Below are 57,028 nucleotides of genomic sequence, written 5' to 3'. Positions count from 1 at the left end.
CGGCCTCGAGGCGGCGCATATAGGCGGCGTCGACCGGCTGCGTGCCCGGGCCGCGCTCGACGGCCGGGCCGCCGTGATTGTGCAGTGCCGTAATCACCACGCGCTCGGCCGGCAGCACGCAGGCCTCGCGCACGCGCTGCGACAGCTCCTGGTCGATGCCGATGATGTCGGCGACGACGATGGCGGTGTCGTCGACCGCCAGCGCCCGGACCGTCAGCGGATCGTGGGCGCCGACAGCGGGCGCGGTGCGCGCGCCGAAGCCGGCCATCAGCAGGCCGATGGGCGGTGTGATGTCGACGATGGCAGCCCCTGCCCGCAGCGCCATCAGCGGACCTCCTGCCCGGCGACCCAGACCGTGTCGACGGCGAGCGTATCGCCCTCGGCGCGCCACAGCACGAGGTCGGCCGGTTCACCGATCGCGAGGCGGCCGTGCATGCCGAGAAGGCGCCCGGGATTTTCGGTGACGAGCGGCAGCGCCTCCTGCGCGGTGAGCCCGGCCATCGCCATGGCGCGCGCGAGGTCGGCGGCCAGCGGCAGGCCGGCGCCGGCGAGATAGGGCGTGCCGGCGACGCCGATGCGGCCGTCGGCGGAAATTTCGACATCGCCGCCGACCGGCTGGCGATAGCGGCCCGGCGGCTGGCCGGCGAGCGCCACGCTGTCGGAGACGAGGATGGCGCGGTCGCGGCCCTTGGCGCGCAGCATGGCGCGGAAGGCGTCGGCCGACAGATGGTGGCCGTCGGCGATGAAGCTCGCGGTGAGCCGGTCGTCGGCCAGTTGCGTCCAGAGGAGATTGGGATGGCGCGGCAGGGTGGCGGCGACGCCGTTGCCCAGATGCGTCGAGAGGCGCGCGCCGGCATCGACGGCCGCCCGGATCTGGTCGGGGGTCGCGGCGCTGTGGCCGAGGGCGACGATGACGCCCTGCGCGGTCAGCGCGCGAATGTAATCAGGCGCGCCGGCATGTTCGGGCGCGAGGGTGACGAGCTTCACCAATCCGCCGCCGGCAGCCTGCCAGCGCTCGAACTCGGCGAGGTCGGGCGCGCGTACGTGCTCGGCCGGATGGGCGCCGCGCGGACCGTCCTGCGGCGAGATCGAGGGGCCCTCGACGTGCACGCCCGGCACGGCGTGCGCCACGGCGGGAAAGCGCCGGCGGGCTTCGGCGATGGTGCGCAGTGCGGTGGTGATCTGCGCCTCGGTGGCGGTGATCAGCGTGGGGAGGAACGTGGTGGTGCCGAGCCGCGCCAGCATCGCGACGAGGTCGGCGACCATTTCCGGCGTGAGGCCGGGAGCGTTGAGATCGAGGCCGCCATAGCCGTTGACCTGCAGGTCGACGAGGCCGGCGGAGAGCCAGGCGCCGGCGGGCGCCGATGCCGGCCGGATGGCGGCAATGCGGCCGGCATCGAGCTCGACGGCAATGCCGGCGCCGCTCGCCGGGTCGCGTCCGATGATGGTGGTGCGGGCGCTCACAATGCCCTGACTCGACCGCGGAAGCGGTCGATGAAGCGGGCATTGGCCGCATCGCCGCCCGGGGCGTTGCCGCTGCGCCAGACCGGCGGCTCGATGCCGCGCTCGACCAGCGCCGCGACGGTGCGGATGACGAGACAGTTGAGCGCGAAGGCGTTGGCGAAGGTGGAAATGGCGGCGATCGGACCGCCCATGCCGGGGACCTGCACCACGGCGTCGCCGATGGGCACCTTGGTGTCGATGGCGATGTCGACGAGGTCGTGCAGATTCTGCCTGGTGGGATGACGCGCCGGGTGATCGGGCGAGGTCTTGCTCGCATGCTCGCGCGAGCTGACGCCGATAAGGAACGCGCCGCGCCGCTTCGCCTCGAGCGCGGCGTCGATCAGCGCGGCATTGATGCCATAGGCGTTGGCGAGGATCAGCAGATCGCCCTCGCCCAGCTCCTGGTTGGTGATGACGATCTTGCCGTAGCCGGGCAGCCGCTCGATGGCCATCGAGCGCAGCGCGCCGTTGGACAGCAGCGTGCCTTCGTCGAGAATGGCGCTCACATGCATGAGGCCGCCGGCGCGGAAGAACACCTCCTGCGAGGCGAGGTTGGAGTGCCCGCCCGGGCCGAAGATGTGGATGAGGCGGTCGGCCGCGACCTGGTCGGCGAGGCGCGACGCCGCCTGCTGCAGCGGCTCCGACTCCTCGTCGAGGATGCGCCGCATCAGCGCCGTGGTGGTCTCGAAATAGCCCGCGCACAGGGCGTCGGCATCAAGGCTCGCGGACATCGGGATCGGACTCCGGATCGAGATAGAGGGTGCAGTCGGCCTGCCTGAGGATGCTGGCGGGACAGGCGGTGGTGACCGGCCCGTAGAGCGCCTCGCGCACGGCCTGGCGCTTGGAGGCGCCGGGGACGACGCAGAACAGCCGGCCAGCGCGCAACAGCCGCGGAATGGTGAGGGTCACCGCCTTCTCGGGCACGTCGTCGAAGCGGACGAAGCATTTGTCGTCGACCTGCTGCTGACGGCAGACGTCGTCGAGCGCCACGATCTTGACGTCATCCGGATCGGCGAAATCGGCGACCGGGGGATCGTTGAAGGCGATGTGGCCATTGACGCCGATGCCGAGGCAGACGACGTCGATGGGGGCCGCGGCGAGCGCCGCCGCGTAGTCGCGCGCCGTCTTCGCCGGATCGGGCTCGGGCACGATGCGGTGCACGGCGCCGAACGGCACGCGAAGGAACAGATTGCGGTCGAGCCAGGCGGCGAAGCGCTCGGGCGCGGCCGCCGGCAGGCCGACATATTCGTCCATGTGGAACGCCGTTATGCGGGACCAGTCGATGCCCGGCGCGGCGGCGAGCGCCGCCAGCATTTCGGCCTGGCTGGGGGCAGCGGCGAAGATCATGCGGACGGCAGGCTGGCCGGCCAGCAATTGCCGGATGGTCGCGGCGACGGCGGCGCTGCCGGCGGCAGCCATGGCCTCGCGGCTCGCATAGCTCTCGACGCGCATCCGGCCGATCTGGCGGACAGGACGAGACGGCTCCGCTCGGGAAGCGGCCAGCACCATCGACGGCTCCACTTGTATCCGGTGGCCGCCCACCGGGAACCGCCGGGCGACGACATGCACGTTTTCATGCAACCGGTTGCATGTCAAGCGGAGGAAAAGCTGTTGCCGGAACGAGAATGGCGGTCTAGGGCTTCCGGCATGCGGTGGCACGCCGTCCGGCGGCACTGGAGCATTTGCGCGGGAGGCCTGCGATCATCGGCAAGCCGGAAAAGGGATCGGTGACGATCGACCAGGTGGCCGCCGCCGTGGGGGTCAACCGCTCGAGCGTATCGCGCGCCTTCAGCCGGCCGGAAATGCTCAGCCCCGAGACGGTGGCGCGTATCCGCGAGGCGGCCGAGAAGCTGGGCTATACGCCCAACCACAGCGCCCGCGCGCTCAGCACCGGCAGGCACGGCAATCTGGCGCTGGTGGTGCCGGACGTGGCCAATCCGTTCTTTCCGCCGATGATCCGGTCGGTGCAGAACGAGGCGGACCACCAGGATTACTGCGTGTTCCTGGGCAACAGCGACGAAGATCCACGGCAGGAAGAGAAGCTGCTCGGCCGTTTCTCCGGGCAGGTCGAGGGCATCGTGCTCGCCTCTCCCCGCCTGTCCGACGAGCGCATCCGCGCCTTCGCCGAGGTCAAGCCGCTGGTGCTGATCAACCGCGACGTGGCGGGCATTCCCAGGGTGCTGATCGATTCCGGCTCGGGCGTGGCGGAGGCGGTGGCGTATCTGGCGCAGCAGGGACACCGGCGCATCGCCTATGTCAGCGGTCCGTCGAGCTCGTGGTCGAACAAGCAGCGCCGCGCCGCGGTGAAGAAGACGGCGGCCGAACTCGACCTCGACGTCATCACCATGGCGGCGCAGGTGCCCAGCTACGAGGCCGGGCAGCGCGCGGTGTCGTTCGTGCTCGAGGGCGGGGCCACGGCGGCGGTGGCATTCGACGACCTGACGGCGCAGGGCATGCTGGCGGAGTTCCGCGAACGGGGGGTACGGGTGCCGCGCGACGTCGCGGTGGTCGGCTGCGATGACGTGGTGGGCGCCACCACCTACCCGGCGCTCACCACCGTCTCCAACCGCGCCGGCGAGGCCGGCCAGATCGCCACCCGCCTGCTGCTCGACATCATGACCACCCGCGCCGTGCACGACGTGCGCTACGTGCTCGAGACGCATCTGGTGGTGCGCGAAACCACGGCGCCGGCGGCCGCGAACCGGCGCCAGGGCTAGAACGCGACAGGGCAGAGCGGATCGTCGGGTGGGCGGCGAACGAGGCGCGCTATGGCGCGGGGTCGTTGCGTATGGCGGACAGTCCGTCGCGGAAGCTGGTGACGCGAAAGTCGGGAAAGCGCGCCTTGAACTTGTCGGAGACGAAGATGTTGTCGGCCGCGTAGCGCGGCAGGAGCTCCGACGCATCGCGAATGGCGGGGCTGAACAGGCTCGCCAATTGCACTTGCCAGCGCTTGAGAACCCGGTAGCGCGGGCTGGTGCCGAAGATCTCCGCGGCAAGGCCGATGAACTCCCGGCTGGTGAGGCGATGATCGTCGCAGGGAAGATGCCAGGTCTGGCCCCAGGCGTCGGGGGTGTTGCCCAGGCGCGCCAGGGCCCGGCTCGCGTCCGGCGTGTAGATGAGGCTGCGCAGCGTATCGTCGCGCAGCAGCACCTGCGCCGGCCGGTGCTGCTTCAGGCGGTCGATGATCGAGGTGTTGGTGATGCTTTGCGTCCGGCCCGGCCCGTAGAATTCCGGCGCCCGGCAGATCATTGCGGACAGGCGCTTCTGTTCCATCGCGGCGAGCAGTTGCCGCGCGATCGCGGCGCGAACCTCGCCCTTTTTGCCGCAGGGCTGAAACGGCGTTTCCTCGGTCTGCGGCTGGCTGGTCTGCGGATACATGTAGGTGTTGTCGAAGAACACCAGCCGGGTGCCCGCACGGGCGCAGGCGTCGATGACATTGGTCATGATCACCGGCCACTGCGCGACCCACAGGCCGGTGTCCATCGGCAGGCCGGCGGTCAGGAAGGCGATCTCGGCGCCCGCGACCGCCCGCGCGGTCTCCCCGGCGTCGAGCAAATCGGCCGCAAGCAGGCTGTCGGTTTCGTTGACCTTCCTCGGGTTTCGGCTCACGAGGCGAATGTCGCTGGTGACGTCGCGCTTGAGGGCGAGCGCCAGTTCCCGGCCGATCTGCCCGGATGCCCCCAAGATCGCCTGCATGTGCGTTTCCTTCCACAAGGCTGCCCGCCGTCCGCCACTTGACCGCGAACGCGCGCCGCAGCTTACGATGGACGCCGGAGCGGGAGAAGAACATGAGCAAGCGCATCCTCCACGTCGTGACCAATGTCGCGCACTACGCCGATCCGGACGAGCCGACCGGGCTGTGGCTGTCGGAACTCACCCATGCCTACGATCTGTTCGAGGCCAGGGGCTACGAGCAGCAGATCGCGAGCCCGAAAGGCGGGCGGGCGCCGCTCGAACCGCGCGCCCTCAAATGGCCGCTGCTCGACCGCTCCGCAAAAGCCTGGCTGGACGATCCGGCGCGCATGGCGCTGCTGGCGGAGACGATCCCGGCGCGCGACATCGACGCCGCACAGTTCGACGCCATCTACTTCACGGGCGGGCATGCGGTGATGTGGGACTTTCCCAATGACGAGACGCTGCAGGGCCTGACGCGCAGCATCTGGGAGCAAGGCGGCATCGTGTCGTCGGTGTGCCACGGCTATTGCGGCCTGCTGCATGTCCGGCTGTCCGACGGGCGGCTGCTCGTCGCCGGCAGGCGCGTGACCGGCTTTGCCTGGGCGGAGGAAATCCTCGCCGGCGTCGCCGGCAAGGTGCCGTACAACGCCGAAGCCGAAATGAAGAAGGCGGGGGCGCTCTACGAAAAGGCGCTCCTGCCCAACCTGCCCTTCGCCGTCGCGGACGGCCGTCTCGTGACCGGGCAGAATCCGTTTTCGGCCAGGCTGACGGCCGAGAAGATCGCCGCGCTGCTGTGAGCCCGGCGCCGCGCCCATAGGCGCGCCAGCCCTGGGTCACGCCTCTCCCTGCGCGCCCATCACCGCCCGAATCCCTCTGCCCGCCCTCGGCAAATCCTTTCACAAATCCATTTGCAAATCGATTTAGGTGGCTCTACGACTCCCTCTCATGAGCACGATCGCGAAAGTGGCGGAGCGGGCGGGGGTGTCGCGGACGACGGTGTCGCACGTCATCAACCATGCCGACCGCGTCTCCAAGCCACTGCGCGAGAAGGTCGAGGCCGCGATCGCCGAGATGGGCTACCGGCCCAACCCGCAGGCGCGCAGCCTCAGGACCGGGCGCACCAATCTGGTGGCCATGCTCATCCCCGACATCCGCAACCCGTATTTCCCCGAGCTGGTGAAGATCGCCCAGAGCGCGCTGGAGGGCGACGGCTTCGACACGCTGGTGTTCAACACCGATGTGCCGGGCGGCCATTCACAGGAACATGGGCGCGAATACCTGCGCCAGGTGCAGTTGCGGAACGTCGACGGCGTGATCGTCGGCGATTTCGCGCTGCACGGCATCCACGACGCGCTGCTCGATCTCGACATCCCGGCGGTGTTCATCGGCAATTTGCCCAACCATGCGGTCGACAGCGTCAAGCTCGACGATTTCGGCGGCGGCCACCTGATCGGTACGCATCTCGCCCGGCGGGGCCACACCCGCATCGCCCACGTCACCGGGCCGGCTATCTTCGCCGAAGCCATGGCGCGCGCCGACGGCTTCGAGGCCGGCCTCCGCGACAGCGGCGTCGCGCCCGACGAAGCGCTGCGCTTCGAGGGCACGTACCTGCCGCCTTCGGGCCGCGAGGCGGCGCGCTGGCTGATCGGCCTCAAGGGCAAGGCGCGGCCGACCGCGGTGTTCTTTGCCAACTATTTGATGGCGATGGGCGCGCTCACCGAGTTCCACGACCAGGGCGTGCGCGTGCCCGACGACATCGCGGTCGCCGTCTTCGACGACCTGCCGCAGCTCGAATATGTGCGGCCGCGCCTCACCCGCGCCGGCAAGAGCCCATCGGTGCTGGCGCAGCGCGCCGCCGAAATGCTGCTCGAGCGGCTTGCCGGGCGCTACACCGGCCCGGCGCGCACCGAGGTGATGGAGTGCGTGCTGCAAATCTTCGAATCCGCATGAGGACCTGAACGGATCGGCGGCAGGGAGGACACCGCAGCCGCCGCAAACAGCCAAGAGGAGGAGTATCGATGAGTAACGACGCCAACATGCCGCGCGGCCTCAACCGCCGCGATATCCTGAAGGGCGGCGCCGCGCTCGGCGCGGCCGGTCTCGCCGGCCTGCCGCTGGTGGGCAGCGCCTACGCCCAGGGCAAGACGCTCAATTTCTGGAACTTCTACGCGCCGGACAGCGAGCAGCCCAAGGCGCAGGTCGAGTGGTGGACCAAGATGGCCGCCGACTGGAACGCCGCCAACGACACCAAGGTCGAGCTCGACTATCTGGTCGACTACATGCAGGGCAACAAGCTCTCGACCGCGTTCGCCTCGGGCCAGGGCCCCGACCTGTTCCTGATCTCGCCCGGCGATTTCCTGCGCTACTACAATGGCGGGGCGTTGCTCGATCTGACGCCGTTCATCGACCCCGAGGTGCAGAAGGACTTCCCCGAGGCGGTGATGGGCACCCGCAAGGTCGACGGCAAGATCTACGGCGTGCCGATGGAAGTCGAGCCGATGGCCTTCTACTATTCGGTCAAGGCCTTCGAGGACGCCGGGCTGAACGAGAACGACGTTCCCAAGACCTGGGACGAGCTGCTGGAGCTGGGCAAGAAGCTTACCACGTCCGACCGCTATGGTCTGCTGTTCGACACCAACCCCGGCTACTACCAGAACTTCACCTGGTACCCGTTCATGTGGCAGGGCGGCGGCGAGTTCCAGACCGCTGACGGCAAGAGCGGCTTCAACTCCCCGGCGGTGATCGCCGCGCTGAAGCTTTGGAAGGATGCGATCGATTCCGGCAGCGCGCCGCGCCAGATCAATGCCGGCGGCTTCGACATCGTGGCCAACATGGGCGCCGGCTATTGCGCCATGCAGAATTGCGGCATCTGGGGCATCGCCGCCATGGAGCAGAAGGCACCCGACGTGCCCTTCGGCATGTTCAAGCTGCCGATTCCGGCCGGCGGAAAATACGTCACGGTCGGCGGCGGCTGGGCCTTCGTCGCCAACGCCAAGGGCAAGGATCCCGAGACGGCGGGCAAGTTCATCGCCTGGGCGCTGGCCTCCAAGTCGCCGGATTCGGTGCAGCGCATCGTCGACTGGTGCACGGTGGCCAAGTCCGACATGCCGCCGCGCCAGAGCGCCATCGAGGCGGGCAAGGCTGCCTATGGCCAGGGCGGGCTCAAATTCTTCGCCGACGAGGTCTATCCCGGCGCCCGCGGCGAGCCGCGGCTGCCGCCCGAAGCCTACAAGATCATCTCGGATGCCATCCAGGCTGCCATGCTGGGCGGCGTCGAACCGGAGAAGGCGGCGGCCGACGCCTCGGCACTGCTCGACACGTTCCTTGCCTCCTACAAGGGCGCGCCGATGCTGTGATGCACGCCTGGCCCCGTCCGGCAGCCTGCCGGACGGGGCCAGCGCAAAAAGGCCTCAACCCACTATGCCCGTAAGCCCCGCGTCGATACCGGCCGCCACCTCCCGCAGCGCCCCTCCCCCGGCTGCGGCCCGTGCCGGCCTTTCCAATCGCCAGCGCGAAATGCTTGCGGGCTATCTTTTCGTCGCCCCCGATTTCCTCGGCCTTCTGGTCTTCGTCGGCCTGCCCATGCTGCTGGCGCTGACGATGGGCTTTTTCGACGTCAACGGTTTCGGCCAGCTGAGCTTCGTCGGCCTGACGAACTACCAGAAGATGCTGGCCGACCAGGTGTTCTGGCGCTGCCTCGGCGTCACCCTCACCTACATGGTGCTGCTGGTGCCCTCGCTCTACGTCTCCGGGCTCGGCCTTGCGCTCCTCGTGCAGCGCTCCAACCGCTTCAATACGGTGATGCGCGCCATGTTCTTTGCGCCGCAGATGGTGAGCCTCGTGGTCATCGGCCTCGTCTGGCTGCTGCTCAGCTCGGACAAGGTCGGGCTGCTGCCGCGCCTGCTCGCCATGGTCGGCATCACCGGCATCTCGCTGCTCGGCAGCCCGAACGTCGCGCTCTACACCACGCTCGTCGTCACGGTATGGTTCCTGATGGGCTTTTACATGCTGATCTTCATCGGCGGCCTGCAGGACATTCCGCGCGAATATTACGAAGCCGCCGAGATCGACGGCGCCGGCCGCATCCAGTCGTTCTGGAACATCACGCTGCCGCTGCTGAGGCCCACCAGCTTCTTCGTGCTGCTGATCTCGCTGGTCGCCTCGGTCGCCGGGTCGCAGGCCTTCGACCTCATCTATGTGATGACCAAGGGCGGGCCGGCCAACGCCACTTCGGTGCTGATCTTCTACGTCTATCAGCAGGCCTTCCAGTATTCCGCCTTCGGCTACGCCGCGGCCATGGCGTCGATCGTCGTGGTGCTGCTGCTGCTGGCGACGGCGGTGCTGTTCCTGATGACGCGGGGCGGGCGCTTCAACTATGAATAACGCCACCACCCTGCTGTCACGGCGCCAGCTCGACCTCGTCCGCATCGTCTGGATGCTGGTGACGCTGGTGCTGGCGCTGATGACGATCTTTCCCCTGCTGTGGATGCTGACCATCTCGTTCAAGAGCCAGGCCGAAGTGTTCCAGCCGACCTTCTGGCCGAAGGCGCCGAGCCTCAAGAACTTCGTCTATGTGCTGACGGAAGTGCCGTTCCTGCGCTATCTGTTCAACAGCTTCGTGGTCTCGGCCGCGGTCACGATCATCGCGCTGTGGTTCCACAGCATGGCCGGCTACGCCCTCGCCCGGCTGCGCTTCCCCGGACGCGAGGCGATCTTCCTCGCCATCTTTTCCACCTTCCTCGTGTCGCTGCCCGTCATCATCGTGCCGCTGTTCATCGTGGTGCGCAGCATGGGCATGCTCAATTCCTATGCCGGACTGATCGTGCCGGCGATCTTCAACGCCTTCGGCATCTTCCTGCTGCGCCAGTATTACCTGGCGCTGCCACGCGAGCTCGAGGAGGCGGCGATCGTCGACGGCGCCAGCTATTGGCGCATCTACTGGAGCGTCATCCTGCCGCTCAGCCGGCCGATCATCGCCTCGCTCGCGATCCTGTTCTTTCTCGCCAACTGGAACTCGTTCCTGTGGCCGCTGACCGCCACCAGCGACCAGAGCCTGTGGGTGGTACAGGTCGGCATCGCCAGCTTCCGCAGCCAGTACGCCTCGTCGTGGAACTACATCATGGCCGCTTCGACCATCGTTGCGGCGCCGATGCTGCTGGTGTTCATCGTGTTCCAGAAGCAGATCATGGAATCGATCAAGACCAGCGGACTCAAGTAAGCCTTCGCGTTTCCCAGCAACGGACCCATCGCAATGCCCACTTCGTTCAATGGCCTCGGTGTCAGCCTCAGCACCCTCTATCGCCTGTCTGACGCGCAGACGCGCTCGATCTCGCCGGAGAATTTCAGTGGCGAAAAGGGCAAGGGCGGCATGGCCGTCGAGGGCACCGGCGCCGTGCATGCGCGCGGCCTCGGGCAGGATGGCGGCGTGCAGGGCTGGAAGGTGTCGCCCTCGATCCGCATTGAGCCGGGCGAAACGCGGGTGCTCGGCGAGATTCGCGGCTCGGGCGCCATCCAGCAGATCTGGCTGACCTCGGCCAATCTGCGCTGGCGCGACCTGATCCTAAGGATCTGGTGGGACGACCAGGAGCAGCCCTCGGTGGTCTCGCCGCTCGGCGACTTCTTCTGCTGCGGCTGGAACCAGTATGCGCAGGTGAGCTCGCTTGCCGTTTGCGTCAACCCGGGCCGCGCCTTCAACTGCTATTGGGAAATGCCGTTCCGCAAGGCGGCGCGCATCGAGATCGAAAACCGCGATCCCGAAAATTTCGGCATCATCTACTACCAGATCAACTACACCCTGACCGACGTGCCGGAGGATGCCGCGTATTTCCATGCGCAGTTCCGCCGCACCAATCCGCTGCCGTTCAAGGCCGACTACACCATCGTCGACGGCATCGAGGGGCGCGGCCACTATGTCGGCACCTACATGGCGTGGGGCGTCAACAGTTCCGGCTGGTGGGGCGAAGGTGAAATCAAGTTCTTCATGGACGGCGACAAGGCCTTTCCCACCATCTGCGGCACCGGCACCGAGGATTATTTCTGCGGCGCGTACAATTTCGACGGCGGCAATGTCGACGACACCATGCCGAGCCGCTACCGCGAATTCACCACGCCCTATTCCGGCCTGCCGCAGGTGCTCAGGCCCGACGGCACCTATCGCAGCCAGCAGCGCTTCGGCATGTATCGCTGGCACCTGACCGACCCGGTGCGCTTTGCGTCCGATCTGCGCGTCACCATCCAGGCGCTGGGCTGGCGCACCGAAAAGACCGACCGCCGCTATCTGCCGCTGCAGGACGACATCGCCTCGGTCGCCTTCTGGTACCAGACGCTGCCCACGGCACCCTTCCCGGAACTGCCGCACCGCGACTATCTCGAAATCGTCTGACCGTCGCGGGAAGCGGCGCCGCTTCCCGGCGCAGTGACGACCTGCGGCGTTCGGAGGTCCGCAGCAGCGCGCGACAAATGCTCACTTGCCAGAAGTCGTTATAACGTCATAACGTACGTCTCGTCAGACGGCATATGGCCGGCTGCGCGCAGGGAGACTCCACATGCAATTGCTTCGGACTTTCGCACGTGCCGCCGGCACGGCCGCCATCCTTCTGTCCACGACCGCCCTCGTCCAGGCGGCGGACGTTTCATTCCTCACCCATTGGGGTCCCGATACGGTCGCCAAGCTGGAGGCCGCGGCGGCGGCCTATTCCAAGGACCATCCGGACACCAAGATCACGGTTCGCGCCGTGCCGTTCGGCGATCTGCTGACCACGCTGCGCTCGTCCGGCGGCGGCTCGGACGGCGCGACCATCGCCGGCATCTACGATGCGTGGCTGCCGGATCTGGCCAAGGACAAGCTCGTGGCGCCGGTGCCCGACGCGATCGCGGCCGACACCAAGGCGAACTGGCCGGCGGGCGTCGTCGGCGCGGCCTCGATCGGCGGCACGCTCTACGGCATCCCCAACGAGATCGACGTCTACGCCCTCAATTACAACAAGAAGCTGTTCGCCGCCGCCGGCATCGCCGATGCGCCCAAGACCTGGGACGAACTCCTGGCCGATGCGCAGAAGCTGACCGACAAGAGCAAGGGCCAGCAGGGCTTCGGCATGATCAATTCGTGGGCGGCGGGCGTGCTCCACCCATTCGCCTCGCTGCTCGTCTCGAACGGCGGCGACCTGGTGGTCGACGGCAAGCCGACGCTCGACAGCAAGCAGGCGACGGAGACCTTCGAGCTCTACGAGAAGCTGATCAAATCGGGCTATTCCGACCCGCAGATGGCCACCGCGGACGCCAACACCACGGGCCCGTTCCTCGACAATTTCGTGTCGGGCAAGACCGGCATGATCATCATGGCGAACTGGTGGGAATCGGCGCTGAAGGCCGGCATGGGCGACAATTTCGCCGATGTCGCGACTGCGCCGATCCCGGTCGGTCCGTCGGGCGACAAAGCGCGCTCGATCTCGTATTCCTGGATGACCGTGGTCAACGCCAAGGCCTCAGCCGACGAGCAGAAGGCGGCGTGGGATTTCCTGAGCTGGCTCAACGGGCCGACTTCCGGTCCGAACGGCGCCTCGGCGATGGGTGACATCCTGATGTCGATGGGCATCCTGCCGTCGCGCACCTCGGACGGCGCCGCGTTCAAGGACAAGCTCGACAGCGACGCCTTCCTCAAGGGCTATACCGAGACGCTCGCCAATGCGAAGGGCTTCCCGGTGGTGCTGGGCGGACAGGAATTCTCGGAATCGCTGCAAAAGACGCTCGAGGCCATGCAGTTCGGCCAGCTCTCGGCCGCCGATGCGCAAAAGACCGCGCAGTCGGACGCGACCGAAATCCTGACGCGCGCCGCGCAATAAACCTCCCGCGGGGCGGGGGCTTCGGCTCCCGTCCCGATCCCTGGTGGAACAAGCTCCCGTGATGCAGCGCAGACAAACCCAATCGGCGGTCGCCATGCTGGCGCCAGCGACGGGATTGCTCGCCGTGTTCATTTTCGTGCCGATGCTGCTGACGCTCTGGCTGTCGCTCCAATCCTGGTCGACGCAGACCGGCTTCGACACCGCGCGCTTCATCGGCGTGCAGAATTTCATCGACATCTTCTCCAATTCCTCGATCGGGCGCGACTTCAAGGCGGCGCTGGTCAACACGCTGATCTACACCGTGCTGTCGGTGGTCCTGATCCTGCCGCTGTCGGTGGCGTTCGGCCTGTTGGTGCACCAGAAGCTCGCGCCCGGCGGCATCGTGCTCCGCACCATCCTGTTTTCGACCTATATGGTGCCGATGATCGCGGTGGCGCTGGTGTTTTCCAAGCTCTATTCGCCGACCGAAGGGCCGATCAACCAGGTGCTCGGCTGGATCGGCATTCCAGCACAGACCTGGCTCAGCGCGCCGCAGACGGCGCTCGGCTCGATCGTACTGCTCAACGTCTGGCAGCAGGTCGGCTATTTCACCGTGCTGGCGGTCGCCGGGCTGACGCAGATCCCGGATTCGCTCTACGAGGCGGCGCGGATCGACGGCGCCAATCCAGTGCAGCGCTTCTGGTCGATCACCCTGCCGCTGCTGGGCAACACGCTGCTGTTTTCGGCGGTGATCGCCATCATCAATTCGGTGCAGGTGTTCGAGCCCGTGGCCCTGATCACCCAGGGCGGGCCGGTCAATGCGACGAACGTGCTGACCTACCACATCCGCCGTGTCGGCATCGAACGCGCGCAGGGCGGACTCGGCTCGGCCATGGCGGTGACGCTGATGCTGGTGCTGATCGTCTCGATCACGGCGCTCTTTGCCTTCGCCCGGGCCCGGGAGGCGCGCCGCGCATGACCGCGCTCGCCGACAGCCGCCCGCTGGAACGCCCGCACCGGCCGCTGACGCCGGCGGCGGCGCTGCTGACGCTGCTGATCATCGCCATCGCGGTGGTGGCGGCATTCCCGCTGGCCTGGATGGTGCTCACCAGCCTCAAGACGCCGCAGGAGACCATGCAGGTGCCGCCGGTCTGGCTGCCCGCCAGCCCGAATTTCGACGCCTATGTGAAGGTGGCGGACGTGGTGAGCATCGGGCGTTCGTTCTTCAACTCGGCCGTCATCGCGCTGGTGACCACCGCGGCCATCCTCGTCACCAGCCTGATGGCCGGCTATGCCTTCGCCAAGTACCAGTTCCGCCACCGCGAGCTGCTGTTCGCGCTGCTGATCTCGACGATGTTCCTGCCGCCGATCGTGACGCTGATCCCGCTTTACCGCATCGTCGGCTATCTCGGCCTTACCGGGTCGCTGGCCGGCGTCATCGTGCCGAACCTCGCCAACGCCTTCGGCATCTTCCTGATGCGGCAATTCATCAAGGGGGTGCCCGACGAGCTGATCGAGGCGGCGCGCGTCGACGGCGCCTCCGAGTTCCACGTGCTGTTCGGCATCGTCGCTCCCGCGGTGCTGCCGGCCATCGCCGCCCTCACGCTGTTCGCCTTCGTCTACCATTGGAACAGCTACCTCTGGCCGCTCACGGTGCTGCAGGGCAATGCCGAGCAGTACCCCATCGTCATCTCGCTTTCGCGCCTGCTCAGCTACAACCGCGGCGCCATGAACACCGGGCTGGTGATGGCTGGAGCGACGCTGGCGGTGCTGCCGCCGGTGGTGCTGTTCGTGATCCTGCAGCGCTTCTTCGTCGACTCCGTCATCGCGTCGGGGGTCAAGGGATGAGCGACGCCAAGGTCCTCGCCGTCGATCTGGGCGGCACCCGCTTCCGCGCCGGCGTGGCGCCGCTCGACGATCCGGTCGCGGTGGAGGCGATCGGCGAGTGGCCGGCACCGGGCGACCGCGACAGCTTCATGGCGCTGCTCGGCGGGCAGCTCGCGAAGTCGGGCGCCACGCATCTGGGCCTCGGCGTGCCGGGGCTGGCCCGCGGCGCCGTCTGCACCTGGATTCCCAATCTGCCCTATCTCGACGGGCTCGATCTGGCCGCGGCCTTTCCCGGCGTTTCGGTGGCGCTCGGCAATGACGCGCAGTTCGCGCTGGTGGCCGAGGCCGCGGCGGGCGCTGCGGCGGATCGCGACGACGCCCTGCTGCTCGCCATCGGCACCGGCATCGGCTCGGCGGTGCTGGCCGGCGGGCAGATCGTCACCGGCAGCGCCGGCGGCGCCTGCTCCTTCGGCTGGGCCGTGGCGGACCAGGCCGACGGCGGCGACGAGGTGAACGGCTGGCTCGAACGGCAGGCGTCCGGGCGCGCGCTCGACGCGATCGCGGCCGGCATCGGACTTGCCGACGGCACCGCGCTGGTAAAGGCGGCGCGGGCCGGGGACACACGGGCACGCGCGGCGCTCGAGGCGCCGATGCACGCCCTCGGCACGGCGCTCGCCGGCGCAGTGGCACTGCTCGATCCGAGCGTCGTCATCCTGGCCGGCGGTGTCGCCGGGTCGCTCGACGTGCTGTCGCCGACGATCCTTGCGGCGCTGCGCCGGCAGTTGCCGAAACATTTGCGCGGCATCGACCTCCGGGCCGGCCGGTTCGGCGCGCGGGCCGGGCTGGTGGGCGCCGCCTTTGCCGGATCGCGCGGACCACAATGGAGGCGGCAGCATGGCTGAACTGAACGGGCTGCAGAAGCCGGACCGGCGCCGACCCGAGCCGCTGTGGCATCAGGCGGAGATGGCGTTGCGCGGCCTGATCGAAGCCGGCGAATGGAGCGCCGGCGCGCAGCTCCCCAACGAGGACCGGCTGGGCGAGATGCTGGGCATCTCGCGCATCACGCTGCGGCATGCGCTGCGCAATCTCGAGGAGGCGGGGCTGCTCCGCCGCGAGCATGGCCGCGGCACCTTCGTGCGGTCCGCCACCGTCATTGCCGGCGTGCACGGGCTCACCAGCTTCACCGAAGAGATGCGGGCGCTGGCGCTGGCCGCCACCTCCCGCCTGATCGAGGCCGACCGGGTCGCGGCGACGATCGAAATGGCCGACGCGCTCGAAATCGGCGTGGGCGACCCGGTGGTGCGGCTCAAGCGGCTGCGGCTGGGCAATGGCCTGCCGATCGGCATCCAGACCAGCCATCTGCCGGAGGCGCGTGTACCGGGCCTTTTGGCCGACGCCGGCAACGTGCAGTCGCTCTATGGCTGGCTGGACGAGCATTGCGGCATCAAGCCGGCCAAGGCCAAGGAAGTCTATCGCGTCGGTCGTGTCGCCGGGATCGATTCCGAGCTGATCCAGCTCGCTGCCGACACGCCGGCCTTCGAGGTCGAGCGCATCGCCTACGACGCCAGGGGGCCGTTCGAATATGCGGTCTCCACCATGCGCGCGGACCGCTACGAAATCCGCTCCATCCTTTACGTCTAACCCCTCAGTTGAAAGGCTTGTCCATGTCCACCCTCTACATCAGCCGGCTGTTGAAGATCGCCGAGACCGCGGCGGCGGCCAATGCGGAGGCCTTCGACAAGGCGTCGTCCGCCATTGCCGAAACGCTCGCCAACAAGGGCCTGGTGCATCTCTATGGCTCGGGCCATTCGGTGCTGCCGGTGCAGGAAACGTATCCACGCTACGGCTCGTATGTCGGCTTCAATCCGCTGACCGACCCCCGCGTGATGTGGCACAACATCCTGGGCGCCGGCGGCGTGCGTGAATTGCTGTGGCTCGAACGCACCGAGAACTACGCCGAGAAATTCCTCGACCACCAGCCGCTGAATGCCGGCGACACGATCGTGATCTTCGGCCATTCCGGCAGCAATGCGTCGGGCATCGACACGGCGCTCTACGCCAAGAAGCGCGGCCTCACGGTGGTCGCGATCACCGCCGTGTCCAACGCCTCCAAGCCTGCCACGCACAGCTCGGGCAAGCGCCTGCCGCATGCCGCCGACATCGTCATCGACACCGGTGCCCCGGTGGAGGATGCGATCGTGCCGATCAAGGGCTGGTCCCGGCCCGTCGCCGGCTCGTCCACGGTGCTCGCCATGATGATGATGCACGAGGTGCTGGCCGAGAGCGCACAGAAGCTCGCCGACCGCGGCATCGAGCTGCCGGTGTTCGCCTCGCCTACGATCCCGGGCGTGACGCTGCACGACACCGACATCATCTACGGCGTCTACCGCGAGCGCATGCTGGAGGCGCAGCAGAAGCATCTGCCGCAGTTCAAGAAGTCGATGGCGGCGGAAGGCTGATGCTCTATGCGGGCGGCGATGCGTGTCGCCGCCCGCATTCGCGACGGCTGGTGGAACGTGCGTCTGGTCAGGGCGCGGTTCTGAACAGCGCGTCGGCGGCCGGCATGGACGCGTCCAGCCGGGACAATATCTGAGGCGACAGCGCCTGGCCGCTCTTGTCGAACGCCAGCAGCAGCGCACCGATTGCCGGCTCCCGTCCACGCCGCATCGCCGCAGGCGCCTGGCCGATTTGCCGGAACCCCTTGTCGAGCGCCGCCTGCAACGCAGAACCGGCGTGGCGGAAGAGGCCGCCGTTGAGCACGAGCGGGGCGGCCGACAGGGTCAGGCCGACCTGCCGCGCGGCGGCCCCGGCATATTCGGCAAGGCGCAGCCCCTGCCCGTCGACGATCTCTGTGGCGGCGCCGTCGCCGGCGGCCGCGGCGTCGAGCACCGCGGGCGCCAGCCTTGCGACCTCTGCATCGGCGGGTGGAATTGTGGCGTGACCGTAGAAGCGGCGCATGATTGCTTCGACGTCCGCGCAGCCGAAATGCTGCAGCAGCACCTGGCGCAGGCGGGTCGGCGGGTCGATGCCAAGCTCCGCCCGCATCACGGCCAGCAACGCGTCCCGGGCCAATTGGGCGCCGCCCAGCGGCTCCGACCAGAAGCCGCTATGCCAGCTCGCGCCCGCCGCGTTGCGCGCGGCGGCGGCGAAGCCGGTGCCGCACGACAGCACCACGCCGACGCCGTCGTCGGTGCCCGCCCGCAACGACGCCAGCGCGTCGTTGGCAATATCGAACGCGTTATGGCCCTGCCGCGCGAGCGCCTCGCGGAGAAAGGCGAAGTCCTCGGGCCAGTCCGCGCCGGCGAGGCAGAAACAGGCGGTGCCGATGTCGGTGAGCGCGGCGCCGGCCGCGGCAAGCGCGGCGTGCACGGCGCGGTCGAGCTCTTGCAGCGCCGCTGCCTCGGAGCGTGCATTGTAGATGTCGCTGCACCCGGCGCGGCCGGTGCCGACGATGGTGCCGTCCGCTCGCGCCAGCAGTGCGATGGTCTTGGTATTTCCGCCATCGACACCGAGCAGCAGGCGCGCGCCTTCAGCCATCGGCCAGCAGCCGTTCCGGCAGATAGGCCTGCAGCGCCTTGCAGAAATCGGCGTAGACCGCCTCGGCCTTGTCGTACGACATCACCAGCGGATTGGCGGCCAGCGCGCGGATGGCATCGCGCCGCGTGCCGCTCCAGGCGGCCTCGGCGGTCAGCGCCTGATATTCGCCGAGCATCTTGACCAGCCCCACCACCTGCCGCGGCAGCCGCCCGTCGGCAATCCGGTTGACGCCGTTGCGGTCGAGCAATCCGCGCATTTCGACCACCATGTCGTCGGGGAAATCCGGCAGCGCACCTTGGTTGGGGCAGTTGACCGGCAGCACGTCGCCCCGATCGTTGAAGATCGCGTCCATGGCATCGATGGCAAGCTCCAGCTCGTGGATGCCACCGCGCGAGCGCTGCGGATCGAGGCTCGGCGCGTCGGTGGCCGCCTGCTCGACATAGTGCCGCCAATAGTCGGGAACCTTGGCCATGATGTCCTGCGCCCGCGTCGTCGGCTTCGCCCGCAGCTCGGCAACCATCTCGTCGCGCCAGTAGTAATACTGGAAATAGTCCGCGGGAATGGACTGCATCTCGACCGCCAGCTTCAGCAGCCGCAGCCGCGTCACGTTGGCCGTGGAGTCGTTGCGAAGCCGCTCATAGGCTGCCTCGAGCAGCGGCATTACGTCCTTGCCCTCGTATAGATGACGGATCGACCAGCAGCCGTGATTGAGGCCGATCATCACCGTATCGAGCTTTTCGGGATCGAGGCCGGCGAAGCGCGCGGTGGCCTCGGGAAAGTCGTACGGCCCTTCGCAGAACGACAGGAACGGCACGTCGGAATGGTGCGTCACCGCCTCGGAGATGAGGTTGATCGGGTTGGTGTAGTTGAAGACGCGCGCCCGCGGCGCCACCTGCTCGACGTCGGCGATGATGCCCTTCATGATGTGGATCGAGCGCAACGCCATGAAGAAGCCGCCCGGCCCCTGCGTCTCCTGGCCGATGAGGCCGTGCCGCAGCGAAATGCTTTCGTCGAGGTAGCGGGCTTCGAACCCGCCCGGCCGGTAGCTCGTCAGAACGGCGTCGCAATCGGTGAGGGCGGCGCGGCGGTCGCTGGTCGTGGTCACCCGGAGATCCATGTCGCGATGCCGCGCCATCTTCTCGGCGATGGTCTTGACGATGCCGAGCCGTTCCGCATCGAGGTCGACGAGCACCAGCTCGGAACCTTCGAAATTCTCGCCCTGCTCGATGAAGGACGCGACCGTGCCAGGGGCCCGGGTGCTGCCGCCGCCGATGTAGACCAGTTTGATACGCGCCATGTCGCCGATATTCCTGTGTGTGCCTGAAAGGTTGAACGTTGAGGCCTCAGCGCGGCCCCGGCTTGCGCGGCGCCGGCTGCAGCCGATAGCGGTCGCCGCGGTAGAGCGACCGCGCGAACTCGATCGGCTGGCCGCCCTCGATGAAGGTGACCTGCTCGGTGACCAGCAGCGCCGCCGGGAGCGGCAATTGCAGCAATTCGGCCTCTTCCTCGCTGGCCAGCTCGGCGCTGGCCGACGTCTGCGCGTCGACCATGCGAACCGCAAAGCGCGTGCGCAGGAGCTCGTAGAGCGAGACGTTCTCGAGCTCGATATCGAGGAGGCCGGGCACCAACGACGCCGGCAGGAAGGTGCTCTGGATCCCCATCGGCTCGTTGTCGGCAAAGCGCAGGCGCCGTAGGAACACCAGCGGCTGTCCCACCACCACGCGCAGGGTGGTGGCCAGCATCGTCGAGGCGCTGACGATCCGCCGATCGAGCAACCGGCTCGACGCCGCCATGCCGCGCAGCTTCATGTCTTCGGTGAAGCCGATCAGCGGCCCCAGTTCCGCGTCGCGCTTGGGCTCGGCGACGAACAGGCCGCTGCCCTGCCGGGCATAGATCAGGCCCTCCTGGATCAGCTCGTTGATGGCGCGCCGCACCGTCATGTGGCTCAGCCCGAAATCGCCGCCGAGGTCGCGCTGCGACGGCAGCTTCGAATGCGGCTTGTAGGCGCCGCTGGCGATGCCCGCGATGATCTCGTCCTTGAGCTTGAGGTAGGGGTGTTCCGACATGGCGGCTCGCTCAGATGCAGGTGATGACTTTGGCGATGCGCCGGAACTGTGGTGCGATCTCGAGCCGACGCGCCAGAGCCTCGATGAAGGTCTGCATCGGCACGACGTCGAGGATCGGGCTGAGCAGCTCGTCGAAGCGCCGCGGCGAGGGATGCCGCGGATCCTCGAGCCGCCCCTCGACGATCGACAGCACGGTGGTGCCATAGGAGGCGAGTTCGCTTGCGAGGGCGTCGACCGACGTGGCGGTTTTGCCTCCGGCGCCCAGCAGTACCACGGCGCAGCGCTCGTCGGCGATCTCGATCAGGCCATGGCGGAACGCCCCGATGCCGGCGGCCACGGCCGGCCGCTTCAGCCACTCGCCCATCATCATGGCGCCCTGCCGGGCAGTCGCGACGTGCGGCCCATGCCCGACGAAGAAAATGCGTTCGAACGGTCCAAGCCGGTCGCAGAGGATTTCGGAGCTCCGCTCGGCGTTGGCGAGCAGATGCTCCACCGCGGCGGCCAGGGCCGTGATCGCGGCGCGGTCGTCCGGGCGCTCGCCGTGATCCCACATCTGGCCCAGCAGCCAGAGGGCGGCGAGCGTATTGAGGTAGGTCTTGGTCGCTACCGTCGACTCGCTGCCGGCGACGATCGGCAGCACCACATCGCCGCGGCGGGCCAGCGGGCTGTCGCTGCCATTGGTGACCGCGATCAGCGGCAGCGTCGGTGGAATGAGGTCGAGCAGCGGTTCCATCTCGGCGCTGCGGCCGGATTGCGAGATGGCCACCACGCAATCCATTCCCTCGAGCAGCAGCCGGCTGAAATGCAGCAGTTCCGAGGCTTCGACGGCAATCGCCCAAATCCCCCGCGCCTGCAGCAGATGGCTGGCCCAAAGCGCCGAGTGGAAGGACGCTCCCATCCCGGTGAGCAGCACGCGCCGTGGCCGCGGCAGGCCGGCGGGGGTCCGCAGATCGGCGGCCGAATAGCGGTCGACAAGGTCTCGCAGCGCCGCCGGCTGCTGGGCAATTTCAGCTTGAAAGGCGTTCACGTCAGTGCAGTCTCACGATCATGGATATATCAGTTACAGGCAAAGCCATTGCCACGCAAGATGTCAAAAGCATCGTGCAGCGTAGTTTCGCAACGAACGACATTACACAAATAGCTGGCACACCACGGGGACGGCTGCTTAGCCCAGGTATTTCCTCGATCGTACCCTCTGCTTTGCGCGCGGCCCCGCGCTTCAGCAACGGTAGCTTTTCCCCTCGCCCTGCATATCGTGAGACCACAGATGCTTGCCAATGCCTTCATAACTGATATATCTATGTATTGACCATAGCTGTACGACAAGCTCCGCCGCGCCGCCTTGCTGCTCCGGGCCGGTGCCGACTTTCTCGGCACCAGTGGCGATCGGCCGTGCCCTCGGCCCGTCACCCGGCGGAGAACGCCGGATGGACCTCGAGCCTTACGGCGCCGCTCCGACCCGCTGCAGCACGCCGCCGGCGCGCGCCGAGGCCGCGATGGCGTCGACGACCGCCTGATTGTCGCGCCCGAAAGCGAAGTCGCAGAACCAGCGCTCCGGCTTGCGCAGCGCCAGCAGCATCGCCCGCACCTCCAGCACCTTGACGTCGAAATAGCCGATGCCGCCGCCGCCATAGTCGAAGCCGAAGAAGCCTTCTCTGAACCCGTCGACCTGCGAGCCGCACAGGATCGTCTTGAAGCCGCGGTCGTCGCCCGCGTCGCGCATGCGGAACACATGCAGCTCGTTGGCGCGCTCGTTCTCGACATAGAGCGTGCCCTCGGTGCCGCGCACCTCCCAATTGATGCCGAACACCCGGCCGGCGACCACGCGCGATGCGCCGATGCTGCCCATCGCGCCGCTGTCGAACCGCACCAGAGCCTGCACCAGATCGTCATTTTCGACCGGCTGCCGGGCAGCGGCGTCCGTGGCTTTGGCGCCGTAGCCGGCACCGCTCGCCGGCAGCGGCCGCGACGGGAAGATCGTGGCGTCGAACGCCGCCGCCGCGGTGATCGGCCCCAGCAGGTGCTGTGCGATGCTGACGACGTGGGAGCCGAGGTCGCCGAGCGCACCGCTCCCTGCCTCGCCCGCTCGTGTCCGCCATGAGGCCGGCAGGTCCGGATCGGAATAAAAGCCCTGGTCGAAGCTGCCGATGAACTGCACCGGCGTGCCGATGTCGCCGCGCCGGATCAGCGTCGCCGCCAGTTGCGTCGAGGGCGCGAACAGATTGTTGAAGGCAACGAAGGTGGGCACCCCGCGCGCTGCCGCCGCGTCCGCCATCTGCGCGGCTTCGGCGGTGCTGAGCGCCAGCGGCTTTTCGCAATAGACCGCCTTGCCGGCGGCGATCGCGGCCATCGCAATGGGAAAATGCAGATTGTTGGGGGTGGCGATATCGACCAGATCCACCTGCGGATCTGCCACCAAGGCCCGCCAGTCGTCGGAGGCCCGCGGGATCGCCATGCGGGCAGCGAACGACCGCGCCGTGTCGAGCTCCACATCGGCCACCATTTCGACCACGGCCTCGGTGGCCACTTCGGGAAAGAGCAGGCAGGCGCGGCGAAACGCATCGACATGCGTGCGCGCGATGAAGCCGGTCCCGACGATACCGATCCTGAGCGTGGTCAAAGCTGCCTCCCCATTGTCGCCGGAAACAGCTAGCGCCGGCCCCCGCTTTCCGGCAGGGTCGGCGTTGATGCAATTGCCTCAAAGGACGGCCATGCGCGCCACCACGACCCAGGTCGCTGCCCGGGCTGGCGTTAGCCGGGCGACCGTCGACCGGGTGCTCAACCGGCGCGGCGGTGTTTCGGCGGACAAGGAGCGTGCCGTGCTGCTCAGCGCCCGCGCACTCGGCCTCGACCGCAATTTGGAGCTGCCGCCGCTGCGGATGCTGCGCGTCGGCGTGCTGATGAAGCCTCCTGAAAATCCGTTCTACGAGCGCCTGGCGCAAGGATTTCGCGAGGCCAACCAGATGTTCGCCGACCAGGCGATCCGCTCGTACGTCACTCATATCGACGTTCTCGCTCCGGCCGCCCTGCCGCGGCAGCTGCAGAGACTGTCCGCCGGCTACGATGCGCTGGTGATCGTCGCCCCGGCGTGGACGCCGCTGCTTGGCGAACTCGGCCCGATTGCGACCCATTTGCCCGTGGTGACCCTTGCAACCGACCTGCCGCTCACTGCGCCGCATCACTATGTCGGGCCGAGCAATCACCAGGCCGGCCGGCTGGCGGCCGAGCTGATGGGCCGCATGCTCGGCAGGAGCGGCGGCCGCATTCTGCTGGTCGCGGGGCTGCCTCAATTCAGCGGCCATGCCGAACGGAGCGCGGGCTTCAAGGCGGTGCTGCGCCGCGACTTTCCTGCCTGCAGCATCGCCGCCGAAGTCGATGGGCATGACGACGAGACACGGACCGGCGATGCGGTCGCCGCCGCGCTGCGAAACGATCCGGCGATACGCGGCATCTACAACATCTCGCAGGGCAATGACGGCATCGCCGACCGCGTGGAGCAGCATCGGCGCACCGGCGAGGTGGTGTTCATCGGTCACGATCTGACCCCGACCACGCGGCGGCTGCTGCTGGCGCGCCGCATCGACGCCATCATCGACCAGGATCCGCTGCTCGAGGCCCGGCGGGCCATGGAACTGGTGCTGAGCTGCTACGGCCGGTGGTCCGGTCCGCCCATCGACGGGCGCACGCCCCTGCGGGCGATCTTTCGCGAAAGCCTCGACGACCTGCCGGCGAGTGAAGAGTGAGACGGCAGGCCGCTCGCACGGGCTAAAGCGAGGCGGTGATGCCGCCGTCGACGAACAGGGCGGAGGCCGGTCGCACCCCATCGACGACAGACATGACTCGGCCGGCGCTTCGCGCGACACTGGCCGATAGGAGAAACAACATGAGTATCGAGATCACGCTTCTGGTTCTCCTGGCCGCCGCGTTGAATGCCGGGTGGAATGCCGTCATCAAGGTGAGCGGCGACCGCATCGCGTCGATGGCGGTGGTCACGGCGTTCGGCAGTCTCGTGTCGCTGCTGGCGTTGCCGCTCGTGGGCCTGCCCGATCCGGCGAGCTGGCCCCTGCTGGCCCTGGCGATCCTGATCCACACCGCCTATCACTTCGCGCTGCCGGCGGCCTACAATCATGGCGATCTCGGGCAGGTCTATCCGATCGCGCGCGGATCGGCGCCGCTGCTGGTCACGTTGGGCGCTTTCGTCTTTGCCGGCGAAACGCTCGGCACGATCCCGCTGTTCGGCATCGTCTTCCTCGCGGCCGGCGTCATGGCACTGGCGTTCGATCGGGGGACGGGTGTGACACGCAATCCGCGCGCCGTGCTGCTGGCGCTCGGGACCGGCGTGTTCATCGCGTCCTACACTTTGGTCGATGGCATGGGCGGGCGACATGCCGGCTCGGCCATCAGCTTTGCGGTGTGCCTGACGATCGGCGACGGGCTGTTGACGCTCCTGGTCGCGCTGATCTGGAAAGCCGGGGCGATCGGCCAGGTCGTCAGACGCAATCCGATGCCGGCGATGCTCGCCGGCGCAATGCAGGTCGGCTCCTACTGGATCATCATCGTGGCGATGGCGTTCGCTCCGCTCGGCATGGTCTCGGCGCTGCGCGAAACGAGCGTGCTGTTCGCAGCGCTGATTTCCACCTTCATCCTGAAGGAGGGCTTCGGCGTCTGGCGTTTCGTGTCAGCCGGCCTGATTGCCTGCGGCATCGGGCTGACCCGCTACAGGCCGTAGCCACGATGCGATCCGACGAAATGATCGGCGCCGCCGCGGCAGGTATCTCCTCGGGCGCCGGCGTTGTGGCTGACGCCGGCGCCCGGCTCTCATCCGCCGCCCAATGAGACGACGATGTTGACCGCGGCCGCCACCGCCACGGTGTTGAAGAGATAGCTGAACAGGCTGTGACCCGTCACGATGCGGCGCATCTTGTTGTCCGTCACGCTGGTGTCCGATGTCTGGGCCGTCATCGCGATGACCAGCGAGAAGTAGATGAACGCCATTCCATCGGGAGCCTCGTCACCGGGGAAATCGAGGCCGCCGCGCTGCTTCTGCTTGCTCCGGCCAGTCTCGGGCTTGTCGTAATATTCCCACGCATAGTGCATGCCCCACATGGTCTGCAGCATCAGCCAGGCAAGAATGACCGAGGCCGCGCCGAGGGCGAGGCGCACCGGATTGGGCGAGCTGTCGTTGACCGCGATGAACAGCGCCGCGGTGACATAGACCACCATGCCCAGCGTCAGCAGAAACACGATCCACGGTGGCGCGTCTTCATCGGCAGCATGCTGCCTGAGGTAGTCCGGCGTGAGCTTGGGCATGTCGCGCGCCGTGAGCAGAAGATAGGTCAATGAGAACACCGACGCCGCAACGACCGGAAAGAGGTCGGGCGTGACCGGCAGCGTGACGATCGCCGCGGCAACGCCGGCGGCGGTCGCAAGGTAGAAATTCCAATGCCGGCTGCGGAGTTTGGGTAGCGCCATCGGCTCAAGAAGTGTGGTCTCGGTAGGGAGCAGTCTCATCGCCTAAATCTTTTCGGCGGCATCGCGTTCCCGGGGGGATTCCGCAACCTTCGGCCATGCCCGAGGTTGATCGTCGATCCAGAGGAGATCGACGCGTGACCAACACCGGCCTTCACGACCCCCGCCACCTTTACCCGCACCCGCCCTTTGCCAAGCAGCCGCAAGCGGCGCCGGGGCTCGATGCGAAAATGACGCCAGGGGCCGACCATGGCGAAGACAGCTACAAGGGGCACGGTCGACTGCAGGGACGCCGCGCCTTGGTCACCGGCGGCGATTCCGGCATCGGCCGCGCCGCGGCCATCGCCTTTGCGCGCGAGGGCGCGGACGTGGCGATCGCCTACCTGCCGGCCGAAGAAAAGGATGCGCAGGAAGTGATCGAGCTGATCGAAGCCGAGGGCCGAACGGCGGTGGCGCTGCCGGGCGACATCACCGACGAAGCCTGGTGCGGCGAGCTGGTCGAACGGGCCGCCAAAGGTCTGGGCGGCCTCGACATCCTCGTCATCAATGCCGGCCACCAGCAGACGCGCGAGTCGATCGACAAGGTGAGCACGGCCGATTTCGACGAGACGATGAAGACCAACCTCTACGCGATGCACTGGATCGCCCAGGCGGCGGTGCCACATCTGCCGGCCGGAGCCGCGATCATCACCACGGCCTCCATCCAGGCCTATGAGCCGTCGGCGGCGCTTCTCGACTACGCCACCACCAAGGCCGGCATCGTGGCCTACACCAAGGCGCTGGCGAAGCAGCTCATCGAGAAGGGCATCCGGGTCAACGCGGTGGCCCCCGGTCCGATCTGGACGCCGCTGCAGCCGAGCGGCGGGCAGACGCAGCAAAAGGTGCAGAAATTCGGCGAAGAGAGCCTGTTCGGCCGGCCCGGCCAACCCGTCGAGCTCGCCGCCGTCTATGTGCTGCTGGCCTCGCAGGAGGCCAGCTACATCACCGGCGAAGTCTACGGCGTCACCGGCGGCCGAGGCGTGGCCTGAGCCTGGGCTTGCCGCCCATTCGACGATCGGGCCGCGATACATCACCGCTGCGTCGTCGCACAGACATGCACCACCTCCACTCGCTCGCGGCAAATGCCGCCGGGCGTGAAACCGGCGCCAGATTGGAGCCAATTTGGAGCAAGACTGCCGACACAGCAAAGCTTTGACAGATCGAGCGAAATTTCGCCAGCTTGAGCCCTTCGCTGGTCTTCGGGAGGTGGCGGCATCGTGTATCGCATTGGCATCGACATCGGGGGCACCTTCACGGATTGCGTGCTGGTCGACGAGGCGAGCGGCTCCGCGCTCCTGCACAAGCTGCTCACCACGCCCGAAGATCCTTCCGATGCCGTGCTCGACGGCGTTGCGGCGCTTCTCGCGATGGGCGGCGTCGGCATCGGTGATGTTTCGACGCTGGTGCACGGCACCACCCTGGTCACCAATGCCCTGATCGAGCGCCGGGGCGTACGCGCCGGGATGCTGGTGACGGCGGGCATGCGCGATATCCTCGATATCGGCCGCGAGCGCCGCTACGATCTGTTCGATTTGCGGCTCGCCTATCCCGAGCCGGTCATTCCCCGCCGCCTGCGCCGCGAGCTCGACGAGCGCATTTCGTCCGACGGCGCCGTGACCTGTCCGCTTGCGCCCGAGGCGGTGCGCGACGCCGCTCGCGCCCTGGTTGAGGACGAGGCGGTTGAGGCCATCGCCATCTGCTTTCTCAACAGCTATCGCAACCCGGTGCATGAGCAGCAGGCGGCCGGCATCATCGCCGAAGCCTTTCCCGGCCTGCCGATCTCCACCTCCGCCGAGGTCTTTCCTTATTCGCGCGAATACGAGCGTTGGACCACGGCGGCGATGAACGCCTATGTGCAGCCGCTGTTCGACCGCTACGTGGCCCGCATCGAGGAGCGCCTGACGGCCATCGGCTTCGGCGGCCGCTTGCACATCATGACCTCGAGCGGCGGCATGGTGACGCCGGCGACGGCGCGGCGCTTTCCCATCCGCATCCTCGAATCCGGCCCCGCCGCCGGCGCCCTGATGTCGGCCTATCACGGGCGCGTCGGCGGCATCGACAATCTGCTGTCGTTCGACATGGGCGGCACCACGGCCAAGGGCGCGCTGGTGCGGGCCGGCCAGCCGCTGCGCAAATACGAGCTCGAAGTTGTGCGCGTGCACCAGTTCAAGGCCGGCAGCGGCCTGCCGGCCAAGGCGCCGGTGATCGACATGATCGAGATCGGTGCCGGCGGCGGCTCGCTCGCCAGCATCGATCAGCGCGGCGTCATCGCCGTCGGTCCACGCGGCGCCGGGGCACGTCCCGGTCCCGCCTGCTACGGCCGCGGCGGCACCCTGCCGACCCTGACCGACGCCAATCTCGTCCTCGGCTACTACGATGCCGAGACCTTCCTCGGCGGTAGCATGCGGCTCGACCTCGACGCTGCCCGCCGCGCCATCGCCGACCATATCGGCACGCCGCTCGGGCTCGACGTCGTGCGCGCCGCCTGGGGCATCCACGAGGCAGTGAACGAGAATGTCGCCAGCGCCTTCCGCATCCACGCCTCGGAGCGCGCCTTCGACTACCGCCAGTCCAGCATGGTCGCCTTCGGCGGCAGCGGCCCGGCGCATGCGGCGCGCATCGCCGCCAAGCTCAACGTACCGCGCATCGTGCTGCCGCCCGGCGCCGGGGTGATGTCGGCGCTCGGCCTGCTGCGCAGTCCCTTCGCGTTCGAGACCGCGCGCTCGCAGCGCACCGCGCTCGCCGGGCTCGATACCGCGACCTATGCCGAGACCTTCGCCGAAATGGAGCGCCAAATGCGCGCGGTGCTCGACGAGGCGGGCATCGCCGCCGAGAGCGTGACCATCCGCCGCCGCCTCGACATGCGCTATGCGGGGCAAGGCTACGAGGTCGAAGTCGAAGCCGAGGCGACGCCCGACGGTCTCGCCGAGCGCTTCTACGCCGCCTATCGCGCCGTCTTCTCCGCCATCGTGCTCGACGAGCCGCTCGAGATCGTCAACTGGAAGCTCGAGGCCAGCGGCCCCGAGCCGATGCGGGACCGCCCCTTCCGCCTCGACCGCCCCGGGGCCACGAGCGCCGCACCTATTGGCGAGCGGCTGGCCTACTTCCCCGCGACGGGTCTCGCTGCCGTACCGGTCTACGACCGCTACCGCCTCGCAGTCGGCACCGCCGTCGCCGGCCCCGCCATCGTCGAGGAGCGCGAATCGACCACCGTGCTCGGTCCCGGCAACAGCGCCCATATCGACCCGCACCTCAACCTCGTCATCGACATCGGCAAAGGAGAACCCGCGCCATGAGCGGCTACGATCCCGTCAGTCTCGGCATCATCTGGGACCGGCTCATCGCCATTACCGACGAGACGCTGGGCAGCCTCGTGCGCACCTCGTTCTCCACCAATGTGCGCGAAAGCTACGATCTCTCCTGCATGCTGTTCGACAGCCGCCTGCGCTCCATCGCGCAGGGCACCTACAGCGTGCCGTCCTTCACCGGCACCGCCCCGGAGACCGTGCGCATGATGCTCGACAGGCATCCGCCGGAGACCCTGGTCGAGGGCGACGTGCTCGCCACCAACGATCCGTGGATCGGCACCGGCCACCTCTACGACATCAACGTGCTGCGCCCGATCTTTCATCGCAGCCGCATCGTCGCTTATTCGCTCAGCATCACCCATCTGCCCGACATCGGGGGCCTGGGCTTTTCCGCCACGGCCCGCCAGGTCTACGAGGAGGGGCTGCGCCTGCCGGTGGTGAAGCTGGTCGAGGCTGGCCGGCCCAACCGCCTGCTGTTCGACATCATCGCCACCAATGTGCGGGTGCCCGAGCAGACGCTGGGCGACATCCATGCCAACATCGCCTGCAACGAAGTGGCGGCGCGCCTCTTGGTCGAGTTCCTCGACGAGTATGGCCTCGCCGACATCGACGACGTCGCCGATGCCATCGTCGCCAAGTCCGAGCAGGCGCTGCGCGCCGCCATCGCCGACATGCCCGACGGCAGCTACAGCCACGCCATCGAGGTCGAAGGCGGCGCCGAGAGCCTGCGCCTCGCCGTGCGGCTCAACGTGCGCGGCGATGCCATCCATGCCGACTTCACCGGCACCAGCCCGGTGCTCGACATGGGCATCAACGTGCCGATCAATTATGCGCGCGCCTTCACCGTCTATGCGGTCAAATGCGTCACCACGCCGGCCATTCCCAACAATATCGGCGCCGTCACGCCGATCACGGTCAGCGCGCCGGACAACTGCATCCTCAATGCCCGGCCGCCCTACCCCACCGGCGGCCGCCACGTCATCGGCCATTTCGTCAATCCGCTGGTGATGGGGGCTCTGGCTCAGATCGTGCCCGAGCGCGTGCAGGCAGAATCGGGCATGATGAGCCTCGTCAATATCCAGGGGCGGCATCGCGACGGGCGCGGCGTCTCCTCCATCTACTTCTCGTCGGGAGGGTTCGGAGCGTTGCACGGCATCGACGGGCTGCCCACCATGCCCAGCCCCTCCAACATGACCGGCACGCCGGTCGAAGTGTGGGAGGACGTCACCGGCATGACCGTGCGGCGCAAGGCGCTCAGGCCGGATTCCGGCGGGCCGGGCGAGTTCCGCGGCGGCCTCGGCCAGGAGATCGAGCTGGTCAACGACACCGGCAACGAGCTCACCGTATCCTGCCTCGCCGGCCGCACGCAATTTGCCGCGCAGGGTCTCGCCGGCGGCGCTGCCGGAGCACTGCGCAGCTGTCTCGTGAACGGCGTTCCGGTGCATCCCAAGGGCCGCTATTTCCTCAAGCCCGGCGACGTGCTCACCCTGGTCGAGCCGGGGGGCGGTGGCTTCGGTCCCGCGGCCCGGCGGTCGCGCGCGCGCATCGAGGAGGATCTGCGCGAAGGGTTCGTCACGCCCGAAGCGGCGCGGCGCGACTATGCCTATGCCGGATGATCCAGCCATGAGCCTCGACCTGCGCAGCGATTTCCTCGGCCCGCCGACCGCGGCGATGGTCGAGGCGATGGCCGCCGCCGCGATGGCACCCGATGGCTTCGGGCCGCGCGAGGCCACGGCGCAGCGCCGGCTCGAAGCCTATGCCGCGCAGCTTCTCGGCAAGGAGGACGCGCTGTTCTTTCCCACCTGCACGGCGGCCAATCTCGCCGCGGTGCTGGCGCAGACGGCGCCGGGCGAGACCGTCGTCGCCGACGCCGAAAGCCATTGCCTGCTGTCGGAGGCAGGCGGCCTCGCCGCCGTCGGCGGCGTCATGGTGCGCAGCCTGGCCGGCGAGGCCGGCATGCTGCCGCTGGAAGAGCTGGCGGAGGCACTTGCCGTCACGCCCGACGTGCAGCGCCAGCCGGTGCGGCTCGTGCTGCTGGAGACGACGCACAACCGTTCGGGCGGCCTGCCGCTGCCGCTCGCCCATATCGAGCAGGTGGGCGAATTGGCGCGCGCCGCCGGAGCAGGCCTGCATATCGACGGCGCCCGCTTCTTCAACGCCGTGCTGGCGCTCGGCCTTGCGCCGGCAACTCTGGCGGCGCCGGCGAGTACCGTATCGCTCAGCCTCAACAAGGGGCTGTGCGCGCCCAATGGCGCGCTGCTGGTCGGCAGCGCCGACATCATCGCGCGCGCTTTGGTGATGCGGCAGCGGCTGGGGAGCGGCGTGCGGCCCGCCGGCGCGCTGGCCGCTGCCGGACTGGTGGCGCTCGAAACCATGCTGCCGCAATTGCAGCGCGACCACGACAACGCCCGCGCCCTGGTGTCGGCACTGCGCCGGCTCGACTTCGCCGCCGGCCCGCCAGCCGGCGGCACCAATATCGTGCTGGTGGAGCTGGGCCTCGATCCGCCTGCCCTGCGGCGCTTTCTCGAGGCGCTGGCAGGCGCCGGCGTGCTGGCCATCGGCTTCGGGCCGGGACGGGTGCGCCTCTGCCTGCATCGCGGCATCGAGGAGGCCGCCATTCCACAGATCGCTGCTGCCTTCGCCGCCGCGCGGACGGCGCTCGACACTCTGCCATTGGAGAACTGACGCATGTCGAAATGGGGACCGCTGCCGGCGGACCGGCAGGCCGCACAGCGCGTGGTGGTGTCGCACAATGTGATGATCCCGATGCGCGACGGCAAGCGCCTCGCGACCGACCTCTACCGGCCGGCACGCAGCGATGGCGAGCCGGCGCCCGGCCCGTTTCCGGTGATCCTCACCCGCACCTCCTACGACAAATCCAACCCGGCCATGCAGGTCGAGCCGGTTGGCAAGTTCTTCGCCGCCCACGGCTATGCCGTCGCCATCCAGGATCTGCGCGGACGCGGCGAATCCGAGGATGTGGGCAACTACCATCACGTCGCCAATCCGGCCGAGGGCGACGACGGCTACGACACCATCGAGTGGCTGTCGCGGCAGCCCTGGAGCACTGGCCGGGTGGGCATGGTCGGCACCTCGCACAGCGCCGTGTGCACCAATGCGGCGGCGCTGAAACGGCCGCCGGCGCTCGCCGCCGCGTGGATCGATTCCGCGCCGACCAGCGGCATGGACTGGCAATGCCGGCGTGGCGGCGCCATGGCCATGCAGATGTTCCCGGCGCTGTTCGTGCATGCCCATGACGCGCCCGAGATCCGCAACGATCCGGCGGCGCAGGCGCGCATCGAATGGGGCGGACGGCACATGCGCAACCAGCTCCTGTCGATGCCCTTCAAGCCCGGCCAGACGGCGCTCGCCGCCGTCCCCAATCTCGAGCGCATCCTGTTTCACTATTATTACGAGGGCGCGCACAACGAATTCTGGGCGATGGAGACGCTGGAGAACAAGACCCGCTGGGAGCAGTTCGCCGATATCCCCTGCACCATCTCCACCGGGTGGTACGACCTGTTCACCGAGGAGGCGACGCAGCAATTCGCCGAACTGGCGCGGCTGAAGCGCGCGCCCATGCGCCTCGTCGTCGGCCCGTGGAACCACACCGCCATGCGCGGCGGCGCCACCTCGGTGGGCGAGGTCGATTTCGGCCCCGCGACGGCCTGGGGCTATGCCGTCTACAATCGCGAGCGGCTGCGCTGGTTCGACCGCTGGCTCAAGGACATCGACACGGGCGTCGAGGCCGATCCGCCGGTGCGCCTGTTCGTCATGGGTGGTGGCGACGGCACGCTCGCCGCGCCCAAGGCCAATGCCGGCGTGTTCGGCGAAGGGATCGCCGTCACCGGACGGCTCAACCACGGCGGCCATTGGCGCGACGAAACGCAGTGGCCGCCGACACGCGCTGTAAAAACGCCGTTCTATCTGAGTGCCGGCAATCGCCTCTCGACCGCGACGCCGTCCGTGACCGGCAGCGCCACCTGGACGCACGATCCCGAGCATCCGGTGCCGACGCTGGGCGCGAGCGTTGCGCCCTTCCTCGAATTCCAGCCGCTGCCGCGCGGCATCTCCGCAGACTATCTCAGCACGCGCGGCCGCATGACCACGTTCGTGCATGACGGGCCGATGCACCAGCGCGAGCGCGAAGGCATGTTCGCCTGCCGCGAGCCCTACCCGCTGCTCGCCGAGCGCGCCGACGTCGTGGTCTTCGAGACTGCACCGCTGGCCGAGGCGGTGGAGGTCACGGGCGAGGTTCGCGTGCATCTGTGGGTCAGCTCGAGCGCGCTCGACACCGATTTCACCGCGCGCCTCATCGACGTCTATCCACCCAGCCCCGACGTGCCCGAGGGCTATCACATGAACATCCTCGACTCGATTCTCAGGGCCCGTTTCCGCGACGGCTTCGCCGAGGAGAAGCTGATGGTGCCGGGCACCGTCTATCCCATTACCATCTTGCTGCCGCCGACCGCCAATCTGTTCGCTCGCGGCCACCGCATCCGGCTCGACATCGCTTCGTCGAATTTTCCGCAGTTCGACGTCAATCCCAATACGGGCGAGCCTCTGGGCCGCCACACGCATGTGGTGCGTGCCCAAAACACCGTGCATTTCGGGCCCGACACGCCGTCGCACATTCTCCTGCCGGTGCTGCCGCGCGAGGCGTGACAGCTTCGGGGACGCCGCTATAATCCGCCCGCTCCGGCGGCGGGCCGGGGCGCTTGCGCAGGGCCCCGAGCAGCATGACCGATAGTGATTTTCACCCGACGCCCGACTCGGCCAGCCTCAGCGACCTTGAATTTTCCATGATCGTCGCCGTCAACGGCTTCTGGCAGTGGGTCGTGCATTGCGCCGAGGCGGCCGGGGCGCGCGGCCTCAGCGCGCTCGACATATTGGTGCTGCACGCCGTCAACCAGCGCGCGCGCAACAAGCGGCTCAGCGACATCTGCCTCGTCCTCAATGTCGAGGATTCCCACACCGTGGCCTATGCGCTGAAAAAGCTGGAAGAGCAGGGTTATGTCGCGCACCGGCAGGACGGACGCGACCGCATCTACGCCGCCTCGCCCGATGGCGACGCGTTGTGCGGCCGCTATCTCGAGGTCCGCGACGCGACACTCATCGACAGCCTCCGGCTCGACGGCACCGACTTCGCACAGCTCGACGAAACGGCGCGCAGCCTCGCCCGCATGACCCGCTATTATGCCCACGCCAGCCGCATCGCCGCCATCGCGAAGCAACGCTGAGCCGGCCGAAAGGCTCAGCGCTCGTTGCGCTGGCGCGGATCGATGATGTCGCGCAGGCCGTCGCCCATGAGGTTCAGCCCCAGCACCGCCACCGCGATGACGGCGCCCGGGAACACCGCGATCCACCACGCTTCCTGGATGTAGGACCGCCCATCGGCGATGATGTTGCCCAGCGACGCTGCCGGCGGCGGCGGCCCGACGCCGAGGAAGCTCAGGATCGCTTCGGCGATGATCGAGACGGCAAACACGAAGGTCAGTTGTACGATCAGCGGCGACAGCGCATTGGCGAGGATGTAGCGCAGGATGATGCGGGCATGCCCGGCGCCCACGGCCTGCGCTGCCTCGACATATTGCATGCCCTGCACCACGATGACGCCCGAGCGCACGACGCGCGCCGTGCGCGGCGTGAAGGTCACGGTCAGCGCGATCACCACCGTGGTGGCCGAAGGCCCGAGCGCCGCCGCCAGCGCAATGGCGAGCAGCACGCCGGGGAAGGCCATCAAGCCGTCGAGGCCGCGCATGACGATGCCGTCCAGCGGCCGCACATAGCTTGCGAGCGTGCCGAGCAGGGTGCCCAAGATGCCGGTGCAAATCACCACCAGCGCGCTGATGAGCAGCGAGACGCGCGTGCCGTAGAGCACGCGGCTCAGGATGTCGCGGCCATAGGCATCGGTGCCGAACCAGAATTGCGCCGAGGGCGGCATCAGCACGTAGCGGTAGTTGTTCTTGTTGGGATCGTAAGGGGCGATCAGCGGCGCCAGCACCGCCACCGCCACGAACAGGGCAAGGATCAGCGCGCCGACGAGGAAGGAGGGATGGCCGACGAGCCGGCGCAGCAGTTGGAGGGCGCGCCGCCGCCGTGCCCGCGCCATCTCGGCGCGCAGCGATATGGCGCTGTCGGCGGCAGCGAGGTCAGCGGTCATCGCGCACCCGCGGGTCGAGCCAGCCATAGAGGATATCCACGGCAAGATTGACGAAGACGAAGACGATGGCGGTGACCAGCAGGCCGCCCTGGATGATGGGGAAGTCGCGGCGCTGGATGGAGCCGACGATCAGCCGGCCGACGCCAGGCAGCGAGAACACCGATTCGATCACCACCGCGCCCGAGAGCAGCACGCCGGCGGTCAGCCCGACCACGGTGACGATCGGCACCAGCGCATTGCGCAGCGCGTGCTTGAAGATGATGGTGCCGCGGCGCATGCCCTTGGCGCGCGCCGTGCGCACGTAGTCCTGGTCGAGCACGTCGAGCATCGACGAGCGCGTCATGCGCGCGATGACGCCCATCTGGGTGAAGGCGAGGGTCAGCGTGGGCAGCGTCATGCAGCGCACCCAGCCGAAGAAATCGTCGGTGAACGACACGTAGCCGCCGGTCGGCAGCCAGCCCAGCGTCACGCCGAACAGGATGACGAGCACGAGGCCGAACCAGAAATCGGGGATGGAGAGGCCGATCAGCGCCGCAACCATCGCGCTCTGGTCGAGCCAGCTGTTGTGGCGTACCGCCGCGAGGATGCCGAGCAGCGTGCCCATCAGCGTTGCCAGCACCAGCCCGAGGGCGGCGAGCGGCAGCGTCACCGGCAACCGCTCGAAGACGGCGGCGACGACCGAGCGGTCGAGCAGGTAGGAATAGCCGAGATTGCCGTGCAGCAGATTGCCGTACCATTGCACGGCGCGCTCGAGCAGCGGCCGGTCGAGGCCGAATTGCTGGCGGATCTGCTCGATCTGGGCCGGCGTTGCGTCGGCGCCGCCGATCTCGGCGGAGATGTCGCCGGGCACCAGCCACATGATGAGGAAGGTCATCAGCGAGACGACGAAGAGCACGGGAATGGCGCTCAGCAGGCGCCGCGCGACAAACAGGATCACCGCAATTCCGTCCCGTGTTTGGTGGCGGTGGAGCGGGGCGCCCGGGCGCCCCGCAAGGTCATCACGCTAGTGCGTTTCCGGCAAGCCCGGCAACGGCTTTCTTAGCTCTTGCGCCAGATGTCGTAGACGCGCGGGAAGCGGAACATCTTGAAGTTCTCGATGTTGGCGCGCAGGCCCTGCATCTGCCCGGTATCGCCGAGCTTGACGATGCCGAAGAACTCGTACAGGCGCTTCTGGATCTTGGCGAAGGTCGCCTTGCGAATTTCGGGCGTCTCGCCGCTGATGAGTTCCTTGTAGAGCGCTTCGAGCTCGGGATCGTTCTTGACGAAATGCGGGCGCTTGCCGGTCAGCGTCGCGGTGATGGCGACCGGCCCGAGATAGGGCTCGATGCCCATCGTCAGCGTCCAGCCGTTCCAGCCGGTGTCCTGCAGGCGCACGTTCAACGCCGTCGGCCAGTCGACCTGGTTGATGACGACGTTGATGCCGGCCGCCTTGAGCTGCTCGGCGATGACCACCGCCGCCTTGCCGTGGAACGGGATGGAGTTGTCGGTGAGCAGGCTGAACGGTGCGTTGGTGTAGCCGGCCTCCTTGAGCAGCGCCTGGGCGCGCGGGATGTCGGCCTTGTTGTAGTAGTCGACGGCGCCGATGTCGCCCACGTCATAGGGCGAGTCCGGATAGGCCCAGCCGCCGTTGAGACCGAACAGGCCCTCGGAGGCGATGCCCATCACCTCTTCCATGTTGAGCGCGACCTGGATCGCCTCGCGGAATTTCGGGTTGTCGGTCGGCGGCGCATTCATGTTGAGGATGAAGGTGCCGAAGGCCCATTGCAGGTTCTGCTGCACGGCGATGTCGGGCGAGTTGGCGAGGCGCCGCGCGGCGGGCACCGGCATGGTCTCGACGATATCGACCTCGCCCGCCTCGAGCGCGGCCACCTGGGCGCCGGGCTCCGGCATGACGCGGAAGGTTGCCTTGTCGAAATAGGCCGTCTTCTTGCCGCCGAACCCGTCGGGACCGTCATAGCGGGTGTCCTGGGTGTAGTCGGCGAACTTTTCGAGCGTCACATGGCTGTCGGGCACATAGTCGGTGATCTTGTAGGGGCCGGTGCCGACGAGGCTGGTCTTGCCGGCCTCGGCGGCGGCATCCTCCTCGGGGATGACGACGGCGGGGGCGCGCGGCGACGAGAAGGCCTCGAGGAAGGTCGGCGTCTTGGCCTTCATGTGGAAGATGATTTCGTGGTCGTTGACGACCTCGAAGCTGTCGACCGGGTCAAGCAGATTGGCGGTCGCGCCGACCTTGCGGTAGCGCTCCATCGACGCCTTCACGTCGCTGGCCTTCATCTCGTCGCCATTGTGGAATTTCACGCCCTGGCGGAGCTTGAAATTATAGGTCAGCCCGTCGGCCGAAATGTCCACGCCCTGGGCGAGGATCGGCATCGGATTGACCTTTTCGTCGAAACCGTAGAGCGTTTCGTAGACGTTCATGGTGATATTGCGTGACGCGCCCGAGGAGGTGGCCATCGCATCGAGGCTCGGCGGATTGGAGCCCTGGACGACGATCACTTCCCCTCCGGCGACCTGGGCCTGGGCGCTGCCGGTCCCGAATGCGGTCAGCGCGACGATGCCGGCGGTGCCTGCCACCAGAAACTCGCGGCGCTTCATGCCTGTTTTTTGCTCCGACATGGATTCCAATCCTCCCTCTTGGATGGCTTCAGATGCAGATGAAATGTGCTAGCGGCTTGTTCCGAACGTCTCAGATCAGCTATATCGGCAAGCTGCGATCGTATATGGTATAATAGTATACGATCCTAGCGCCACTGACTTGTCAAGGACATTGCCGAGATGCCGCTCGAAGGTTCTCCCTCATCGCCTAGTCGCATCGCCGGGCTCGCCCCGCTCGCCGCGAAAAGCCTGGTCAATCAGGTCGTCGATGCGATCGTCGAAGCCACAGCTAAGGGCATATTCCTGCCCGGCGACCGCATCGTCGAAGCCGAGGTGGCGCGGTCGCTGAATGTCAGCCGCATCCCGGTGCGCGAGGCGCTCCGCCTGCTCGAGAGCCAGGGGGTCGTCGTTTCCGAGCGCTATCGCGGCATGAGCCTGATGAGCGTCGACATCGACCGGCTGGAAAAAATCCTCAAGGTGCGGCTGGCGCTCGAAAAGCTCGCCGGCGCCGAGGTGATGGCCAAGCTCAGGACCGATCCCGACGTGCTCGCCCCGCTGGAGCAGGTACTGGCCGACATGCATGCGGCCGGTGCTGCCGAGGACGGTTTCCGCGTCGCCAGCCTCGATACCGAGTTTCATCTGTGCCTGTGCCGACTCTCCGGCAACGAAGTGCTGGTGCGCACCATCGAGCCGCTGTCGCGGCAACTCACCATCATCTTCGGCCTGTCGACCATGAAGAAGGGCGTGCAGAGCATCGTTGCCGAACATGACGAGGTCATCGCCGCGCTACGCGCCGGCGACCAGGCGGCCTATGACGAGCTGATGCAGGTGCATATCCTCGATTACTCGCGCGCCGTCGACTACGAGCATCTGGTCGAGCAGCTCCGCAAGCTCGAGCGGCGCAAGAAAGCCGGCTGACCATCTCGGCGTCCACCGCCACCTCGCCGCAAAGTCGGGTCAGCGGCTTGCAAATCGTATAATAGTATACGATCATGCTTCGAGGAGCTGGAGAGGAGGGCTGCGCCAGATCATGCCGATTGTCGAGCCGTCTCCTCCCGCCGAAGCCCTCCTGCTCGAAGTCGAAAACCTCGGCATCACCTTTGGCAGGACGCGCATCGTCACCGATGTGAGCTTTTCGCTGGCGCAGGGAGAAACGCTGGGGATCGTCGGCGAATCGGGCAGCGGCAAGTCGATGACGGCGCTGGCCCTGATGCGGCTGCTGCCGCCGGGCGGCAGCTTCAGCGCCGACAGGTTGCGCCTCCTCGGCGAGGACATCACCAACGCCGGCGAGGCACGACTCGAAGCGTTGCGCGGCGCCGCCATGGGCATGATCTTCCAGGAGCCGATGACGGCGCTCAATCCGGTGCTGACCATCGGCGAGCAGTTGACGGAGACCGTGCGGCGCCACACCAGAGCCAACCACCGCGAGGCCCGCGATCGCGCCATCGAGGCGCTGCGCCGGGTCGGCATCCCATCGCCCGAGCAGCGCCTGAGCGACTATCCGCATCGTTTGTCGGGCGGCATGCGCCAGCGCGTGATGATCGCGATGGCGCTCATCTGCCGGCCGAAACTGCTGATCGCCGACGAGCCGACCACGGCGCTCGACGTCACCATCCAAGCGCAGATCCTCGATCTGATGCTCGACCTGCAGAGCGAATACCGCATGGGCATCATCTTCATCAGCCACGATCTGCGCGTGGTCTCGGCCTTCACCGACAAGGTGCAGATCATGTATCTCGGCCGCATCATGGAGGCCGGCCGGGCCGGCGCCGTCTTCGACACGCCGCGCCATCCCTATACCGAGGCGCTGCTCGCCTCCATTCCACCCATCGACCATGACGAGCCCCGCCTCAAGGCCATCGAGGGCACGGTGCCGCCGGCCATCGCCGCCCCGCCGGGCTGCCCCTTCGCGCCGCGCTGCACCTATGCACGGCCGGCATGCAGCACCGCAGTGCCGCCGCTGGTGGAGCTCGGCGGGTCGCACCGTGCCGCCTGCATCCGCAACACCGGCTACGAGTTCCGCGCGGTGGCGTCATGAGCGCCCCCGCGAACGCCGCCGAGCCGCTGCTGCGGGTCGACAATCTGAGCAAGACGTTCCCGCTTTCGCGCAAGAGCTTGTTGGGCGAGCGGCGGTTGCTGCGCGCCGTCGACGATGTGAGCTTTTCCATCGCGCGGGGCGAGACGCTCGGGCTTGTCGGCGAGAGCGGCTGCGGCAAGACCACCACGGGCCGGCTTGTTTTGCGCCTGATCGAGCCCACCGGCGGCGCCGTGCTGTTCAAGGGCATCGATGTGCTGGACCGCGGACCAGCCGAGATGCGCGCCCTGCGCCGCGAGATGCAGATCATCTTCCAGGATCCGTTCGGCGCGCTCAACCCGCGCATGACGGCGGGCGAACTCATCATCGAGCCGCTGGTGATCCACGGCGTCGGCGATTCCGTCTCGCGCGAGCGGCGGCTGCGCCGCCTGCTCGATCTGGTCGGGCTGACCACGCATCATGCCGGCCGCTTCCCGCACGAATTCTCGGGCGGGCAGCGCCAGCGGCTCTGCATCGCCCGCGCCCTGTCGCTCGAGCCGGCCTTCCTCGTCTGCGACGAGGCCGTCTCGGCGCTCGACGTGTCGGTGCAGGCGCAGATCCTCAACCTGCTGCAGGACCTGAAGCGCGAATTGGGGCTCACCTACCTGTTCATCTCGCACGATCTGGGCGTCGTACGGCATATCGCCGAGCGCGTGGCGGTGATGTATCTCGGCCAGATCGTCGAGATGGGGCCGCGCCTCGCCATCTTCGAGCAGTCGGGGCATCCCTATACGCAGGCGCTGCTCAATTCCGTCCCCTCGGCCGGCAAGGGCCGACGTTCGTTCTTCACCGTCAAGGGCGATGTGCCCAGCGCCATCGACCCGCCGAGCGGCTGCCGCTTCCACACGCGCTGCCCCATCGCGCGCCCGATCTGCAGCACGACGACGCCGCCGCCGGTAGCCCTGGGGCCGGGCCACACGGCCGCCTGCCATTTTGCCGCGCCCGGCAATGCCAGCCGCCCGCAGTAGCCTTTCGGCCTGCTGCGCGCGGCCGGAGCGATAGCCTACCGGCTATAGATCGTCGCTCCAGGAGTGAACTTCACATCGGGATCGAGCGGATAGATCGGCCGCGCACAGATGGTGTGGCCGAGGCTCTTGAGATCGGCCGACGTCGCTCCGGGCGCATCGATGTTGAAGTTCTTTTCCGCCCACGCCTCGAACATGTGATGCTCGCAATGCGGCGACTTCACCACGATGAGGTCGAAGTCCGGCGGGTTGCAGCCATTGGCATAGTACATGGCGCGGTCGAACAGGCTTACCGACGTCGACAGCACCACCACGGTGAAATTGTCGAAGGTCAGCACCGCCGTGGGGCCGGCCGTCAGCGGCGTCTTCATCGTCTCGAGCCGGGCGTTGCCGTCCGACAGCAGCTTGACCTGCGCCTTGACCGGCATCGGCGTGTAGCGCTTCGGATCGTGGTAGCCGCCCAGCGTCACCTCGATCGTGGCGCCAACGCCGGCAGCGTGCGCCGCTGCCGCGGCGCGCGGATCGACGATCTGCGCCAGCACGCGGCCGCCATAGCCGGCAGTGCGCAGCGCCGCGATGACCGCGTTGGAATCCCCCGTCGCGCCCGAAGAGGTTGCATCCGCCGCATCGGTGAAGATCACCGGTCCGCGCATGGTCTTGGCCTGGGCGATGGCGCGCCCGAGCGGGATGAGCTTGCCCTGCATGCGGAAGCGCTGCGGCCAGAATTCCTCGGCCAGCCGGATCGCCTCGCGCTCGGCGGTTGCCCTGTCCCCATTCGTCGATACGATCACCTGCGAGCACAGCTCCGGCACGTCGGTGAACGGGTTGCCGATCATGATGCCGGCGGCCAGCGCCGTGCCGTCACGCTCGATGCGCTGGCACTCGCGAATCATGTCGCCATAACAGCCGGTCGCGGTGACGAGCTCGTCGCCACGCACCAGCGCCGGAATGACGACGCGTGCCATCAGCGGCTTTACGCCCTCGTCGACAATCTTGAGCAGCAGCTTCGCCGCGCGCACGCCGGTGTCGCCGAAATCAACGTGCGGGTAGGTGTGGTAGAGCGTCAGTCCATCGATCTGCTTCAGCATGCGGTCGGTCAGGATGCCGTGCAGATCGAGCGAGATGACGATCGGCGTGTTCGGCCCCGCCAGGCGGCGGATCTCGGTCAGCAGATAGCCTTCCGGGTCGAGCTCGCCGTCGGCGGCCATCGCGCCATGCAGGCAGGCGTAGACGGCGTCAGCCTCGTCGATCTGGGCCGCCACCGCCGCCAGCACCTGTTTCGACAGCCTGGCCCAGCCGTCGGCCGACAGCAGCCCGGCGCTTCCCGCCGCCGCGAGGATGGTGGGCAGCACCTCGATATCGGGCCGGGCGTCGAACACCGAAAACGCTCCGCCCAGTTCGGTGTTGAGCCCGCGATGCCGCAGCAGCGCGTCACCCTCGAGGATGTGGAAATTGTCGTAGCCCGATGGCAACGGGTTGAAGGAGGAAATTTCCTGCTTCACTTCGAGTATCAGGATCTTCATTTACGGCCCCTCCCTCAGGACCAGTCGTCGACATGACCTTGGTATCACCACGGCGGCCGCGTCGGGTTTCCGCAGATATCCCGCTCGCGACGCCTTGAATCGTATGATTGTATACTATATCGCTTTGCGTCAATGGGCTCAGACCTTCGGAGGAACATCCTAATGCCGTTGTCATCGCGGGACGCCATCGCCCCCCTGCGGATCACCCGCATCGTCGCGGCGCCCCTGTTCGGCGAAAGCCCGAAGGGGGGCTGGTCGTTCGAGATCAAGGCGGAGGACTCGATCCACGCGCTCGTTGCCGTCCACACCGACGCAGGCATCACCGGCTATGGCAGCTGTTTCACCGACGGCAGGCTGGTCGAGGCGGCGCTCGAGGTGCTGGAGCCGCTCTATCGCGGCGAAAACGCCCTCGAGCCGGAGCGCGTCGCTGAAAAGCTGCGGCAGAATACCTTCTGGATGGGACGCGGCGGCACCCTGACGCACGCCATTTCCGGCATCGACATCGCCCTGTGGGACATTCTCGGCCAGGTTACGGGCCTCTCCATCGGCCGGCTGCTGGGTGGCAGGCATCAGGACCGCGTCATGCCCTATTGCTCGCTGCTCATGGACGAGCCGGCGCGCCTCGCCGACGAGGTCACAGTCTGGCGCGAGCGCGGCTTCCGCGCGTTCAAGATCGGCTGGGGACCCTTCGGCCGCCGCAACGATTCGCGGCTCGACGAAGCCATTGTCAGCGCGGCACGCGACGCGCTGCCGCCGGGCGGTCGCCTGATGGTCGACGCCGGGGCAAGCGACGCCTATTGGCCCAACGGGCTCAAATGGGCGCTGCGCACCGCCGACATGCTCGCCGCCTACGGCGTCGAATGGTTCGAGGAGGCCCTGCCGCCTGACGCCCTCGAGGATTTTGTCACGTTGCGCAACATGAGCCGGGTGCCGATCGCCGGCGGCGAAGTGCTGACGCGCCGGCAGGCGTTCATGCCCTTTCTCATGCGCGGCGCCTTCGATGTGGTGCAGCCCGACGTCACCAAGGTCGGCGGTCTCTCCGAGCAGCGCCGCATCGCCTGGATGGCGCAGGATTTCGGCATCCGCTATGTGGGCCATGGCTGGAACACGGCGCTCGGTGTCGCCGCCGATCTGCAGCTGGCCGCGGCGCTGCCCAATGTCGATCTCGTCGAATACATCGCAGGCTCTGCCTATGTGGACAACATCATGGCGACGCCGTTCCAGCTCGACGCCGACGGGATGCTGCCCATCCCCGATCGGCCCGGCCTCGGTGTCAGTCTCGACCGCGACCGCGTGAGCCGCTACTCGCCCCACGCCGCGCGGCTTTTCGACGCCTGAGCCGTCGCGCAGCAGCCATGTCTGGCGCCGTTACGGCGTCACGGCTGCGAAATTCTCGTCCAGCCAGGTGCCGGGAGTGACCAGCAGTCTGCCGGCCGTGTCGTCCTGCTCCCGGTTCTGCGCCTCCATCTGCGGGTGCGCGGAATCGAGGGGGACATAACCGATCACCCTGCGCGTGTGGTCGATGTCCCAGCGCATGCCCAGATTGTTCGACATGAGATAGACGACGGCATAGCCGAAGGGCGGCGCCTCGATCGATTTCTCGGCGGCCTGGAGCATGTCGCGGTTGGACAGCCACATCGATTGCCCCCAGGCCCCGATCGCCATATGCGGCCCAGGCAGGTTCTCGCCGCGCTGGAAATAGCCGATCCGCCACGCCAGAAAATCGGCGCCGGTCTCCTCGTGGAAGGCGCGTCCGACCTGCTCGCACATGAGCTTGGAGATCCCATAGGGGCTGAGAGGCGCCGGCGGCAGATCGACGGTCACCGGGCCGGTCTTTAAGCGATAGCCCAGCATCACCTGGTTGGTGCTGGCGAACACCACCCGCCTGACGCCGGCCTCCTTCGCCGCCCGCAGCACGTGCTGGGTCGCCCCGACATTGTCGCGCAGCACGCTCGCCCAATTGGCGTTGCCGTTAGGGTCACCCGCCAGATGCAGCACCACATCGACGCCGTCGAAATGGCGCACCCAGGCATGATCGTATTCGGCGAGATCGGCCCCCAGCACATCGCCCTCGGCCCGCCGGTCCAGCAGGCGAAGGTTGTACTTCCCCTCGCGCCTGAGATGCGCGGCGAGCTTGGCGCCGATGTTGCCGGCTGCTCCCGTAAGCAGAACCGTCCGCTTCATCATCGTGTGGTCCCCGTGGCGTATCCGCCGCTCCATGCCAGCGCAGACGCCGGCAAAAGTCCAGCGCCACGCGGCTATATTGACATACAGTATACCACATGCAGGTACTGGCAGTGCTGGATGTCACCGCCCCACCAGCAGGGCGATACACAGCATGCATAGCGCATCGCGAATGGGGATACGGCGACGGCAGATGAAGATCTTTCCATGCCAGCAATAGCGTCCCGCCCGAGGCGTTCGCCTGCCGGGCGAGCGGAACGCGCGCGATCGCTGCGCGCCGAGACCACCCTACCCCGTTCGGCCCTGTCCCCCATTCAGCGGGGCAAGACGACCGCCGAAGAAGTCGAGGAACGCCTGATCCTTGCAATCGCACGCGGCGACAAGGCCTCGGGCGAGCGCATCACCGAAGCCGAAATTGCTGCGGCGCTCAATGTGAGCCGCGTCCCGGCGCGCGAAGCGATGCAGAAGCTGCATCTGCGCGGCATCCTCGTCGGCGGCCCGCAACGCGGCCTGCGCGTCGCCGACTACGGCCCGCGCCGCATGGCCGAGCTGCTCGAGCTGCGGCACGCGATCGAGCGGATATTCTTCCTGCACATCCTGCAGGAGAAAGAGGGCCGGGCGGCCTTGCTGGCGGAGCTCGAAGACATCATGGCGCGCATGCGCGAGCTTGCCGGGTCCGGCGATCCGATCGCCCTGAGCGCGGTCGATCTCGACTTCCATCGCGCGATCGCCCGGCATTCCGGCAACGTCTTCGCCACCCAGATCTGGGAAGGCCTGGCGATGCATATGATGATCGTCTTCTGCCGCGACTGGGAAATCGCCTCCGACAGGACGGGCGAGGTCCGGCTGCACGAGAAGCTCGTGCAGTTCATCCGCAAGGGCGCGGTCAAGGATATCGATCGCGTGCTCACAAGCCATTTCACCGACCCTCCCACGCGCAACGCCAAAGCCACGAGCTGACCCGCCGGCCAGGCCGAGGCGCAGCTTGAAACCGATCTTGGTATACTGTATGCAATTGGGCGCAACAGCAGCGAGGCAGCCGAGATGGTTGCGCTCAGGGGCGCAGGCCTGCTGACGTTTCGCAGGAGCCAATGCATGACCCAAATCGAATGCACCATCGATCTCGCCGGACCGGGCCGCCAGATCGGCTACCTGCACTTGCCGGCCGATCCAGACGCCGGCGCCACGCGCGTCCCGATCGTCTCGATCGCCAATGGCGCCGGTCCCACTGTGCTCGTCTCGGCCGGCAATCACGGCGACGAGTACGAGGGCCAGATCGCCGCGCTTCGGCTGATCCGCGAGATCCAGCCGGCGCAGGTTTCGGGCCGGATCATCGTGGTTCCGGTCGTTTCCACCGAAGCGTCCCGCAGGCACAGCCGGTTCTGGCCGTCGGGCGCAAACTTCAACCGCTCGTTCCCCGGCAATCCCGACGGGCCGCAGAACGAAAAGCTCGCCTTTTTCTTCTCGACCGTGCTGTTTCCGGCTGCCGACGTCGTCATCGACATGCACTCGGCCGGGGCCTCCGGCTGGATCGTTCCGTGCGCGCATATGTGCGTGCCCAAGGATCGGGGGCAGCGCCGGCTGATGCTCGAGGCGATGGAGGCATGGAACTCGGACTTCCATTTCTTCTACACCTCCGCGGGCAACTACCTGCCCAACGAAGCGGAGCGGCAAGGCAAGATCGTCGTTACAACCGAGCTCGGCGGTACGACTCGCATTCCCGTGGCGGTGCAGGAGATGGCCTGGGCCGGCCTCACCAATGTTCTCCGCCATGTCGGCGTCCTCGAGGGCGAGGTCGTGACCCGCGCCTCGCTCGGCCTGCCGCCCGCGACGCTCGTCGACTGCCGCTTCGATGACGGCCATGTCGGCGACGTCCGCAGCGGCCTCTTCGACAGCATCGTCGCGCCGGTTTCGGGGATCTTCGAGGTCATGGTCGAGCCGGGAAGTCCGGTGGCCAAGGGGCAGCCCATCGGGCGCATCTGGTCGCCGCAGGATCCGGCATCGCCGCCGACGGAACTGGCATCGCCGGTCACCGGCTTTCTCATGGGGCTGAAGACCATCCCCACCGTCGAACAGGGACAGAGCCTGGCGCTCATCGGCCCCCGGATAGAGCGCGACGCCCTGCTTGCGGAGCCGTGACCCAGGGCCAATTGGCGCGCCGCTCGCACGACGCCTTGGCGCGTCGATGCGAGCCGTTCAGAACGCGACGGACGACAGGATGGCTTGCTGGCGGTGGGGCGTGATCGTATTACGATCCGCGTCACCAACGGACTCGCGCAGCCAGCCCCATGCCGAAAAAGGCCACGACCACACCAGCCCCCGAGGCCCCTGCCCCGGTGCCGCGCTGGGCGAAAGCGCGTCCGCAGACGATGGTCGATCATGCCGTGGCCGCGATCATTTCCGGCGCGACGCGCGGAGTCATCCTGCCTGGCGACCGCATCGTCGAGGTCGAGCTGGCCCGCGAGATGGGGATCAGCCGAGTGCCGATCCGCGAGGCGCTCCGCATCCTGGAAAGCCAGGGCGTGGTCACCAGCGAGCCGTACAAGGGCATCCGCCTCATGGAGGTGAGCCATGCCCGCATGGAGCAGGTGCTGGACGTCCGTTCCAATCTTGAAATCCTGGCGGCGCGGCGCGCGCTGGAGGCCGGCCGCAACAACAAGGCCGGCATCGCCACGCTGCGGGCCGCGCGCGACGAGCTGGCGCTGGCCGCCGGGCGCCGCGACGTCTACGGCTTCGCGCTGGCCGACGCTGCGTTCCATCGGGCCCTCTGCGCGCTGGGTGGCAATCCGGTGCTGTCGACGCTGTGGGAATCGCTGGCGCGGCAGGTGACGATCATCGGCGGCCTCGCCACGCTGGGCAAGCCGATGCCGGCGATCGTCAAGGAGCACGACCTGCTCATCAAGGTTTTCGCCCGCGGCGACATCGACGACATGGCGCGCGAGCTGCACGAGCATATCGTCGTCATGTCGCGCGACCTCGACTACGATGCGATCGTCGCCGCGCGGCTGCGGGAGCGCGACAGCAAGCGCTGAACGAACGCCCGAGCGGATGAGTTGACATCCTCACGTTTGGTATACAATTATACATTCTAACGAGAGGAGAGAGGTCAATTGGCGCAGTTGCACGTGGATCCGACGCGGGTTCGCAATCCGATCGACTTCGGCAAGGCCGGACGGCAGGCCGGCTACCTGAAGGCGCCGCTGAGCCGCGACAAATCGGGCTGGGGCGTCGTCGAAATTCCGGTGATTTCCGTGAAGAACGGCACCGGCCCGACGGTGCTGCTGACCGGCGGCATCCATGGCGACGAATATGAGGGACAGATCGCCATTTCGCGCCTCGCCGCGACGCTGCGGCCCGAACAGGTGCAGGGCCAGGTGATCATGATCCCGGCGTTCAATATGCCGGCGGTGATGAACGACACCCGGCTGAGCCCGGTCGACGATCGCGACATGAACCGCTGCTTCCCCGGCAATCCCAAGGGCACCTTTTCGGAGATGCTCGCGCACTTCCTCGACGGCTATGTGCTGCCCGGAGTCGATGTGTCGGTGGACATCCACACCGGCGGCCATTCGATGGATTCGGCGCTCTCGACCAACATGCACTACGTCGCCGATGCAGCGATCCGCGACAAGACGATGGCGGCGGCGGCAGCGTTCGGCGCCCCGTTCAACTCGGTGTTCTGGGGCGTAGACGAAGGCGCCACCTTCACCTCCTGCGTCGAGCGTCGCGGCGCCATCTCGCTCGGGACCGAACTGGGCGGCTATGGCCGCGTCAATGTCGAGGGCGTGCGGATCGCCCGCCGCGGCGTCGACAACATCCTCAAGCATTTCGGCGTGATCGATGGACAGGTCGACACCGCCCAGCGCGATGGCTCGCCCGGCACCCGCCACATGATGGTGCGCGACATGTCGTGCTACGCCTTCTCGCCGGCCAGCGCGCTGTTCGAACCGACCCATGTCGCCGGCGACGAGGTGCGCGCCGGCACGCCTTGCGGCTGGCTGCATTTCGTCGAAGATGTCGACCACGCGCCGATCGAGGTGCTCTACCCCAAGGACGGCGTGCTGTGGATGGCGGTCGCGCCCGGACGCGTGACCCGCGGCGACCCGCTGGCGGTCGTCATGTCCGACTATGACGACAAGCTCGCGGCCGGCTGAGGCTAGATGTTCGTTCTGATCGCCGAATGCATGCGGGGACCTGACAAGCCCCTTGCTTCGCGCTCCGCGATTATTCCCGGCAGCGGGCGCCGTCGCCCGGGCTCAACACCAACGCCATCTCGGCACGCAGGACCAACAAGGACCAAATGAAAGTCGACAGCGTAGATTTCTTCTATCTCGCCATGCCGCAAGTGACGACCGCCGCCGACGGCAGCCAGGACGCGCTCGTCGTCCGCGTCACGGCCGGCCCATATCAGGGCTGGGGCGAATGCGAAGCCTCTCCCCTGCCCTCGATCGCGGCGTTCGTCACCCCGATGTCGCACGGCGCCTGCCGCCCGGTTTCGGCCTCGGTGCTCGGCGCGACGCTCGATGGTCCAGACGATATCCGCCGGATGGCCGCGACCATCGCCTACAACAGCATGGACCTGCTGCAGGCCGCCCATACCTGGTCGGGCATCGAGATGGCGATGTGGGATTTGCTGGGCAAGGCCCGCGGCGTGCCCAGCTATCAGGTGCTCGGATATGCCAGGGCTTACCCCAAGATTCCGTATGCCTCGGTGCTGTTCGGGGCGACGCCGCAGCAGACGCTGGAGCGGGCCCGGGAGAACCGCAAGGCGGGCTTCCGCGCCGCCAAATTCGGCTGGGCCCCCTTTGGCGAGTCGCTGGCGGGGGACATCGCCCATCTCGAGGCGGCGCGGGAGGGCCTCGGGCCGGACGGCATCCTGCTGATCGACGCCGGCCAGGTGTTCAACGAGGACGTCGAGGCGGCGGCGGCGCGACTCGCGGCGATGGAGCGCACCAAGGTCACCTTCTTCGAGGAGCCGTTCCACGGCTCGGCCTATGCCGCTTATGGCCAGCTCGCCAAACGCAGCCAGACGGTGAAGCTCGCCGGCGGCGAGGCGGCGCATAACCGCCACATGGCGGAACACCTCATCGATTTCGGCGGCGTGGGCTTCATCCAGATCGATTGCGGCCGCATCGGCGGCATCGGCCCGGCCAAGGACGTCGCGGACTACGCCGCCGCGCGGGGCGTGACCTACATCAACCACACCTTCACCTCGAACCTGGCGCTGAGCGCCTCGCTCCAGCCCTATGCCGGGCTCGAGACGCACACGATCTGCGAATACCCCACGGGGCTGCAGCAGCTCGCCCGCGACCTGACGCGCAATCACATCACACCGAACAGCAATGGCGAGATCGTGCTTCCCGACGCTGCCGGCCTCGGCATCGAGATCGATCCGGATGCCTTGATCCGCTACCGCGTCGACGTCGAAATCAAGGTGAGCGGGAAGACCATCTTCTCGACACCCAGTTACTGAGCGGGCGCAGCCGGCATGCCCACACCGCTCCTCGATGTGCGCGACCTGACCGTGAGGCTGGCCGTCGGCCGGCGCCAGGCCGCGCTGGTCGATGGGCTTTCGTTCGGCGTCGGAGTCGGCGAAGTGCTCTGCATCGTGGGCGAATCGGGGTGCGGCAAAACCCTCACGGCGCGCGCCGTCATCGGACTCACCCGCTCCAATCCAAGCTTTTCCGTCGCCGGACAGATCGTCTTCGAAGGCGAGAATTTGTTGCAGCTCGACGAGCGCGCGCTGCGCCGGGTGCGCGGCCGGCGCATGGGGATGATCTTCCAGGACCCCATGACCTCGCTCAATCCGCTGCATCGGATCGGCGAGCAGCTCGGCGAAGTGCTGGCGCTCCATACCGACCTCGATCGCGCGCAGCGCCGCGCGCGGGCGATCGAGCTGTTGACGCAGGTTGGCCTCCCCAACCCGGAGCGCCGCATCGATGACTATCCGCACCAGTTCTCCGGCGGCATGCGGCAGCGCGCCATGATCGCGATGGCGCTGGCCTGCTCGCCCGCCCTGCTGATCGCCGACGAGCCGACGACCGCGCTCGACGTCACCACGCAAAAGCAGATTCTCGATTTGATCCTGCGCCTCAGGACCGACTATGGCATGGCCGTGGTGCTCATCACCCACGATCTGGGCGTGGTCGCCGAGATCGCCGATCGGGTGATGGTGATGTATGCCGGCGAATGCGTCGAGACCGGCAGCGTCCGCGAGGTGTTCCGCCATCCCCGCCACCCCTACACCTCACGCCTGCTCGCCTCGATCCCGTCGGCGACCCGCGCGCGCAGCGACGAGTTGCCGAGTATCGACGGCGCTCCGCCCATCCTGACCCAGGGCCGGCCGCCCGGCTGTGCGTTTCAACCCCGGTGCAGCCACGCCTTCGCGGCCTGCGCCGAGCACCCGCCGCTCGTTGCGGCTCCCGACGATGCAACACATTTCGATCGCTGCTGGCTGCCCGACGAGATCAAGCGGCGCGACCTGATGCCCATGCCCGCGGTGGCCTCATGAGCGCTGCGCCCCTGGTCCGCATCCAGCATCTGACCAAGCATTTCAACGTGCCGGGCAGCTGGCTCGCGCGGGGCAAAGGCAAGGTGCACGCCGTGGACGACGTCTCCTTCGAGATTTTCGAGGGCGAGACCCTCGGGCTCGTCGGCGAATCCGGTTGCGGCAAGTCCACCCTGGCGCGCTGCGTGGTTCGCCTGGTCGAGCCGGATGGCGGCGCCGTGCTGTTCGACGGCGAGGATATCACGCATCGCTCGATGCGTTCGCTGCGGCCGCTGCGCCGCCGCTTGCAGCTCATCTTTCAGGATCCCTATGCCAGCCTCAATCCGCGACACCGCGTCAGCCGCATCCTGAGCGCGGCGCTGCAATTGCGCGGCTCGGGCGGGCAGCGCGGCGAGGCGATGAACGAGCTGCTCAGGCGCGTCGGCCTCGCGCACTATTTCGCCGAGAGCCTGCCGCGCGAGCTGTCCGGCGGGCAGCGCCAGCGCGTCGGCATCGCCCGCGCCCTCGCCCCCGAGCCCCGCCTCATCGTCGCCGACGAACCGGTGTCGGCGCTCGACGTGTCCGTCCGGGCCGGCGTACTCAACCTGCTGCGCCGGCTGCAACGCGAGCTGCGGCTCACCATGCTGTTCATCTCGCATGATCTGGGCGTGATCCGGCACGTCTCCGACCGCATCGGCGTGATGTATCTGGGCAAGCTCGTCGAGCTCGCCGACGCGGACGTCTTCTACGACCAGCCCCTCCATCCCTATTCCGAAGCCCTGCTGTCGGCCATTCCGGTGCCCGATCCCGAGGCGCGCGCCACGCGGCGCCAGATCGTGCTCAAGGGCGACGTGCCGAGCCCGATCGCGCCACCCTCCGGCTGCCGCTTTCATCCGCGCTGCGCCTTCGCGCAATCGATCTGTGCGACACAGGAGCCGCCATTGCGCCAACATCTGCCGGGGCGGCTGGCCGCCTGCCATTTCCCGCGGCTTCCCGAAAGCCGGGCCGACGCGACATGAGCAAGGCCGACGCAATCGCGCTTGACGCACTAGAAATGGTATACAATGCTACAATTTCTGTTGGTCTGAAACTGCATCAGGGGAGACATGCGATGCACCGAGAAGATCCCAGCAAAGACCGCCGCGACGGACCTGCCATCATGAACCGGGCGCAATTCCTGCGGCTGTTCGGCAGCGCCGCGGCGCTGTCCGTCGTGGCCGGCGCGGTGGGCCTGCCACAAGGCGTACTGGCCGCCGAAGGCGGAGACCTCGTCGTCGGCATCTCGAGCGACATCAAGACGCTCGATCCGCAGATGTCGCCGCTCGACGTGTTCCGCCACACCATCCGCTCGACGGTGTTCGAAGCGCTGGTCTACATCAATCCGGACACGCTGAAGGCCGACCCGATGCTGGCCGCCTCCTGGGAGACGTCGGCGGACGGTCTCACCTGGACCTTCAAGCTCACCCCGAACGTGACCTGGCACGACGGCTCGCCGTTCAAGGCCGCCGACGTCGTCTATTCGATCAAGCGCGTGCAGGACAAGGCGACTGGTAGCCCGTTCGCGCCGCAGCTCGTTGCCGTGACCAGCGCCGAAGCGCCGGACGACGGCACCGTGGTGATCAAGCTGGCGAACACCGTTCCAGGTCTGCTGGCCAATCTGGCGGTCATCCAGATCGTCAACGAAGCCAGCATCGGCAGCATCACCACCAATCCGATCGGCACCGGACCGTTCAAATTCGGCGAATGGGCGCCGGGCGACCACATCCGCGTGGAGAAATATGACGGCCACCGCGATGCCGCCAAGATCGCGGCGATCGAGTGGCGTATCGTACCGGACTCGCAGGCTCGCCTCGCCGGGCTGCAGGACGGCACGCTGCAGATGGTGGCCCTCGTCGAAGGCAAGGACGTGCAGCAGGCCAAGGGCATCGCGGGTATCGAAGTGGTGCAGACCAAGCCCTACGTGCTGTACGAGAACTTCAACATCAACACGACCAAGAAGCCGTTCGACGACAAGCGCGTGCGGCAGGCGCTGGCCTATGCTTTCGATCGCGACAGCTACACCAAGACCATCTGGTTCGGCCTTGCGCGCCCGACCATCAACCCGGTGCCGCCGGAGATGCCCACCTATCTGCCGGATTCGGCCAATCAATATCCGTTCGATCTCGACAAGGCCACGGCACTGCTCGCGGAGGCCGGCTTCACCAAGGACAACCCGCTCAGCATGGAGATCATCACGCCATCGGGCTTCGACTCGCTCAAATCCATGGCGCTGGTGCTGCAGGACAATCTCAATCGCATCGGCCACAAGGTTACCGTCGGCGAGCTCGACGTGACGGTATGGATCGACCGCATCCTGACCAAGCCCGACTACGACGTGACCACCAACAACTACAACACCGGCCCCGAGGATCCGGCGAGCATGTTCAATTCGCCCAACCTCGCGCCGGCCGGCAATGTCAGCCTGTGGAATCCGCCCGGCTATGCCGACCTCGTCGCCAAGGCCGCGGCTGAAATCGATCCAAAGAAGCAGGTCGATCTCTACCAGCAGCTGCAGAAGCTCCTGCTCGATGAGATGCCGCAGCTGACCGTCGACCACCTGCCGCTGTTCTTCCTCGGCGCCGGGGATGCCGGCAAGGGCCTGGTGATCGGCCCGAGCGGCATCGACAAATACAACGCCATCTAGTCCTAGTGACGAACAGGGCGGCGGCCCGCCGGCCGCCGCCGACGGACGGAGAGCATGGCAGGCTACATCTTCGGGCGGATTGTCGGCGGGTTCGTGACCCTGTTCTGCGTCAGCGCCCTCGCCTTCTTCGCCACGGCCCTGGCGCCGGGCAATCCGGCAGCCGTGCTGCTCGGCACCATGGCGAGCCCCGAACGTGTCGAGGCCGTCAACAAGCTCATGGGCCTCGATCAGCCGCTGCCGGTGCGCTACGGCATCTGGCTGCGCGAAGTGGTCCAGGGCAATCTCGGTGCCTCCAATCTGAGCTTCCGGCCGGTCGCCGGGCTGATCGGCGCGGCGCTGCCGGCAACGCTCGAGCTTGCCGCCCTCAGCCTCATCCTTGCCGTGCTGATTTCGATTCCGCTCGGCCTGCTGCTGGCCCAGCATCCGAACCGCTGGTGGACGCGGCCGCTATCGGGATTCGTCACGCTCGGCATTTCGGTGCCGGGCTTCTGGGTCGGCCTGCTGCTGATCGTGGTGTTCTCGGTCTGGCTGCACATCCTGCCCTCGGGCGGGTTCGTGCCGATCAACCGCAATCTCGGCGGCAATTTGCGCTCGCTGATCCTGCCGACCCTGACCCTGGTGATCTACCTCACCCCGTCTCTGGTGCGTTTCGTTCGCGTCGCCGCCGCGACGGTGCTGCGCGAGGACTATGTCGATACGGCCCGCGCCAAAGGCGCCGGGCTGGGGCGGATCATGCTGCATCACGTGGTGCCGAACACGCTCATTTCCACCCTCACCTATATCGGGCTGCAACTGGGCCTGCTGATTTCGGGCGCCATCATCGTCGAGATCATCTTTGCCATTCCCGGCATCGGCCGGCTGGGCATGAGCGCCGTGCTCAACCGCGACTATCCGGTGATACAGGGCGTCGTCCTGGTCGCTGCGGCGGGGTACGTTCTCGTCAATCTTCTCGTCGATCTTGCGTATTCACTGATCGATCCACGGGTGCGCGTCCGGTGACCGAGCTCTCCTCCACCACCGCGTCCACCCCGTCGGCGGTGCCGGCGCGCCGACGGCGTCAGGGCCTTGTGAGTTACCTCGCACGCCGCTCGCCCTTGGCGCTGCTGCTGGTCTCGCTGTTTCTGTTCGCTGCGCTGTTCGGGCCGCTGCTCGCACCGCATTCGATGACCGACACCGATTTGTCGCAGGCCAATCTGGCGCCGAATGCCGGCTATTGGCTGGGCACTGACGCCTTGGGACGCGACGTGCTGAGCCGGTTGCTCGGTTCGGCCGGCGTTGCCGCCCAGGCCATGCTGATCGTCGTGGCGATCGGCGGCGTTCTGGGTGCCGGCCTCGGCCTCGTTGCGGGCGGCCTCGGCGGGATCACCGACCTCGTCGTGTCGCGCGTCACGGAAATCCTGCAAGGCTTTCCGACGATCCTCATCGCCATCGTCATCGTCGCCTTGCTGAGTCCGTCGCTGACCAACGCCATGATTGCGGTAGGGCTCGCGGCCGTTCCCGATTTCGCGCGCATCGCACGCAGCGTCGCCATCCAGCTGCGGGACCGCGAATTCATTCAGGCTGCCCGCGGCCTGGGCCTGAGCGAGATCCGCATCCTGCTGACGGAAACGCTGCCCAACATGATCGGACCACTGATCATCATCGCCAGCTTCGACGGCGCGCAGGCGATCATGTGGGAAGCCGCGCTGTCCTTCCTCGGGCTGGGCGTGCAGCCGCCGGCCCCCTCCTTCGGCTCGATGCTGCGCGATGCCCAGAACTATCTGAACATCAATCCGTGGCTCGCCATCACGGTCGGCGTGGTGGTCTCGGCAATCATCCTCGGGCTCAATCTATTGGGCGACGCCCTGAGCGATTTCTACGAGATGTCGGAACGTTGACTCGACCGGCCTCGCGTTCCCTTCAGGAGATCATAGAATGAACCAGATCGATCTTGGCGGCTGCGTGGCCGTGGTCACCGGCGGTGCGCAGGGGATCGGCTTTGCCGTCGCCCACCGCCTGCTGCAGTCGGGCGCCAAAGTCTGCCTGTGGGACATGAACGAGGCTCTGCTCGCCGAGGCTGAAGCGAAGCTCGGCGCCGGCGTTTCGGGCATCGCCGTCAACGTCACCGACTACGAGGCCGTGGCAAAGGCCGCCGCCGCCGTCGAGCGCGACCTCGGCCGCATCGACATCCTCGTCAACTCGGCCGGCATCGCCGGCAAGAACGCACCGCTCGACGAATACGAGCTCGACGAATGGCGCCGCGTCATCGACATCGACCTCACCGGCACGTTCCACGTCAACCGCGCCGTGCTGCCCGGCATGAAGGCGCGCAATTACGGCCGCATCGTCAACATCGCCTCGATCGCCGGCAAGGAGGGCAATCCGAACGCCGCCGCCTATGCCGCCGCCAAGGCCGGCGTCATCGGCATGACCAAGGCGGTCGGCAAGGAATGCGCCAGGTACGACATCGCCATCAACGCCATCACCCCGGCCACCGCCAAGACGCGCATCCTCGACGAGCTCAAGCCCGACTTCATCGACTACATGCTGAGCCGCATCCCCCGCGGCCGCTTCCTCGAGGTCGAGGAGGCCGCCAGCATGGTCGCCTGGCTCGTCAGCCGCGAAAACAGCTTCACCACAGCCTCCGTCTTCGACCTCTCAGGGGGCCGCGCAACGTACTAGGGAGTGCAATGTGAGCAAGCGCTGGCGCGCATCCGTATCTTCGGATCAAGAGATCAGCTGTTGAAAGCTGCTTTGGACTGTGAATATCCGTCACCGGCCACGGTGCCCAATTTTGCCGAGAATTGGCGCGCCAGTCAGAATAATAATGTCCGCTAGCTACTATGTGATTGATATTACTAGATAATATTCTCACCTGAAGGACCGACGCCCACTTCTAGCCTGAGGATAGCATCGCCCCAGGCCCAGAAGCGGTCGGTCGCGCGCAGATGGCGGCTGCTTCTTGCGTCATGCCGTGAGCACGGTACATCCACGTGCCCCGACAGGCTCCAACACATTGCAGGGAGTGCGGCCTTGCCTGCGCAATGCTTTGCTCTCATTTGACCACGTTTGACGGTGCGTCGTTGCAGGACGAGCAGCCGCCATACATGGTGAGGTCGTCGGGCGAGGCC

General features: G+C 67.4%; 52 protein-coding genes (1 of these 52 cut by a window edge). 36 read left to right on the top strand and 16 right to left on the bottom strand.

The features are described 5' to 3' along the window. The 4 genes in view from BGO82_RS11645 to BGO82_RS11630 are tightly spaced (each overlapping or abutting the next) and all read right to left on the bottom strand, a layout consistent with a single transcriptional unit that may run on beyond the window. A protein-coding gene (locus BGO82_RS11645; protein WP_291305766.1) for an alkaline ceramidase crosses the window boundary here: on the bottom strand, positions 1–325 show its beginning. 947 nt of this gene lie to the left of the window's left edge; only the first 325 of its 1,272 coding nucleotides appear in the window; it begins with the start codon at positions 323–325; the stop codon falls past the left edge of the window. Further along, on the bottom strand, positions 325–1,464 hold the full coding sequence (locus tag BGO82_RS11640) for an amidohydrolase family protein (protein ID WP_291305765.1): 1,140 nt from the start codon (positions 1,462–1,464) through the stop codon (positions 325–327). The genes BGO82_RS11645 and BGO82_RS11640 overlap by 1 nt, the downstream gene beginning before the upstream one ends. Beyond that, a complete protein-coding gene (locus BGO82_RS11635; protein ID WP_291305764.1) occupies positions 1,461–2,234 on the bottom strand; it encodes an SIS domain-containing protein in 774 nt (257 codons plus the stop codon). The genes BGO82_RS11640 and BGO82_RS11635 overlap by 4 nt, the downstream gene beginning before the upstream one ends. After that, complete coding sequence (locus tag BGO82_RS11630; RefSeq protein ID WP_291305763.1) at positions 2,218–2,955, bottom strand: 6-phosphogluconolactonase; 738 nt, start codon at positions 2,953–2,955, stop codon at positions 2,218–2,220. Before BGO82_RS11630 ends, BGO82_RS11635 begins: the two co-directional genes overlap by 17 nt. Positions 2,956–3,230: 275 nt before the next feature. Between BGO82_RS11630 and BGO82_RS11625 the strand changes: the two genes are divergently transcribed. Beyond that, positions 3,231–4,220: a LacI family DNA-binding transcriptional regulator gene (locus BGO82_RS11625; RefSeq protein WP_291305762.1), complete on the top strand. Its 990-nt coding sequence runs from the start codon at positions 3,231–3,233 to the stop codon at positions 4,218–4,220. Positions 4,221–4,269: 49 nt separating this feature from the next. Here the strand turns inward: BGO82_RS11625 and BGO82_RS11620 are convergent, their stop codons facing one another. After that, entirely contained in the window at positions 4,270–5,199 is a 930-nt protein-coding gene (locus tag BGO82_RS11620; RefSeq protein WP_291305761.1) for an NAD-dependent epimerase/dehydratase family protein, read from the bottom strand. A gap of 92 nt (positions 5,200–5,291) precedes the next feature. Here BGO82_RS11620 and BGO82_RS11615 point away from each other — a divergent pair, with 92 nt between their 5' ends. From BGO82_RS11615 to BGO82_RS11560, 12 genes are all read left to right on the top strand, one after another. Further along, positions 5,292–5,975, top strand: coding sequence for a type 1 glutamine amidotransferase domain-containing protein (locus BGO82_RS11615; RefSeq protein ID WP_291305760.1), 684 nt, complete (start codon positions 5,292–5,294; stop codon positions 5,973–5,975). A gap of 148 nt (positions 5,976–6,123) precedes the next feature. After that, positions 6,124–7,128 (top strand): LacI family DNA-binding transcriptional regulator, encoded by a 1,005-nt coding sequence (locus BGO82_RS11610; protein ID WP_291305759.1) that lies wholly within the window; start codon positions 6,124–6,126, stop codon positions 7,126–7,128. Between the two features lie 68 nt (positions 7,129–7,196). After that, entirely contained in the window at positions 7,197–8,534 is a 1,338-nt protein-coding gene (locus BGO82_RS11605) for a sugar ABC transporter substrate-binding protein (RefSeq protein WP_291305758.1), read from the top strand. Between the two features lie 160 nt (positions 8,535–8,694). Continuing rightward, positions 8,695–9,561, top strand: a complete 867-nt coding sequence (locus tag BGO82_RS11600; RefSeq protein WP_291305757.1) for a sugar ABC transporter permease — start codon at positions 8,695–8,697, stop codon at positions 9,559–9,561. Beyond that, on the top strand, positions 9,554–10,396 hold the full coding sequence (locus BGO82_RS11595; protein WP_291305756.1) for a carbohydrate ABC transporter permease: 843 nt from the start codon (positions 9,554–9,556) through the stop codon (positions 10,394–10,396). Before BGO82_RS11600 ends, BGO82_RS11595 begins: the two co-directional genes overlap by 8 nt. 33 nt (positions 10,397–10,429) lie before the next feature. Next, entirely contained in the window at positions 10,430–11,560 is a 1,131-nt protein-coding gene (locus tag BGO82_RS11590; RefSeq protein WP_291305755.1) for a glycoside hydrolase family 172 protein, read from the top strand. 163 nt (positions 11,561–11,723) lie between these two features. Further along, positions 11,724–13,019 carry a sugar ABC transporter substrate-binding protein gene (locus tag BGO82_RS11585; protein ID WP_291305754.1) on the top strand — a complete coding sequence of 432 codons (1,296 nt, stop codon included), beginning with the start codon at positions 11,724–11,726 and terminating at the stop codon, positions 13,017–13,019. A 61-nt stretch (positions 13,020–13,080) separates the two neighbouring features. Then, positions 13,081–13,977: a sugar ABC transporter permease gene (locus tag BGO82_RS11580; RefSeq protein WP_291305753.1), complete on the top strand. Its 897-nt coding sequence runs from the start codon at positions 13,081–13,083 to the stop codon at positions 13,975–13,977. After that, positions 13,974–14,846 carry a carbohydrate ABC transporter permease gene (locus BGO82_RS11575; protein ID WP_291305752.1) on the top strand — a complete coding sequence of 291 codons (873 nt, stop codon included), beginning with the start codon at positions 13,974–13,976 and terminating at the stop codon, positions 14,844–14,846. The genes BGO82_RS11580 and BGO82_RS11575 overlap by 4 nt, the downstream gene beginning before the upstream one ends. Then, positions 14,843–15,727: an ROK family protein gene (locus BGO82_RS11570; RefSeq protein WP_291305751.1), complete on the top strand. Its 885-nt coding sequence runs from the start codon at positions 14,843–14,845 to the stop codon at positions 15,725–15,727. Before BGO82_RS11575 ends, BGO82_RS11570 begins: the two co-directional genes overlap by 4 nt. Continuing rightward, positions 15,720–16,466 (top strand): GntR family transcriptional regulator, encoded by a 747-nt coding sequence (locus BGO82_RS11565; RefSeq protein ID WP_291305750.1) that lies wholly within the window; start codon positions 15,720–15,722, stop codon positions 16,464–16,466. The genes BGO82_RS11570 and BGO82_RS11565 overlap by 8 nt, the downstream gene beginning before the upstream one ends. A gap of 23 nt (positions 16,467–16,489) precedes the next feature. After that, the gene (locus BGO82_RS11560) at positions 16,490–17,284 is read left to right on the top strand and encodes a sugar isomerase domain-containing protein (protein WP_291305749.1); all 795 of its coding nucleotides are present in this window, start codon (positions 16,490–16,492) and stop codon (positions 17,282–17,284) included. Positions 17,285–17,351: 67 nt separating this feature from the next. Here BGO82_RS11560 and BGO82_RS11555 read toward each other — a convergent pair whose 3' ends face one another. The 5 genes from BGO82_RS11555 to BGO82_RS11535 all read right to left on the bottom strand — a co-directional run bounded on the left by BGO82_RS11555 (position 17,352) and on the right by BGO82_RS11535 (position 23,048). Beyond that, on the bottom strand, positions 17,352–18,362 hold the full coding sequence (locus BGO82_RS11555; RefSeq protein WP_291305748.1) for a BadF/BadG/BcrA/BcrD ATPase family protein: 1,011 nt from the start codon (positions 18,360–18,362) through the stop codon (positions 17,352–17,354). Continuing rightward, entirely contained in the window at positions 18,355–19,659 is a 1,305-nt protein-coding gene (locus tag BGO82_RS11550) for a hypothetical protein (protein WP_291305747.1), read from the bottom strand. The genes BGO82_RS11555 and BGO82_RS11550 overlap by 8 nt, the downstream gene beginning before the upstream one ends. Before the next feature lie 46 nt (positions 19,660–19,705). Then, complete coding sequence (locus BGO82_RS11545; protein ID WP_291305746.1) at positions 19,706–20,428, bottom strand: GntR family transcriptional regulator; 723 nt, start codon at positions 20,426–20,428, stop codon at positions 19,706–19,708. A gap of 10 nt (positions 20,429–20,438) precedes the next feature. Further along, entirely contained in the window at positions 20,439–21,455 is a 1,017-nt protein-coding gene (locus BGO82_RS11540) for an SIS domain-containing protein (RefSeq protein ID WP_291305745.1), read from the bottom strand. A gap of 414 nt (positions 21,456–21,869) precedes the next feature. Then, positions 21,870–23,048, bottom strand: coding sequence for a Gfo/Idh/MocA family oxidoreductase (locus BGO82_RS11535; RefSeq protein ID WP_291305744.1), 1,179 nt, complete (start codon positions 23,046–23,048; stop codon positions 21,870–21,872). 91 nt (positions 23,049–23,139) lie between these two features. On the opposite strand from BGO82_RS11535, the gene BGO82_RS11530 reads away from it, so the two are divergent. Next, positions 23,140–24,171: a LacI family DNA-binding transcriptional regulator gene (locus tag BGO82_RS11530; protein WP_291305743.1), complete on the top strand. Its 1,032-nt coding sequence runs from the start codon at positions 23,140–23,142 to the stop codon at positions 24,169–24,171. 140 nt (positions 24,172–24,311) lie between these two features. Beyond that, positions 24,312–25,157: an EamA family transporter gene (locus BGO82_RS11525; protein ID WP_291305742.1), complete on the top strand. Its 846-nt coding sequence runs from the start codon at positions 24,312–24,314 to the stop codon at positions 25,155–25,157. An 89-nt stretch (positions 25,158–25,246) separates the two neighbouring features. On the opposite strand, the gene BGO82_RS11520 is transcribed toward BGO82_RS11525, so the two are convergent. Beyond that, positions 25,247–25,939, bottom strand: coding sequence for a DUF1345 domain-containing protein (locus tag BGO82_RS11520; RefSeq protein WP_291305741.1), 693 nt, complete (start codon positions 25,937–25,939; stop codon positions 25,247–25,249). 95 nt (positions 25,940–26,034) lie between these two features. Here BGO82_RS11520 and BGO82_RS11515 point away from each other — a divergent pair, with 95 nt between their 5' ends. The 6 genes from BGO82_RS11515 to BGO82_RS11490 all read left to right on the top strand — a co-directional run bounded on the left by BGO82_RS11515 (position 26,035) and on the right by BGO82_RS11490 (position 34,484). Then, entirely contained in the window at positions 26,035–26,925 is an 891-nt protein-coding gene (locus tag BGO82_RS11515) for an SDR family oxidoreductase (RefSeq protein WP_291305740.1), read from the top strand. Between the two features lie 228 nt (positions 26,926–27,153). Then, a complete protein-coding gene (locus BGO82_RS11510; protein ID WP_291305739.1) occupies positions 27,154–29,232 on the top strand; it encodes a hydantoinase/oxoprolinase family protein in 2,079 nt (692 codons plus the stop codon). Then, entirely contained in the window at positions 29,229–30,860 is a 1,632-nt protein-coding gene (locus tag BGO82_RS11505; protein ID WP_291305738.1) for a hydantoinase B/oxoprolinase family protein, read from the top strand. Before BGO82_RS11510 ends, BGO82_RS11505 begins: the two co-directional genes overlap by 4 nt. A gap of 7 nt (positions 30,861–30,867) precedes the next feature. Then, positions 30,868–31,929, top strand: a complete 1,062-nt coding sequence (locus tag BGO82_RS11500) for a GntG family PLP-dependent aldolase (RefSeq protein ID WP_291305737.1) — start codon at positions 30,868–30,870, stop codon at positions 31,927–31,929. A 3-nt stretch (positions 31,930–31,932) separates the two neighbouring features. Next, positions 31,933–33,909, top strand: coding sequence for a CocE/NonD family hydrolase (locus tag BGO82_RS11495; RefSeq protein WP_291305736.1), 1,977 nt, complete (start codon positions 31,933–31,935; stop codon positions 33,907–33,909). A gap of 74 nt (positions 33,910–33,983) precedes the next feature. Then, positions 33,984–34,484, top strand: coding sequence for a winged helix DNA-binding protein (locus BGO82_RS11490; protein WP_291305735.1), 501 nt, complete (start codon positions 33,984–33,986; stop codon positions 34,482–34,484). Between the two features lie 14 nt (positions 34,485–34,498). On the opposite strand, the gene BGO82_RS11485 is transcribed toward BGO82_RS11490, so the two are convergent. The 3 genes from BGO82_RS11485 to BGO82_RS11475 all read right to left on the bottom strand — a co-directional run bounded on the left by BGO82_RS11485 (position 34,499) and on the right by BGO82_RS11475 (position 38,023). Further along, positions 34,499–35,407, bottom strand: a complete 909-nt coding sequence (locus tag BGO82_RS11485) for an ABC transporter permease (RefSeq protein WP_291305734.1) — start codon at positions 35,405–35,407, stop codon at positions 34,499–34,501. After that, positions 35,397–36,344 (bottom strand): ABC transporter permease, encoded by a 948-nt coding sequence (locus BGO82_RS11480; RefSeq protein WP_291305733.1) that lies wholly within the window; start codon positions 36,342–36,344, stop codon positions 35,397–35,399. The genes BGO82_RS11485 and BGO82_RS11480 overlap by 11 nt, the downstream gene beginning before the upstream one ends. Before the next feature lie 101 nt (positions 36,345–36,445). Beyond that, entirely contained in the window at positions 36,446–38,023 is a 1,578-nt protein-coding gene (locus BGO82_RS11475; RefSeq protein ID WP_291305732.1) for an ABC transporter substrate-binding protein, read from the bottom strand. A gap of 159 nt (positions 38,024–38,182) precedes the next feature. Between BGO82_RS11475 and BGO82_RS11470 the strand changes: the two genes are divergently transcribed. From BGO82_RS11470 to BGO82_RS11460, 3 genes are all read left to right on the top strand, one after another. Continuing rightward, positions 38,183–38,920, top strand: coding sequence for a GntR family transcriptional regulator (locus BGO82_RS11470; protein ID WP_291305731.1), 738 nt, complete (start codon positions 38,183–38,185; stop codon positions 38,918–38,920). Between the two features lie 112 nt (positions 38,921–39,032). Beyond that, a complete protein-coding gene (locus BGO82_RS11465; RefSeq protein ID WP_291305730.1) occupies positions 39,033–40,040 on the top strand; it encodes an ABC transporter ATP-binding protein in 1,008 nt (335 codons plus the stop codon). Further along, positions 40,037–41,044 (top strand): ABC transporter ATP-binding protein, encoded by a 1,008-nt coding sequence (locus tag BGO82_RS11460; protein WP_291305729.1) that lies wholly within the window; start codon positions 40,037–40,039, stop codon positions 41,042–41,044. Before BGO82_RS11465 ends, BGO82_RS11460 begins: the two co-directional genes overlap by 4 nt. A 35-nt stretch (positions 41,045–41,079) precedes the next feature. On the opposite strand, the gene BGO82_RS11455 is transcribed toward BGO82_RS11460, so the two are convergent. Then, positions 41,080–42,564 carry a M81 family metallopeptidase gene (locus tag BGO82_RS11455; protein ID WP_291305728.1) on the bottom strand — a complete coding sequence of 495 codons (1,485 nt, stop codon included), beginning with the start codon at positions 42,562–42,564 and terminating at the stop codon, positions 41,080–41,082. 162 nt (positions 42,565–42,726) lie between these two features. Here BGO82_RS11455 and BGO82_RS11450 point away from each other — a divergent pair, with 162 nt between their 5' ends. Beyond that, positions 42,727–43,902, top strand: a complete 1,176-nt coding sequence (locus BGO82_RS11450; protein ID WP_291305727.1) for a mandelate racemase/muconate lactonizing enzyme family protein — start codon at positions 42,727–42,729, stop codon at positions 43,900–43,902. A 30-nt stretch (positions 43,903–43,932) separates the two neighbouring features. On the opposite strand, the gene BGO82_RS11445 is transcribed toward BGO82_RS11450, so the two are convergent. Beyond that, the gene (locus BGO82_RS11445) at positions 43,933–44,748 is read right to left on the bottom strand and encodes an NAD(P)-dependent oxidoreductase (RefSeq protein WP_291305726.1); all 816 of its coding nucleotides are present in this window, start codon (positions 44,746–44,748) and stop codon (positions 43,933–43,935) included. A gap of 207 nt (positions 44,749–44,955) precedes the next feature. Here BGO82_RS11445 and BGO82_RS11440 point away from each other — a divergent pair, with 207 nt between their 5' ends. The 11 genes from BGO82_RS11440 (at position 44,956) to BGO82_RS11390 (ending at position 56,579) form a co-directional block, all read left to right on the top strand. Next, positions 44,956–45,708: a GntR family transcriptional regulator gene (locus BGO82_RS11440; protein ID WP_291305725.1), complete on the top strand. Its 753-nt coding sequence runs from the start codon at positions 44,956–44,958 to the stop codon at positions 45,706–45,708. A 135-nt stretch (positions 45,709–45,843) separates the two neighbouring features. After that, entirely contained in the window at positions 45,844–46,887 is a 1,044-nt protein-coding gene (locus BGO82_RS11435) for a succinylglutamate desuccinylase/aspartoacylase family protein (protein WP_291305724.1), read from the top strand. 149 nt (positions 46,888–47,036) lie between these two features. Beyond that, the gene (locus tag BGO82_RS11430) at positions 47,037–47,780 is read left to right on the top strand and encodes a GntR family transcriptional regulator (RefSeq protein WP_291305723.1); all 744 of its coding nucleotides are present in this window, start codon (positions 47,037–47,039) and stop codon (positions 47,778–47,780) included. A gap of 78 nt (positions 47,781–47,858) precedes the next feature. Beyond that, complete coding sequence (locus BGO82_RS11425; RefSeq protein ID WP_291305722.1) at positions 47,859–48,902, top strand: succinylglutamate desuccinylase/aspartoacylase family protein; 1,044 nt, start codon at positions 47,859–47,861, stop codon at positions 48,900–48,902. Between the two features lie 146 nt (positions 48,903–49,048). Then, complete coding sequence (locus BGO82_RS11420) at positions 49,049–50,221, top strand: mandelate racemase/muconate lactonizing enzyme family protein (RefSeq protein ID WP_291305721.1); 1,173 nt, start codon at positions 49,049–49,051, stop codon at positions 50,219–50,221. A 15-nt stretch (positions 50,222–50,236) separates the two neighbouring features. After that, positions 50,237–51,259, top strand: a complete 1,023-nt coding sequence (locus BGO82_RS11415) for an ABC transporter ATP-binding protein (protein ID WP_291305720.1) — start codon at positions 50,237–50,239, stop codon at positions 51,257–51,259. Continuing rightward, on the top strand, positions 51,256–52,254 hold the full coding sequence (locus BGO82_RS11410; protein WP_291305719.1) for an ABC transporter ATP-binding protein: 999 nt from the start codon (positions 51,256–51,258) through the stop codon (positions 52,252–52,254). The genes BGO82_RS11415 and BGO82_RS11410 overlap by 4 nt, the downstream gene beginning before the upstream one ends. Before the next feature lie 92 nt (positions 52,255–52,346). Continuing rightward, complete coding sequence (locus tag BGO82_RS11405; RefSeq protein ID WP_291305718.1) at positions 52,347–53,918, top strand: ABC transporter substrate-binding protein; 1,572 nt, start codon at positions 52,347–52,349, stop codon at positions 53,916–53,918. Positions 53,919–53,972: 54 nt separating this feature from the next. Continuing rightward, complete coding sequence (locus BGO82_RS11400) at positions 53,973–54,917, top strand: ABC transporter permease (RefSeq protein WP_291305717.1); 945 nt, start codon at positions 53,973–53,975, stop codon at positions 54,915–54,917. After that, positions 54,914–55,795: an ABC transporter permease gene (locus BGO82_RS11395; protein WP_291305716.1), complete on the top strand. Its 882-nt coding sequence runs from the start codon at positions 54,914–54,916 to the stop codon at positions 55,793–55,795. The genes BGO82_RS11400 and BGO82_RS11395 overlap by 4 nt, the downstream gene beginning before the upstream one ends. A 37-nt stretch (positions 55,796–55,832) precedes the next feature. Next, a complete protein-coding gene (locus tag BGO82_RS11390) occupies positions 55,833–56,579 on the top strand; it encodes an SDR family NAD(P)-dependent oxidoreductase (protein WP_291305715.1) in 747 nt (248 codons plus the stop codon). Positions 56,580–57,028: the final 449 nt, after the last annotated feature.

This window comes from Devosia sp. 67-54, assembly GCF_001899075.1.
Classification (GTDB): Bacteria; Pseudomonadota; Alphaproteobacteria; order Rhizobiales; family Devosiaceae; genus Devosia_A.
The sequence above is the reverse complement of the archived record's forward strand: the minus strand, read 5'-3'. Positions and strand labels throughout refer to the sequence as shown.

Excerpts from the sequence above, each read along its gene's own strand:
- BGO82_RS11635 (WP_291305764.1), bottom strand. The coding sequence starts at position 2,234 with ATGTCCGCGAGCCTTGATGCCGACGCCCTGTGCGCGGGCTATTTCGAG.
- BGO82_RS11630 (WP_291305763.1), bottom strand. The coding sequence starts at position 2,955 with ATGCGCGTCGAGAGCTATGCGAGCCGCGAGGCCATGGCTGCCGCCGGC.
- BGO82_RS11620 (WP_291305761.1), bottom strand. The coding sequence starts at position 5,199 with ATGCAGGCGATCTTGGGGGCATCCGGGCAGATCGGCCGGGAACTGGCG.
- BGO82_RS11615 (WP_291305760.1), top strand. The coding sequence starts at position 5,292 with ATGAGCAAGCGCATCCTCCACGTCGTGACCAATGTCGCGCACTACGCC.
- BGO82_RS11610 (WP_291305759.1), top strand. The coding sequence starts at position 6,124 with ATGAGCACGATCGCGAAAGTGGCGGAGCGGGCGGGGGTGTCGCGGACG.
- BGO82_RS11605 (WP_291305758.1), top strand. The coding sequence starts at position 7,197 with ATGAGTAACGACGCCAACATGCCGCGCGGCCTCAACCGCCGCGATATC.
- BGO82_RS11600 (WP_291305757.1), top strand. The coding sequence starts at position 8,695 with ATGCTTGCGGGCTATCTTTTCGTCGCCCCCGATTTCCTCGGCCTTCTG.
- BGO82_RS11595 (WP_291305756.1), top strand. The coding sequence starts at position 9,554 with ATGAATAACGCCACCACCCTGCTGTCACGGCGCCAGCTCGACCTCGTC.
- BGO82_RS11590 (WP_291305755.1), top strand. The coding sequence starts at position 10,430 with ATGCCCACTTCGTTCAATGGCCTCGGTGTCAGCCTCAGCACCCTCTAT.
- BGO82_RS11585 (WP_291305754.1), top strand. The coding sequence starts at position 11,724 with ATGCAATTGCTTCGGACTTTCGCACGTGCCGCCGGCACGGCCGCCATC.
- BGO82_RS11580 (WP_291305753.1), top strand. The coding sequence starts at position 13,081 with ATGCAGCGCAGACAAACCCAATCGGCGGTCGCCATGCTGGCGCCAGCG.
- BGO82_RS11575 (WP_291305752.1), top strand. The coding sequence starts at position 13,974 with ATGACCGCGCTCGCCGACAGCCGCCCGCTGGAACGCCCGCACCGGCCG.
- BGO82_RS11570 (WP_291305751.1), top strand. The coding sequence starts at position 14,843 with ATGAGCGACGCCAAGGTCCTCGCCGTCGATCTGGGCGGCACCCGCTTC.
- BGO82_RS11565 (WP_291305750.1), top strand. The coding sequence starts at position 15,720 with ATGGCTGAACTGAACGGGCTGCAGAAGCCGGACCGGCGCCGACCCGAG.
- BGO82_RS11560 (WP_291305749.1), top strand. The coding sequence starts at position 16,490 with ATGTCCACCCTCTACATCAGCCGGCTGTTGAAGATCGCCGAGACCGCG.
- BGO82_RS11555 (WP_291305748.1), bottom strand. The coding sequence starts at position 18,362 with ATGGCTGAAGGCGCGCGCCTGCTGCTCGGTGTCGATGGCGGAAATACC.
- BGO82_RS11550 (WP_291305747.1), bottom strand. The coding sequence starts at position 19,659 with ATGGCGCGTATCAAACTGGTCTACATCGGCGGCGGCAGCACCCGGGCC.
- BGO82_RS11545 (WP_291305746.1), bottom strand. The coding sequence starts at position 20,428 with ATGTCGGAACACCCCTACCTCAAGCTCAAGGACGAGATCATCGCGGGC.
- BGO82_RS11530 (WP_291305743.1), top strand. The coding sequence starts at position 23,140 with ATGCGCGCCACCACGACCCAGGTCGCTGCCCGGGCTGGCGTTAGCCGG.
- BGO82_RS11525 (WP_291305742.1), top strand. The coding sequence starts at position 24,312 with ATGAGTATCGAGATCACGCTTCTGGTTCTCCTGGCCGCCGCGTTGAAT.
- BGO82_RS11520 (WP_291305741.1), bottom strand. The coding sequence starts at position 25,939 with ATGAGACTGCTCCCTACCGAGACCACACTTCTTGAGCCGATGGCGCTA.
- BGO82_RS11505 (WP_291305738.1), top strand. The coding sequence starts at position 29,229 with ATGAGCGGCTACGATCCCGTCAGTCTCGGCATCATCTGGGACCGGCTC.
- BGO82_RS11500 (WP_291305737.1), top strand. The coding sequence starts at position 30,868 with ATGAGCCTCGACCTGCGCAGCGATTTCCTCGGCCCGCCGACCGCGGCG.
- BGO82_RS11495 (WP_291305736.1), top strand. The coding sequence starts at position 31,933 with ATGTCGAAATGGGGACCGCTGCCGGCGGACCGGCAGGCCGCACAGCGC.
- BGO82_RS11490 (WP_291305735.1), top strand. The coding sequence starts at position 33,984 with ATGACCGATAGTGATTTTCACCCGACGCCCGACTCGGCCAGCCTCAGC.
- BGO82_RS11485 (WP_291305734.1), bottom strand. The coding sequence starts at position 35,407 with ATGACCGCTGACCTCGCTGCCGCCGACAGCGCCATATCGCTGCGCGCC.
- BGO82_RS11475 (WP_291305732.1), bottom strand. The coding sequence starts at position 38,023 with ATGTCGGAGCAAAAAACAGGCATGAAGCGCCGCGAGTTTCTGGTGGCA.
- BGO82_RS11470 (WP_291305731.1), top strand. The coding sequence starts at position 38,183 with ATGCCGCTCGAAGGTTCTCCCTCATCGCCTAGTCGCATCGCCGGGCTC.
- BGO82_RS11465 (WP_291305730.1), top strand. The coding sequence starts at position 39,033 with ATGCCGATTGTCGAGCCGTCTCCTCCCGCCGAAGCCCTCCTGCTCGAA.
- BGO82_RS11460 (WP_291305729.1), top strand. The coding sequence starts at position 40,037 with ATGAGCGCCCCCGCGAACGCCGCCGAGCCGCTGCTGCGGGTCGACAAT.
- BGO82_RS11455 (WP_291305728.1), bottom strand. The coding sequence starts at position 42,564 with ATGAAGATCCTGATACTCGAAGTGAAGCAGGAAATTTCCTCCTTCAAC.
- BGO82_RS11450 (WP_291305727.1), top strand. The coding sequence starts at position 42,727 with ATGCCGTTGTCATCGCGGGACGCCATCGCCCCCCTGCGGATCACCCGC.
- BGO82_RS11445 (WP_291305726.1), bottom strand. The coding sequence starts at position 44,748 with ATGAAGCGGACGGTTCTGCTTACGGGAGCAGCCGGCAACATCGGCGCC.
- BGO82_RS11440 (WP_291305725.1), top strand. The coding sequence starts at position 44,956 with ATGCCAGCAATAGCGTCCCGCCCGAGGCGTTCGCCTGCCGGGCGAGCG.
- BGO82_RS11435 (WP_291305724.1), top strand. The coding sequence starts at position 45,844 with ATGACCCAAATCGAATGCACCATCGATCTCGCCGGACCGGGCCGCCAG.
- BGO82_RS11430 (WP_291305723.1), top strand. The coding sequence starts at position 47,037 with ATGCCGAAAAAGGCCACGACCACACCAGCCCCCGAGGCCCCTGCCCCG.
- BGO82_RS11420 (WP_291305721.1), top strand. The coding sequence starts at position 49,049 with ATGAAAGTCGACAGCGTAGATTTCTTCTATCTCGCCATGCCGCAAGTG.
- BGO82_RS11415 (WP_291305720.1), top strand. The coding sequence starts at position 50,237 with ATGCCCACACCGCTCCTCGATGTGCGCGACCTGACCGTGAGGCTGGCC.
- BGO82_RS11410 (WP_291305719.1), top strand. The coding sequence starts at position 51,256 with ATGAGCGCTGCGCCCCTGGTCCGCATCCAGCATCTGACCAAGCATTTC.
- BGO82_RS11405 (WP_291305718.1), top strand. The coding sequence starts at position 52,347 with ATGCACCGAGAAGATCCCAGCAAAGACCGCCGCGACGGACCTGCCATC.
- BGO82_RS11400 (WP_291305717.1), top strand. The coding sequence starts at position 53,973 with ATGGCAGGCTACATCTTCGGGCGGATTGTCGGCGGGTTCGTGACCCTG.
- BGO82_RS11390 (WP_291305715.1), top strand. The coding sequence starts at position 55,833 with ATGAACCAGATCGATCTTGGCGGCTGCGTGGCCGTGGTCACCGGCGGT.